This window comes from Pseudomonas graminis, from assembly GCF_013201545.1.
GTDB lineage: Bacteria > Pseudomonadota > Gammaproteobacteria > Pseudomonadales > Pseudomonadaceae > Aquipseudomonas.
The window spans coordinates 4047752-4105422 of record NZ_CP053746.1 but is presented as its reverse complement, the minus strand read 5'-3'; the positions used below and the strand labels follow the sequence as shown (position 1 = coordinate 4105422).

The 57671-nt window shown below is 61.0% G+C and carries 47 protein-coding genes and 1 pseudogene (2 of these 48 running past the window's edge); 28 read left to right on the top strand and 20 right to left on the bottom strand.

Annotation, left to right across the window (positions count from 1 at the left end; all coding sequences use genetic code 11):
• The 5 genes from pgm to FX982_RS18365 form a co-directional block, all read right to left on the bottom strand.
• Positions 1 to 1046, bottom strand: partial view of a phosphoglucomutase (alpha-D-glucose-1,6-bisphosphate-dependent) gene (gene pgm / locus FX982_RS18385; protein WP_172611943.1) — the 5' portion only. 598 nt of this gene lie to the left of the window's left edge; 1046 of the gene's 1644 nt are visible here — the first part of the coding sequence; its start codon is at positions 1044 to 1046; its stop codon lies beyond the left edge, outside the window.
• Between the two features lie 174 nt (positions 1047 to 1220).
• Entirely contained in the window at positions 1221 to 3497 is a 2277-nt protein-coding gene (locus FX982_RS18380) for an ATP-dependent DNA helicase (RefSeq protein WP_254074937.1), read from the bottom strand.
• Between the two features lie 673 nt (positions 3498 to 4170).
• Positions 4171 to 5568: a PLP-dependent aminotransferase family protein gene (locus FX982_RS18375; protein WP_172611942.1), complete on the bottom strand. Its 1398-nt coding sequence runs from the start codon at positions 5566 to 5568 to the stop codon at positions 4171 to 4173.
• Between the two features lie 102 nt (positions 5569 to 5670).
• Positions 5671 to 7173, bottom strand: a complete 1503-nt coding sequence (locus FX982_RS18370) for a hypothetical protein (RefSeq protein WP_172611941.1) — start codon at positions 7171 to 7173, stop codon at positions 5671 to 5673.
• 529 nt (positions 7174 to 7702) lie between these two features.
• Positions 7703 to 8725 (bottom strand): zinc-dependent alcohol dehydrogenase family protein, encoded by a 1023-nt coding sequence (locus FX982_RS18365; RefSeq protein WP_172611940.1) that lies wholly within the window; start codon positions 8723 to 8725, stop codon positions 7703 to 7705.
• Positions 8726 to 9186: 461 nt separating this feature from the next.
• On the opposite strand from FX982_RS18365, the gene FX982_RS18360 reads away from it, so the two are divergent.
• Both FX982_RS18360 and FX982_RS18355 read left to right on the top strand, forming a co-directional pair.
• Positions 9187 to 10101 (top strand): LysR family transcriptional regulator, encoded by a 915-nt coding sequence (locus tag FX982_RS18360; RefSeq protein WP_065990323.1) that lies wholly within the window; start codon positions 9187 to 9189, stop codon positions 10099 to 10101.
• A 322-nt stretch (positions 10102 to 10423) separates the two neighbouring features.
• The gene (locus FX982_RS18355) at positions 10424 to 11566 is read left to right on the top strand and encodes an alpha-hydroxy acid oxidase (RefSeq protein ID WP_172611939.1); all 1143 of its coding nucleotides are present in this window, start codon (positions 10424 to 10426) and stop codon (positions 11564 to 11566) included.
• A gap of 82 nt (positions 11567 to 11648) precedes the next feature.
• Here FX982_RS18355 and FX982_RS18350 read toward each other — a convergent pair whose 3' ends face one another.
• From FX982_RS18350 to FX982_RS18330, 5 genes are all read right to left on the bottom strand, one after another.
• Positions 11649 to 12395, bottom strand: a complete 747-nt coding sequence (locus FX982_RS18350) for a class II aldolase and adducin N-terminal domain-containing protein (RefSeq protein WP_172611938.1) — start codon at positions 12393 to 12395, stop codon at positions 11649 to 11651.
• A gap of 59 nt (positions 12396 to 12454) precedes the next feature.
• Entirely contained in the window at positions 12455 to 13288 is an 834-nt protein-coding gene (locus tag FX982_RS18345) for an ABC transporter substrate-binding protein (protein ID WP_172611937.1), read from the bottom strand.
• Positions 13289 to 13315: 27 nt separating this feature from the next.
• Complete coding sequence (locus tag FX982_RS18340) at positions 13316 to 14188, bottom strand: phytanoyl-CoA dioxygenase family protein (protein ID WP_172611936.1); 873 nt, start codon at positions 14186 to 14188, stop codon at positions 13316 to 13318.
• Positions 14189 to 14224: 36 nt separating this feature from the next.
• Positions 14225 to 15748, bottom strand: a complete 1524-nt coding sequence (locus FX982_RS18335) for an amino acid ABC transporter permease/ATP-binding protein (protein WP_172611935.1) — start codon at positions 15746 to 15748, stop codon at positions 14225 to 14227.
• 413 nt (positions 15749 to 16161) lie between these two features.
• Entirely contained in the window at positions 16162 to 17136 is a 975-nt protein-coding gene (locus FX982_RS18330; protein ID WP_172611934.1) for a LysR family transcriptional regulator, read from the bottom strand.
• Positions 17137 to 17467: 331 nt separating this feature from the next.
• Between FX982_RS18330 and FX982_RS18325 the strand changes: the two genes are divergently transcribed.
• From FX982_RS18325 to argE, 12 genes are all read left to right on the top strand, one after another.
• Positions 17468 to 18718, top strand: a complete 1251-nt coding sequence (locus FX982_RS18325) for a flavin-containing monooxygenase (protein ID WP_172611933.1) — start codon at positions 17468 to 17470, stop codon at positions 18716 to 18718.
• Positions 18719 to 18963: 245 nt separating this feature from the next.
• Entirely contained in the window at positions 18964 to 19389 is a 426-nt protein-coding gene (locus FX982_RS18320; RefSeq protein WP_172611932.1) for a RidA family protein, read from the top strand.
• A 29-nt stretch (positions 19390 to 19418) separates the two neighbouring features.
• Positions 19419 to 20579 carry an ABC transporter ATP-binding protein gene (locus tag FX982_RS18315; protein WP_172611931.1) on the top strand — a complete coding sequence of 387 codons (1161 nt, stop codon included), beginning with the start codon at positions 19419 to 19421 and terminating at the stop codon, positions 20577 to 20579.
• 78 nt (positions 20580 to 20657) lie between these two features.
• Entirely contained in the window at positions 20658 to 21662 is a 1005-nt protein-coding gene (locus FX982_RS18310) for an NAD(P)H-quinone oxidoreductase (protein WP_172611930.1), read from the top strand.
• A complete protein-coding gene (locus tag FX982_RS18305; RefSeq protein WP_254074818.1) occupies positions 21662 to 22336 on the top strand; it encodes a glutathione S-transferase in 675 nt (224 codons plus the stop codon). The genes FX982_RS18310 and FX982_RS18305 overlap by 1 nt, the downstream gene beginning before the upstream one ends.
• Before the next feature lie 16 nt (positions 22337 to 22352).
• Entirely contained in the window at positions 22353 to 22829 is a 477-nt protein-coding gene (locus FX982_RS18300) for a type II 3-dehydroquinate dehydratase (protein WP_172611929.1), read from the top strand.
• Positions 22826 to 23758, top strand: coding sequence for a 2-hydroxyacid dehydrogenase (locus FX982_RS18295; protein ID WP_172611928.1), 933 nt, complete (start codon positions 22826 to 22828; stop codon positions 23756 to 23758). The genes FX982_RS18300 and FX982_RS18295 overlap by 4 nt, the downstream gene beginning before the upstream one ends.
• A gap of 179 nt (positions 23759 to 23937) precedes the next feature.
• Complete coding sequence (locus FX982_RS18290; RefSeq protein ID WP_172611927.1) at positions 23938 to 24966, top strand: polyamine ABC transporter substrate-binding protein; 1029 nt, start codon at positions 23938 to 23940, stop codon at positions 24964 to 24966.
• Between the two features lie 71 nt (positions 24967 to 25037).
• Positions 25038 to 25892: an ABC transporter permease gene (locus tag FX982_RS18285; protein ID WP_172611926.1), complete on the top strand. Its 855-nt coding sequence runs from the start codon at positions 25038 to 25040 to the stop codon at positions 25890 to 25892.
• Position 25893: 1 nt separating this feature from the next.
• On the top strand, positions 25894 to 26712 hold the full coding sequence (locus tag FX982_RS18280) for an ABC transporter permease (protein WP_172611925.1): 819 nt from the start codon (positions 25894 to 25896) through the stop codon (positions 26710 to 26712).
• A 71-nt stretch (positions 26713 to 26783) separates the two neighbouring features.
• On the top strand, positions 26784 to 27458 hold the full coding sequence (locus FX982_RS18275) for a DUF1028 domain-containing protein (protein ID WP_172611924.1): 675 nt from the start codon (positions 26784 to 26786) through the stop codon (positions 27456 to 27458).
• Entirely contained in the window at positions 27459 to 28607 is a 1149-nt protein-coding gene (argE, locus tag FX982_RS18270; protein ID WP_172611923.1) for an acetylornithine deacetylase, read from the top strand.
• Positions 28608 to 28883: 276 nt separating this feature from the next.
• Here the strand turns inward: argE and FX982_RS18265 are convergent, their stop codons facing one another.
• Complete coding sequence (locus FX982_RS18265; RefSeq protein WP_172611922.1) at positions 28884 to 29792, bottom strand: LysR family transcriptional regulator; 909 nt, start codon at positions 29790 to 29792, stop codon at positions 28884 to 28886.
• 100 nt (positions 29793 to 29892) lie between these two features.
• On the opposite strand from FX982_RS18265, the gene FX982_RS18260 reads away from it, so the two are divergent.
• Together FX982_RS18260 and dctA are read left to right on the top strand one after the other, a co-directional pair.
• Positions 29893 to 31062 carry a mandelate racemase/muconate lactonizing enzyme family protein gene (locus FX982_RS18260; protein WP_172611921.1) on the top strand — a complete coding sequence of 390 codons (1170 nt, stop codon included), beginning with the start codon at positions 29893 to 29895 and terminating at the stop codon, positions 31060 to 31062.
• 102 nt (positions 31063 to 31164) lie between these two features.
• The gene (gene dctA / locus FX982_RS18255) at positions 31165 to 32472 is read left to right on the top strand and encodes a C4-dicarboxylate transporter DctA (RefSeq protein ID WP_172611920.1); all 1308 of its coding nucleotides are present in this window, start codon (positions 31165 to 31167) and stop codon (positions 32470 to 32472) included.
• Positions 32473 to 32558: 86 nt separating this feature from the next.
• Here the strand turns inward: dctA and FX982_RS18250 are convergent, their stop codons facing one another.
• On the bottom strand, positions 32559 to 33599 hold the full coding sequence (locus FX982_RS18250) for an alpha/beta fold hydrolase (protein WP_172611919.1): 1041 nt from the start codon (positions 33597 to 33599) through the stop codon (positions 32559 to 32561).
• A 555-nt stretch (positions 33600 to 34154) separates the two neighbouring features.
• Here FX982_RS18250 and mexE point away from each other — a divergent pair.
• The 7 genes from mexE (at position 34155) to FX982_RS18215 (ending at position 44346) form a co-directional block, all read left to right on the top strand.
• Complete coding sequence (mexE, locus tag FX982_RS18245; protein WP_122534763.1) at positions 34155 to 35396, top strand: multidrug efflux RND transporter periplasmic adaptor subunit MexE; 1242 nt, start codon at positions 34155 to 34157, stop codon at positions 35394 to 35396.
• 12 nt (positions 35397 to 35408) lie between these two features.
• Complete coding sequence (locus FX982_RS18240) at positions 35409 to 38600, top strand: efflux RND transporter permease subunit (protein WP_172611918.1); 3192 nt, start codon at positions 35409 to 35411, stop codon at positions 38598 to 38600.
• Positions 38600 to 39997, top strand: a complete 1398-nt coding sequence (locus tag FX982_RS18235) for an efflux transporter outer membrane subunit (protein WP_172611917.1) — start codon at positions 38600 to 38602, stop codon at positions 39995 to 39997. Before FX982_RS18240 ends, FX982_RS18235 begins: the two co-directional genes overlap by 1 nt.
• Before the next feature lie 228 nt (positions 39998 to 40225).
• Complete coding sequence (locus FX982_RS18230; protein ID WP_172611916.1) at positions 40226 to 41323, top strand: tetratricopeptide repeat protein; 1098 nt, start codon at positions 40226 to 40228, stop codon at positions 41321 to 41323.
• A 184-nt stretch (positions 41324 to 41507) separates the two neighbouring features.
• Positions 41508 to 42209, top strand: coding sequence for a haloacid dehalogenase type II (locus FX982_RS18225; RefSeq protein ID WP_172611915.1), 702 nt, complete (start codon positions 41508 to 41510; stop codon positions 42207 to 42209).
• A gap of 54 nt (positions 42210 to 42263) precedes the next feature.
• Positions 42264 to 43481 carry a chromate efflux transporter gene (chrA, locus tag FX982_RS18220; protein ID WP_172611914.1) on the top strand — a complete coding sequence of 406 codons (1218 nt, stop codon included), beginning with the start codon at positions 42264 to 42266 and terminating at the stop codon, positions 43479 to 43481.
• Positions 43482 to 43980: 499 nt separating this feature from the next.
• A complete protein-coding gene (locus FX982_RS18215; RefSeq protein WP_122534759.1) occupies positions 43981 to 44346 on the top strand; it encodes a histone-like nucleoid-structuring protein, MvaT/MvaU family in 366 nt (121 codons plus the stop codon).
• Between the two features lie 494 nt (positions 44347 to 44840).
• On the opposite strand, the gene FX982_RS18210 is transcribed toward FX982_RS18215, so the two are convergent.
• The gene (locus FX982_RS18210; RefSeq protein WP_254074936.1) at positions 44841 to 45344 is read right to left on the bottom strand and encodes a DUF4946 domain-containing protein; all 504 of its coding nucleotides are present in this window, start codon (positions 45342 to 45344) and stop codon (positions 44841 to 44843) included.
• Positions 45345 to 45544: 200 nt separating this feature from the next.
• Here FX982_RS18210 and gloA point away from each other — a divergent pair, with 200 nt between their 5' ends.
• Entirely contained in the window at positions 45545 to 46075 is a 531-nt protein-coding gene (gloA, locus tag FX982_RS18205; RefSeq protein ID WP_172611912.1) for a lactoylglutathione lyase, read from the top strand.
• A 193-nt stretch (positions 46076 to 46268) separates the two neighbouring features.
• Here gloA and FX982_RS18200 read toward each other — a convergent pair whose 3' ends face one another.
• Positions 46269 to 48077 (bottom strand): sensor domain-containing diguanylate cyclase, encoded by a 1809-nt coding sequence (locus tag FX982_RS18200; RefSeq protein ID WP_172611911.1) that lies wholly within the window; start codon positions 48075 to 48077, stop codon positions 46269 to 46271.
• A 367-nt stretch (positions 48078 to 48444) separates the two neighbouring features.
• Here FX982_RS18200 and FX982_RS24890 point away from each other — a divergent pair.
• Positions 48445 to 49557 (top strand): annotated as a pseudogene (locus FX982_RS24890) (methyl-accepting chemotaxis protein); the annotation flags it as partial.
• Between the two features lie 18 nt (positions 49558 to 49575).
• Positions 49576 to 50469: a methyl-accepting chemotaxis protein gene (locus tag FX982_RS24885; RefSeq protein ID WP_438826336.1), complete on the top strand. Its 894-nt coding sequence runs from the start codon at positions 49576 to 49578 to the stop codon at positions 50467 to 50469.
• A gap of 48 nt (positions 50470 to 50517) precedes the next feature.
• On the opposite strand, the gene FX982_RS18190 is transcribed toward FX982_RS24885, so the two are convergent.
• From FX982_RS18190 to FX982_RS18165, 6 genes are all read right to left on the bottom strand, one after another.
• Positions 50518 to 51429, bottom strand: coding sequence for an SMP-30/gluconolactonase/LRE family protein (locus tag FX982_RS18190; protein ID WP_216843192.1), 912 nt, complete (start codon positions 51427 to 51429; stop codon positions 50518 to 50520).
• A gap of 16 nt (positions 51430 to 51445) precedes the next feature.
• Positions 51446 to 52402, bottom strand: a complete 957-nt coding sequence (locus tag FX982_RS18185) for an ABC transporter permease (protein ID WP_172611908.1) — start codon at positions 52400 to 52402, stop codon at positions 51446 to 51448.
• Positions 52399 to 53388, bottom strand: coding sequence for an ABC transporter permease (locus tag FX982_RS18180; protein ID WP_172611907.1), 990 nt, complete (start codon positions 53386 to 53388; stop codon positions 52399 to 52401). The genes FX982_RS18185 and FX982_RS18180 overlap by 4 nt, the downstream gene beginning before the upstream one ends.
• Positions 53385 to 54842: a sugar ABC transporter ATP-binding protein gene (locus FX982_RS18175; RefSeq protein WP_172611906.1), complete on the bottom strand. Its 1458-nt coding sequence runs from the start codon at positions 54840 to 54842 to the stop codon at positions 53385 to 53387. The genes FX982_RS18180 and FX982_RS18175 overlap by 4 nt, the downstream gene beginning before the upstream one ends.
• Before the next feature lie 59 nt (positions 54843 to 54901).
• Positions 54902 to 55942 carry an ABC transporter substrate-binding protein gene (locus FX982_RS18170; RefSeq protein ID WP_122534750.1) on the bottom strand — a complete coding sequence of 347 codons (1041 nt, stop codon included), beginning with the start codon at positions 55940 to 55942 and terminating at the stop codon, positions 54902 to 54904.
• A gap of 106 nt (positions 55943 to 56048) precedes the next feature.
• Positions 56049 to 56219, bottom strand: a complete 171-nt coding sequence (locus FX982_RS18165; protein ID WP_172611905.1) for a hypothetical protein — start codon at positions 56217 to 56219, stop codon at positions 56049 to 56051.
• Between FX982_RS18165 and FX982_RS18160 the strand changes: the two genes are divergently transcribed.
• Positions 56218 to 57516 (top strand): GAF domain-containing sensor histidine kinase, encoded by a 1299-nt coding sequence (locus FX982_RS18160; protein ID WP_172611904.1) that lies wholly within the window; start codon positions 56218 to 56220, stop codon positions 57514 to 57516. The genes FX982_RS18165 and FX982_RS18160 overlap by 2 nt on opposite strands.
• Positions 57501 to 57671, top strand: the beginning of a protein-coding gene (locus tag FX982_RS18155) for a response regulator transcription factor (protein WP_172611903.1). It continues 576 nt past the right edge of the window; 171 of the gene's 747 nt are visible here — the first part of the coding sequence; it begins with the start codon at positions 57501 to 57503; the stop codon falls past the right edge of the window. Before FX982_RS18160 ends, FX982_RS18155 begins: the two co-directional genes overlap by 16 nt.

The following is a 57671-nucleotide window of genomic DNA, read 5'->3' as shown; positions in this document are numbered from 1 at the left end:
TTGCCGACGGCCGCATCGGCGCGCCAATCCGGACGGTTCTGGAACAGGTAATCGATGGAGACCGCCAGGTAATTGTTCGGCGCCAGCAAGCCACCGGTCGGCGTTACGATGCCATGGCGGTCGTGGTCGGGGTCGCAGGCGAAGGCCACCTGGAAGCGGTCCTTCAAACCGATCAGGCTCTGCATCGCGAAATTGGACGACGGGTCCATGCGGATCTTGCCGTCCCAGTCCACGCTCATGAAGCGGAAGGTCGGATCGACGAACTTGTTCACCACTTCCAGATTAAGGCCGTAGTGCTCACCGATGGCCGACCAGTACCGCACGCCTGCCCCGCCCAACGGGTCAACGCCCAGATGCAGACTGGCACCACGGATGGCGTCCATGTCGATGACGTTTTTCAAGTCCGCGACGTAAGTATTGATGTAATCGTGGCGATGGGTGGTGTCGGCGCGCAGGGCTTTTTCGTGGGTAATGCGCTGGACGTTGACGATGCGCTCGGCCAGCAATTCGTTGGCTTTGTTCTCGATCCACTTGGTGATGTGCGAGTCAGCCGGGCCGCCGTTGGTAGGGTTGTACTTGAAGCCGCCGCTTTCCGGCGGGTTGTGGGACGGCGTGATGACGATGCCGTCGGCCAGGCCCGAGGTGCGCCCGCGGTTGTAGCAGATGATGGCGTGGGAGATCGCCGGCGTCGGGGTGTATTCGTCACCCTCGGAAATCATCACGTTGACGCCGTTGGCTGCCAGCACTTCCAGCGCTGAAGCGGCCGCCGGGGTCGACAGCGCGTGGGTGTCGGCGCCGAGGAACAGCGGGCCATCGATGCCGTTGGCCTGGCGGTACAGGCAGATCGCCTGACTGATGGCCAGCACGTGCCACTCGTTGAAGCTCAATTCGAAAGAGCTGCCGCGGTGCCCGGAGGTACCGAAGGCAACCCGCTGGGTCGCCACCGACGCGTCGGGCTGGCCGGTGTAATAGGCCGTCACCAGACGAGGAAGATCGACCAGCAATTCTGCAGGCGCCAGTTTGCCCGCGAATGGACTGATACTCATGCGAAACCTCCGTGGATGAAAAACAGGGAAATGACAAAAAGAAAAGGTCCCGACGAGGCGGGAAACAACTTGAAACGCCGCCTGAAATGACAGTGCCGCGGCAGTTTACTGGCAGTTGGACCGTGGCGCTCGGCTATCGATCCGTAACGCCTTGAGACATTTAGCTGACGTACATCATAGCTGCCACCATGCCGGCAGTAGCTGTTGGATCTTGCGCTCAGCAAAGCGATCGTCGATCAGCACTACGACACCGCGATCGTCCAGGCCGCGAATCACTCGGCCGGCGGCCTGTACCACTTTCTGCATGCCGGGGTAGAGATAGGTGTAGTCGTAACCGGCGCCGAACAACAGGCTCATGCGCTGCTTGAGTTGCTCGTTGACCGGGTTGATCTGCGCCAGCCCCAAGGTGGCAATGAACGCGCCGATCAACCGCGCTCCCGGCAGGTCAATGCCCTCGCCGAATGCTCCGCCCAGCACCGCAAAACCGATGCCCTGACTGCCCGGCGTAAACCGCTCGAGAAAGGCCTGCCGTTCCGCCTCGGCCATGCCCCGGGATTGCTTCCAGACAGGCACGGCCGGGTGGCTGCGCTCCATTAAATCTGCCACTTGCTGGAGGTAATCGAAGCTGCTGAAAAAAGCCAGATAATTACCCGGCCGCGCCTCGAACTGCCGCGCCATCAGCTCGACGATGGGCGCCAGCGAGGCCTGCCGATGGGTGTAGCGGGTGGAAATGCGGCTAACGATTTCCACGTCCAGCTGCGAGCGTTGGAAGGGCGACTCGACGTCGACCCACGCTGTGGTGTCGGGCAGGCCCAGCAGGTCACGGTAGAAATGCCGTGGATTGAGGGTCGCGGAAAACAGTACCGCGCTGATCGCCGCGGTCAGGCGCGGACGCACAAAACCCGCCGGGACGACGTTGCGCAGGCACAGGCGGGACAGCGACTTGCTGCCCAGCTCACGCTTGCTGATGTCGAACAGAAAGTGCTCGTCGAACAACTCCGCGATGCGACCGAACTGGATCGCCTCGAAATAAAAACTCTGCAGCTCACCGTTGGCCGCATGGGGGTGCTCGTTGAAATAGTCGCCGAACGCCGTAATGCACAGATTGAGGCTGTTGAGAAATTTGGCCGGCGTGGCGGCATAGGCCTGATAGGGCGCGACTTGCTCCTTGTGCAGGGCATTCCAGTCGCGGTTGAGCCGCTGCAAGGCTTTTTTCACCGGCGCCGGCGCGCTCTGCCGCACCTGATTCATGCTGTACTGATCGAGGGTTGCGCTGTACATCGACCGCGTCCGCTCGACCATGTTGTGGGCCTCGTCCACCAGCACCGCAACGCGCCACTGATTGAACTGACTGAGCCCGAACAGCATGCCGCTGAGGTCGAAATAGTAGTTGTAGTCGGCGATCACCACGTCCGACCAGCGCGCCAGCTCCTGGCTCAAATAGTACGGACATACCTGATGGCCCAGCGCAACCTCACGCACGCCTGCCTGATCGAGCCACGGCTTGATCATTGCCTCACTGCGCGCCGCCGGCAGCCGGTCGTAAAAACCTTTGGCGAGCGGGCATGAATCGCCGTTGCACGCCTTGTCCGGGTACTCGCAGGCCTTGTCCCGCGCCACCATCTCCAGCACCCGAAGGCTCAGCTCCGGAGCACTTCGCCCAATCACACTCAGCGCATCCAGCGCCAGCTTGCGCCCCGGGGTCTTGGCGGTCAGGAAAAACACCTTGTCCAGCTTGCGCGTCGGCGCGGCCTTGAGCATCGGGAACACCGTGCCGATGGTCTTGCCAATGCCGGTGGGCGCCTGGGCCATCAAACAGCGTCCGGTGCTGACCGCCTTGTACACCGACTCGGCCAACACTCGCTGCCCGGTACGAAAACCGTCGTGGGGGAACTTCAGAGCGCTAAGCCCAAGGTCTCGGGCGTCGCGATGGGCAAGTTCCTGCCGCGCCCACTGCAGGAAAATTCCCGCCTGAATTTCGAAAAACCCCTGTAACTCGGCGGCCGTGAAACGCTGCTGAATGAGGGTTTCCTGCTCACTGATGATGTTGAAATACACCAGCGCCAGATTGACCTCGGCCAGCTGCATTTGCTGGCAGAGCAACCAGCCGTACACCTTCGCCTGGGCCCAGTGCAGCTGCCGATGGTTGGCGGGCAGACTGCTCAGATCGCCGCGATAGGTCTTGATCTCCTCGAGCTGGTTCAGCGCCGCATCGTAGCCATCCGCCCTGCCCCGAATCCTCAGCTCATGAAACACCCCGCTCAACGCCACCTCAGCCTGATACTGCGGCCCCCGCCGCGCCGTCACCGTCCGATGCCCGGCAATCCCCTCCTGCGCCGTGGGCGACGGGGTAAACCGCAAATCCAGATCCCCCGCCTTCGCCGTGAACTCACACAACTCCCGCACCGCGACCCGATAACCCGTTTCGGGATCGACAGCCGCAATCTCCACAGGCTCGACAGAAACTGCGCGGTTATCGGGGTAGATAGCGGAAATGGAAGTCACTGAAAAGGCTGGCCGTCAATCGGAACACTGGACGGACGTACAGATAGCAGCTCAATGCGGTCGAGGCAAACGGAAATGGATTGGCGGCCGGATTTCGGCGCAGAGCGCCCGGGGATGCACTCCCACACAGAGCGAGGGAACGATCAATGAGTGCAGACCCGAACTGGTTTTAACGGTCAGAACTGAGGGGGTATTTACTGGCCCCTTCCCGGCTAAAGCCGGTCCTACAAGAAATCGCATGGGGGATTGGCGCCGACTGTAGGACCGGCTTCAGCCGGGAAGCTGTTGATCTGCTTGTGATCTGCTGTTGATCTTCATACTCAAAAAGCCCAGACACCACCAAACGCGACTTTGGTGCAGGCGGAACGCAGACGACGCGCAGTGGGCCGAGCCGCATGGATGCGGCGAGAGCGCCGTCAGGACATGGATGTCCGTTCGGCGCGGGCCCACGGAGCGTCGTCGGAGTGAGGGAACCCGACGAAGTCGGGCCAAACCGAGAGCAGGCACTTTTGCTTACTTTTGGTGCTTTTCAAAAGTAAGTCGCCGAAGGCGAAACAGTCTGCCCCCAGGCAGACGCCCTTGATCTTGATCTTGATCTTGATCTTGATCTGAAAGAACCCTACCCCAACCGCTCCTGCACCAAAGCATTCCGAACAATCACCAGCATCGACTCAATATTCTGCCCCCAATCCACCGACCCGCTGATCCGCAAACACTGCTGATGCAACCCCCGCACACTGAACAACTCCCCCGGCGCCACCACGATTCTCTGCTCCAGCAACCGATTGAACACCCGCGCCGTATCCACCCGATGCACACTCTCCAGCCAGATCGACGCCCCGCCTCGGGGCAGCTCAAACTGCACCTCATCCCCCAGATACTGCTCCACCCCGCTCGCCAACTCACCGACCCGCTGCTCAAGACAACCACGCAACTCCCGCAAGTGCCGATCGAACTGCCCCGAAGCGTACAACCGCGCTATCGCCTTCTGCCGGACGGGCGGCAGGCGAAACGACCGCAACACCCACTGCTGATGCAACAGCGCCCGTGAATGCCGACTCAGCAGATACCCGAATGGCGCCTCCAGCCCGATCATCTTGTCAAAAGCACCCACCACCAACAGCCGCTCCGGATCAATCAAATCCCGGAACGGCGAACTGTCATCCTCGAAACACAAAGCGCCATGGGTATCGTTCTCCAGCACCCACACCCCCTGCAGGTTCAGCACCTCCGCCATCCGCGCACGCTGGGCGGAAGGCATCCTCTGCCCGCGAACGGGGTCCATCCGCGACGACACAATCGCCAGTTTCACATCCTCGCGCTGGATCAACGCACCCAGCTCATCAAGGTTGATACCGCCCTGCGCATCCGTGCAGACCTCAATCACCCGGATTCCGTAGGTCTGCAGCGTACGCAGAATGCTCCAGCCACACGGCGACTCCACCAGCACGGCACAGTCGCGTAGCTGCAGCGCTTCGATGACGGTCTTCAAGACGCCGGTCTTGTCCGGCCCGATGAACACATTGTCCGGGTGCCAGCAATGCTCGGTCGATGAGGTGTAGTGGCCGGCCAGCGCCGTGCGCAGCTCGATATCGCCGAAGGGTTCAAAGCGCGGATCGGGCTGGCAGGGATAGTGACGCATGAGGTCGCGTTCAACGCTGAGCAGCGCGCCGTGAAGGGACACCAGCAGGGTGGGCTCATCGGCGCCGAAGACAAACATGTCCGGACGCCGGGCACTGGCATGAAAACGCGTGAACACGTCATCACCTTCCAGGGGCATGTCGTTGCAAGGGTTGGGCAGCGCGAAATAGCCGGACTTGGGCACGGAGCAGATTCGCCCTTCCTTCTCAAGAAGGCTATAGGCGTTCTGCACCGTGGAAATCGACACCCGCAGCCGCCGTGCCAGGAGCCGCAACGAGGGCATGCGCGCGGCGGGCCCGGCAGACAGTTCGTTGGTCAACCTGAGCAGGTAGCGATACACCATCTGGTAGGCAAAATCAGTCTTGTTGTTATTCATCGAATACCCCATCCGTGCGCCAGGCGCAGGGTCATTGAGAAAGCGCCGCGTGGACCGCCCGAGGCTCAGCGCATCACTGCGCGTCAGTTCACCTCACGGCGTTCAACGCCCCGAAATCAGTTCCGTCGTCAGGGCACCGGTGTGCGGATCGATCGTCGTCACCCGGCGTTTGTCGGGGTCGCTTGCGCGAACCCGGGCGATGATCGAGCGCTCGTCGTTGAAGTCCACGTGGCGCTTGGCGTAAAGCGATTGCAGCCCCTTCAGGCTCAGACCGCTGACCTCCACCAGCCAGTGCGGCACCAGGTCCGGGGCCAACTGCCCGGCAAGCGTCTTGTGCAGATCGTTCAGCCCGACCAGCATGCCGGGGTGGTAGCGACGCAGGAAATCCTCGAGCCGCGCGCCGGCGTCGACAAACGGCGAGAACAGCAGGCAAACCCACTGCGTTTCGCTCAGGCCAAATGCCTCCTGGCCATAACCCTCGGCAAGCTGACGGCGATCGGCGATTTTCTCCGGGCTGTCGTAGGCTGCCAGCGCCTGCTTGATCAGGCGTACAGGCATGCGTTTGCGGCGCATCATGGCGGCTGCCAGTTCCAGGTACTCTGCGATGCCGTCGGCGTATGTCCGACCTTCGATGAATTCGGCTTTAAGCCCGCGCAGGTGGGCCATCAGTAAGGGATTGGCGCAGTCTGACTCGCTGAAGCTGAACGCCAGGTCATCAAACCGGAAGCCCAGAAAGTCAGTCAGCAGCCCCCAGTGTTCCTCCGCGCGGTAGCCGATGAGGTCCGCAGCAGTCAGCAAGGTCGGGGCGATGGTTCGGTTCGGGTACACCGGTGGCCGGCTGTAGCCCGACGGTTCTGCGGATTCGCCGTACAGCTCTTCGTAATAGGCGCGCCCGAGGCTGTCGATGACGCTCAATGCCCCACTGAAACCCAGGGTGTGCCAGCGCTCGATTTTCTGCCCCCCGTGCCGCGCCAGACGCATGATCCAGGTCGCGTACTGCTTCTGCTCCTTGAGCGAGTCGCCACTGATCACGGCATTGACGCCGTCCCCCCAGCAGGCGGCACGGACCAGAAAATCCGCCATGCCCAGATAACAGCTGTTGCAGAAAGTGGTCCGCGCATCGCCAGCTGTCAGATGCCCGCCCAGCAGCACGTCGGAGCGATTCTGCTCACGACCCGCCGTCGAAAACGGTAAGTCGGGCTCGAAAATCTGTACGTACTGATGATCGATCACCAGCAGTTCGACCCTCGGGTCGTCGTGCAGAAACAGCGCCGAATAGCAGCGATCAATGTTGCCCATCACCGCCGACGTAATACCCGCATGGCGCATATTCGCGACCCGTAGTCTGAACGTTGCCGGCCCCCGTGCAGCGATACTCAGTTGAGCGGCACGCAACATCGCCACCGTATAGGCGCTGTCCTTACCGCCGCTGAACGGGACCAGCACTTTGTAGCCGCCGATCCTTTCAATCCCGCCCGCTGCGACGATCAAGCGCTGGATCAACAACTGCAACGCTGTTCGTTCGTTTCGATTCAAATAACCCGAAAGCCGCTGCAGCACTTGCTGATAGACAAAGTTCATCGCTTGTTCATGCATTGAACTCATGACTTCAATACCTGACCGATCAGCCTGACGACACTGTTCTCAGCAAAAGGCTTATTAGCTAGACACGCGGCAAGCCCAACAATAACGGACGTGCCGGATTGATTACTAGGCGACGCAGACGGCGGCAGATCAACAAGCATCTTCTCGTTCCTTGAGTCTCTCATTATTGAAACTATTATCGACGCTTGAAGCACAATTACAAGCCAGCCATCGCCGACACGTAAAGGTTCTCCTTTCGACAAATCCAGTTAGGAATTAAACAAGGATGTTTAAATCAGCGTTTATTAAAAGCGAACAGTGCATTGATTCAATTACTTAGGGGATTCATCAACATCGTACACTTAGCGTGTCGATCACTGAATTAAACATCCCATAAACAAAAAAGCCCTCCGGAACTTCCAGGAAGGCTTCAGTGGTACAACGTGACCCGTCACTGACAGGGCGGATAACTTTCAAATCGGTCTCCGGCACCTCAATCCCGACGCCAGGTCAAAAGCGTCGAGCGTTCAATGAGCGCGATGGTCTGCGCTCAGGATGGATCAACCTCAACCACTACACGACCACCTACCGGGCAACCGTCCATCAAACGGTGGGCTTCGACCAGCTGATCGAACGGAAACACTTTAGTAATCTGCGGTAACAGCATGCCATCCGCCGTCATCTGGTTGATGTCGCGCAAGGCACGCTTGATCGCCTCTTCGTCTTGCTTGATGCCCAGCTCCGGCTTGCCGGTGAAGTTACCCACGCAGTGCACAAAGAACTGAATGTTCTTCTGAAACGCTGCACACGCCGGGAACGGCGTCTGGTTACCACCCTGCAGGCCATAAAGAATCAGACTGCCACGGGGTGCCAACACATCACCCAGAATCGACATCTGCGGACCACCCAGACCGTCGAGGACAATGTCCACGCCGCGGTTGTCGGTGTAACGGTTGATCGTCAGAAGCAAATCCTCTTCTTCAGTAACGATCACCTTGTCCGCACCCATTTTCATCAGGTAATCGCGGCAGGCTTCGGTCTTGGTCGCTGCGATCACCTTGATGCCGAGCGCTTTGCCCAGTTGCAGAAACGCAGGGCCCGCGCAATGGCTTGCATCGGTGACCAGTGCCGTTTGCCCTGGTTTTGCCCGCGCCAGTTCAACGAACGCAAAGTACGCCACCAGCATCGGTGTGTAGTGAACGGCCGCCTCGTTGGGCGTGAGCACGTCTGGATAGCGGGTCACGGAAGTCTGGGGCAGCAGAATCAGCTCGCCGTAGACCGGGTACACGTTGACGTCCGCCGAAGGGAAGCTGGCAACCTTGTCGCCCACTTTCAGATCGGTCACGCCATCGCCGATGGCCGTAATGACGCCCGCCATTTCGGAACCCAGGCCGGCCGGCAGGCGAGCCTGGGATGAAGCCAGATTTTGTCGCCACAGCACGTCGTACCAGGTAACGCCGATCGCCTGAACGCGCACTTGCACCTCACCGGGTGCAGGCAACGCGACCGGCAGCTCTTCTACTTTGAGCACCTCGGCCGGACCGAACTGATGAAAACGGATCGTGCGGGACATTTCGAACCTCGCCTTATGAACCTTGATGCCATGAACTCTATCCGGGCGCCGCCGGTAACACTATCAGTGGCTATTAATAGTCGACATGCCTGCCATCGATTCTGATGGCGCAGGCTGCTGCTGAATCTTGCGCGGCCGTCCCGGGCCTGCTGGGCGCACATTGTTGGGTGCTCACCGCGACATTGCAACCCGAAGCCTGAAGATCGATGCATCCCGTGCTCCGCGCAGGCTGCGACGCACCGGATTACAAAGGGCCAGTACGTTGCTATTGGTGTGTTTTTACCGGTCAAGGTTTCATCAGCTACCACCAGTGGGTGCGCCTCGGAGCACATTTACAGCGGTGCAGGAAAATTCAACAATGCAGACAACCGGTATTTACCCGTAATATCCCTGCCTGAGCTGAACACGTGGCGCGCGTCTGGGCCGCCAATGTATCGACCAATGCCCCCGAGACCCCCGTCATGAATCGCAACGACCTGCGTCGCGTCGACCTCAATCTGCTCATCGTTTTCGAAACTCTGATGCACGAACGCAGCGTCACCCGCGCTGCGGAGAAGCTGTTCCTCGGTCAGCCGGCGATCAGTGCGGCGTTGTCGCGATTGCGCGGGCTGTTCGACGATCCGCTGTTCGTGCGCACCGGCCGCAGCATGGAGCCCACCGCGCGGGCCATCGAGATTTTTGGCCTGCTGTCCCCTGCCCTGGACTCCATCTCCACCGCCGTCAGCCGCGCCGCCGACTTCGACCCGGCCACCAGCACCGCGGTGTTCCGCATTGGCCTGTCCGACGAAGTCGAGTTCGCCCTGCTGCCGTCACTGCTCAAGCGCCTGCGTTCGGAGGCACCCGGCATCGTGCTGGTGGTGCGCCGCACCAACTACATCCTGATGCCGGCGCTGCTCTCCTCCGGTGAAATCTCCATCGGCGTCAGCTACACCGACGACCTCCCGGCCAATGCAAAGCGCAAGGTGCTGCGCCGCAGCAAACCCAAACTGCTGCGCGCCGACACTATGCCGGGGCCGATCACCCTGGACGATTTCTGCGCCCGCCCCCACGCCCTAGTGTCCTTCGCCGGCGACCTCGGCGGCTTCATCGACGAACACTTGGAAAAGATCGGCCGCAAACGCCACGTCGTGCTGGCAGTGCCGCAGTTCAACGGTCTGGCCACGCTGATTGCCGGGACCGACATCGTCGCGACCGTGCCGGATTACGCCGCCGCCGTGCTGACGGCTGCGGGAGGTGTGCGCTCGGAAGAGTTGCCGATTGAATCGCGCACGTTCGAGCTGCACATGGCCTGGCGCGGGTCGCAGGACAATGACCCGGGGGAAAGATGGTTGCGGTCGCGGATTCAGATGTTTTTTGGGGATCCGGATAGCCTGTAAAGGAATTTCAGCAGATTCCATAAAATCATTTTATGACAATGAGTCATTGATGATTTAAGTCCGCTGCCCTCTGGGTAAGCCCAATGAATTCCACGACTCATTGGGGACATAACTGGGCCAAGACCGCCAAAAATCGAGAACAGGCCGATGGCGAGATCAAGCCTGTGCGGTGCAGGCCTATGTACCGGCGGCACCGGCGGCTCAGCCGGGCATCGCTTTTACCTAAGCACTACCCCGCTCAAATGCTGGTTTCATGATCCCTTTCGCGGTGTGAAGCTTCAAGCTCCACCCACTCAAACACGCGAATGCGACAAGGGCGTCCATGGCTCAAATGACTTGCATCGAAGATTTGCGCAGGCTTGCGCGCAAGCGAGTGCCGCGCATGTTTTATGACTATGTCGACGGCGGCTCCTGGACCGAATACACCTACCGGGCCAATGAAGCGGACTTTCAGCGTCTGGAATTTCGCCAGCGTGTGGCGTTCGACATTACCCGGCGCAGCACGTCCACCACCATGGTGGACATACCGGTGAGTATGCCGGTAGCGATTGCTCCTACGGGGCTGACCGGCATGCAGCACGCCGACGGGGAAATTCTGGCCGCCCGTGCCGCCAAAAACTTCGGCATTCCTTTCACCCTGTCGACCATGAGCATCTGCTCGATTGAAGCGGTGGCGCAGGCAACCGAACGTCACCCGTTCTGGTTCCAGCTGTACGTCACGCGAGATCGCACGTTCGTGGAAGATTTGATCGAACGCGCGCGCAACGCCAACTGCTCGGCATTGGTGGTGACGATGGATCTGCAGGTGTTCGGTCAGCGCCACAAGGACAAGAAAAACGGACTGTCCATTCCCCCCAAACCGACCCTGCGCAATATCGTCAACATGGCGAGCAAACCGCGCTGGTGTCTGGATATGCTGCGCACCCGCAATCGGCAGTTCGGCAACATCGTCGGCCACGCCAAGGGAGTGGACAACATCAGCTCATTGGTCGAGTGGACACGGGATCAGTTCGATCCGCAGTTGTCCTGGCAGGACGTAGCGTGGATCAAACAGCGTTGGGGCGGCAAGCTGATCGTCAAGGGCATTCAGGACCCTGAAGATGCGCGTCTGGCGGTGGAATACGGCGCCGATGCGGTCATCGTTTCCAACCACGGAGGACGTCAACTGGACGGCGCTGGCTCGTCGATTTCGGCGCTGCCGGGCATTGTCGAGGCGATCGGTCATGACGCTGAGGTGCATCTGGATGGCGGCATTCGCTCGGGACAGGATGTGCTCAAGGCCATCGCGCTGGGGGCCCGGGGAACTTACATCGGCCGCGCCATGCTCTATGGGCTGGGCGCCCAGGGTGAACGAGGGGTGAGTACAGCGCTGGAGATCATCAGGAATGAACTGGACCTGTCGATGGCGTTCTGCGGCAGGACCGACATTCGCAAGGTCGATCGCAAGATTCTGCTAAATCACTGAGCATTGCGCACCGCAGTCAAATTAAGGCGCCACATCCGAGGGGTGTGGCGCCAGGCCCGCGTTCGATTCAGTCAAACCACATTCAGTCGAGCATTGACGGATCAGCCGCGATCATCATCTCTTTCATTTCCTCGAAATGCCGTCGGGAGAAATCGGTGATCCCTTCCCAGCCCTTGGCCGTTTTTTCCGCCACATCGTCTGCCAGCACCCGCAACGGTTGGCCCGTAGACCAGGCCGTCACCAGAATCTGGCACGCGCGCTCCAGGGTCCAGACGTCGTCGAACGCCTCGCCGATATTCGGCGCAATGACCATGACCCCGTGATTACCCATCAGCAAGCGACTCTTGCCATCTAGCAATCCAGCCAGACGCTCGCCTTCGGCTTCTGTGTCGGCCATGCCACCGTACATCCTGTCGACCGCCACGCGATTGAAATAGCGCGCGGTGTTCTGATCGATCGGCGGAACGTGGGGATCGGCAAGACAGGCGACTGCCGTGGTATAGACCGGGTGTAAATGCAGCACGGCGCGGGCTTGCGGCAAGCGCTGGTGAATCTGCCCGTGAATCGACCAGGCGGTCGAGTCCACGTCCGGGTGACCGGCATTGGCCGGGTCGTCGGCGTCCAGCAGCAGCAGGTCACTGGCGCGAATGCGCGAGAAGTGTTTCCACTTCGGATTGATCAAAAACTTTTTGCCATCAGCCGAGACCGCAGCGCTGAAGTGGTTCGCCACCGCTTCGTGCATGCCCAGATGGGCGATGATCCGAAAGGTCGCCGCCAGATCGATGCGCGCTTGCTTCTCGACCGCTTGTTCTTCCACTGTTAGTGCCATCAATCTTTCTCCTTAGGGCGTGACCACAACCAGCGGTGGCCGCGCGCTATAACCTGGTATCAGGGCTTGGGCATCAGGGTGGCGATGTCTTCGTCAGTCGGTGCCTGGAAGTTGTACTTTTTCATCAGCGCGGCGTATTCAGGGGTCACCCGATACTTGTTCAGTGCCTCGACCAGCGCGTTCTTGACCTCGTCGTTGCCCTTCTTCACGCCCCAGCCGTTGAGCACCGGATAAATCAGGGTGTCGGAGGAAATCACTACGCGAGTGCCCAGTTTTTCAACCACACCACGGGCCACAGCCGCATCGGTGATCTGCGCGTCGACAGCGTGGGCGAGCATCGCCTGAGTGGTTTGTGGGTCAGTGGCGTATTCACTGATCGCGATGGGCTGCAGGCCATTCTTGACGCAGTATTCGTCCGACAGTGTGTGCATCTGCTTCAACCACGCCGTCGCGGCCATCGAGCCGACCTTGTGACCGCAGAAATCTTCCGGACGCTTGGGCTGGTACTCGGCACCCTTGAGCGCCAGGATCGATTCACCGCTTTTCAGATACGGGATCATGTCGATGACTTTCACCCGTTCAGCGGTGATGTACATCGAGGAGTTGGTGAGGTCGAAACGCCCGCCCTGCAGACCGGTGATCAGGTTCGGAAAGCGCGTGTCGACAGTCTCGACCTTGCGCCCCATGACCTTGCCCAGACCGTCGAGAAACTCGATATCGAAGCCGGCAGGACGGTTGTTGTCCATATATTCGTACGGGAAAAACGTGACATCGGAACCGGCAATGATCTTGCCGTCTTGTTGAAAGGCCGAAGCCGCCAACGAAGTCACTGCAACCGCTGCGCCGACCAGGCTCAGGGCGATAGGACGAACAACCTTGTGAAACGCTGTCATGGTGAATCCCCGCAAAGTTAAAAGAAGTCAGGCAGTGGCTTGGTCTTGCCCGGCTTGCTGTACAAAGAAAGAGGCGCCGCGTGGCTTCTGCGGCAAACGCATATGATTGGCCGTGGAACGCACGAGGCCGCTTTCCTCACCGGCCACCATCAGGCCGGAGTGTTCGCTGGGCAGGGGGTTGTCGCCGAATGGCAGCGCGTCTTCAGCGGCATACACGCCGATGAACAGCGTGCGCGGCAGTTCGGTCTCGTTAGGGCTTGAAGCGTGCAACAGACGGGTGTGCATGAAGCACACGGAACCGGCCGGGCCGAAACAGGCAACGGGTGACTGGCAGTGGGCCTGGACGACCTCGTCATCCACCGCGCCGGTGAAGCGCTGATCGTGCCAGTGCGACCACAACGGTCCTTTATGGCTGCCGGGGATAACGTTCAGCGGGCCGTTTTGCGGCGTCACTTCGCTGACCATCAACAGCGCGGTAACGATGTCGTCGTTGCTGTGAGGCGTGAACAGGAAATCCTGGTGCCACTTCACCTGAGTGGCAGTTTTCGGCAGCTTGGAATTGATCTTGCTGTGATGAAAGCGCGTACCACCGCCCCCGATCAATTGCGCGGATATCTGCGCCATCCGCGACTGCAACGCAACGCGCTTGTAAACCGGCGAAATCTCGGTGGGCGAGCTCACGCGACGCAGCGAAGGGTGATCTGCGCGGTGATCGCCTTCGAGGTCAAACCGCAGACGACCGTCAATGGTTTCGCCCCAGCCCTGCTGATGAGCGCGACTGTCTTCAACCCACTGGTCGAAGTCGTGCTGCAACGCCGCCACTTCGTCTGCCGACAGGACCCCTTCCACCACCAGAAAACCGTCCCGGCGGAATTGCTCAACCTGCGATTGCTCGATCATGCGCTTACCTTCTTGAAACTCGAACGATAAAAGTGGTCACGCCAGCGAAACGTCTTTGAGGAACGATTCAACGCGTGGGTTTTGGCCGCTGCGCAGCACGTGGGGCTTGTCGTCGCACACCACGCGGCCTTTCTCCATGAAGACGATCCGGTCGGAGACCTTGAAGGCGAAATTCATTTCATGCGTGACGATCACCATGGTGATGCCTTCCTGGGCAAGGGCTTCGATGACTTGCAGCACCTCGGTCACTTTCTCCGGGTCCAGCGCCGAGGTCGGTTCGTCAAACAACATGATCTGTGGACGCATCATCAGCGCACGGGCAATCGCCACACGTTGCTGCTGACCGCCGGATAACTGATGCGGGTATTTCCAGGTGTGATCGAGCATGCCGACCTTGTGCAGCAGTGCGTAAGCCTGTTGCTTGAGCTCCGGCAGACTGCCGAGGCGGTGGTAACGCGGCGCCATCAGCAGGTTGTCAAGCACCGTCAAGTGCGGAAACAGATTAAAGCTTTGAAACACCATGCCGATGTTCAGGCGGTGTTCGGCGTGCTCGACGTACAGAGGTTTCTGGGCGCCCTGCTTGTTCAGGTGAATGAAGGGCTGACCATTGATCTTGATGTCACCGTTGTCGATCTGCTCAAGACCGTTGAGCAGACGGATCAGCGTGGTCTTGCCCGAACCAGACGGCCCGATCACCGACACCACCTCACCAGGCTGAACGTTCAGGCTGACGGCCCCCAGCACCTCGACGTTGTTGTAGGCCTTGTGCAGACGGGTGGCTTGCAACGCCGGGACCTGTGGCTCGGTGGCCGCTTCACGCTGAATGACGGTGCGCTGCTGTGTCGCCAGCGCCAGCACCTCGGCGTCCGGCACGCGGGAGACATTGCGCTGATTGACGTCCAGATACTGCTCCAGCCGCTTGAGCAGGAAATCGAACACGGTGACGATCAGCACGTAATAAAAGGCGACCGCCGCCATCGTCTCCATCACCAGAAAATTCTGCGAGTACAGACGCTGGCCCACCATGAGGATCTCGGTCAGCGAAATGACGGATACGAGGGAGCTAAGCTTGACGATCGAGATGTATTCGTTGGCCAGCGAAGGCAATGCAACCCGTAGCGCCTGAGGAATGACCACCCGCCATTGGGTGCCGAAGAACTTCAGGCCCAGGGCTCGCGCGGCCTCGGCCTGACCCTTGTGGATTGACAGCAGACCGCCGCGATGAATTTCCGCCACATAGGCTGTTTCGCAGAGCACCATTGCCAGCAGACCGGCCCAGAACGGATCGCCCAGCACCACGGACGCGGCAGGAAAGGCCTGTGGGATGTTGTAGACGAAAATCAGCAGCACCAGCAGCGGTATGCTGCGAAACAGCCAGATGTAGGCACGTGCTGGTGCGTTCAGCAGTGGACGTTTGGATTGTTTGGCCAGCGCCACGAAGAACCCCAGGCCGATGCTCAATACCCAGGTCGCGAAGCTCAGCTTGATAACGGTCCACGTCGCTCGCCAGAACTCGGCATCGAACAGCAAACCAAACATGTAATTCCAGTCGAATGTCATCGTCGCTGCGCCCTACAAAAAAATCTGAATGTGCAACCTGGCGCCCTGCTCCAACGCGTCTTACGGTGTGCACCGATGAAACGAGATTCGTGGAGGGAGGCACTCATGGTCAATTAGGATTAACTGGAGCAGTGCGTAGGCAGAACCGATGCAGCGCCCCGCTGTTGAGTTGCCCGTCCGTGACTGCATAACCGGCGGGCGAGCAAGTCGCGTCAAAATGACGCGTAACCCATTCCATTCGCGGGCGGTCGCAACACTTTGGTGCACTGAGGTTCCAGCCATCATTGGGCTCGTCTGATACCTCCAGTCTGCAGGCTCGGGGTCTTTGCTTAAATTCGTTTCTGGTTTACGGCTGGGGCGGGTAAATCCGAAGCAACCGCACCCGCCGGGGTGACCAACGCTGGTGCACCCGCTTAGTCAGCCGTAGGTGCCGGGCGTACAGCGTGAGGGTCAAAGAAGCTGGGCGCGGCCATGCCAGGGATGTATTGATCGGAAACGAACATGCGGCAGCGCTCGGTAAATGCGGATACCACACGGGACAATTGCGCGTTGGTAGCCGTCGCGTAACCCAACTGCAACGGGTGCAATCCGCCCGCCAGACGAATGCGGATCAAGCGCTTGCCGTCTTGAGACATATTGCCCTTAGGGCGGGCATTGGCAATGGTGTAGCCGATACCGTTGCCGACCATCGCGCGCACGGTTTCGAGGTTGCTGGAACGCATCACAATGTTCGGCGTGGTGCCTGCCTGAAGGAACAGGCTGAGGAAATATTCCCGACTCCACGGGATATCCAGCAGCACCATCGGGAAGGATTCCAGGTCCTGCAAACTCACCGTGGGCAGATGGGCCAATGGGTGGTAATCCCCAACCATGACGTAGGGCGGCAATTTGGCCAACGGCTGGAAATCGATGTCAGCGCTGGCCGCCAGGTCGTAGGTCAGCGCGATATCAATCTCGGCGCTGCGCAGTTTTTCCAGCAATTGCTCGTGATCGCCCTCCACCTGAGTGATCCGCACGCCGGGAAACGCGCGCCCGAAACCGAACACCAGCTCCGGCGTGATCATCGGCGCGAGCGAATGCAGACACCCCACCCGCAAGGGGCCGCGCACCGTGTTCAGTGACTCTGAGGCGATCGTATAAAGGTTGCTCATCTGTTCAAGGATGAGTTTGGCCTCCTGCATGACCTGCCGCCCCACTGCCGTGAGCGAGATGCCTTGCGCGTGATGACGAATAAACAACTGAATGCCCAGTTCGGCCTCCACGTGAGTGATCGCCGCCGAGATAGACGGTGATGACACATGAATGCGCTCCGACGCCGCGCTGATACTGCCAGCTTCCCCGGACGCGACGAAATATTCCAGCTGGCGTTGAGTAATACGGCTGAGCATCACGCCCTCCCCATCTATAACGAGCGGGCGAACGACAGCGCCGACCCTTTGAATGAATCACTTTGCACAGGCACGGCTGCACGGTTCATGCCGGACCGGCTCCCAGCCGCCTGCATGCGACGCGGTGCCACAGCATTGGCACACGCGAGAACGGGGTTCGGCTTTTCCTAAGCTATACGTTCAAAAAGCAGAATTTCTCAAAGACGGTCCCTTGATCACACTGGCCCCATGGCTGGATGAAGCTCGCAAAGCGGCTGTGCCTTCTAGACGTGCTGTCGTTGCTGCGGCATCGGCGAAACCGATCCAGGTCGATTCTCTTTAGGAAACTCAAATGTCAGTGGAAAAAATCAACACCTTGGTGGTCGGCGCAGGCCAGGCGGGTGTCGCGATGAGCGAACATCTTTCCCTCATGGGCGTGGAGCACGTTGTCCTGGAGCGCAGCCGAATCGCCGAACGCTGGCGTTCGGAGCGCTGGGACTCGCTCGTTGCCAATGGCCCGGCCTGGCATGACCGCTTCCCGAGCATGAAATTTACCAACATCTCGCCGGAGGCCTTCCCGCCGAAAGAACGCATGGCGGACTACTTCGAAGACTACGTCGCCATGTTGCAAGCGCCTGTGCGTACCGGCATCGAAGTGCTGAAAGTTGAGCGCCACGTGGGGCGGCCCGGCTTTAAGGTCACCACGTCCCAGGGCGTGATCGAGGCGTCAAACGTGGTCGCGGCCACCGGTCCCTTCCAGCGTCCAGCGGTGCCAAACATCGTTTCCGGGCAAGTCAGCGTTCAGCAACTTCATTCGTCGGATTACAAGAATCCAGCGCAATTGGCAGAGGGTGCCGTGCTGGTGGTCGGCGCAGGCGCGTCGGGCTCGCAGATCGCTGAAGAATTGCAAAAAGCCGGGAAGAAAGTCTTTCTCTCGGTGGGCGAACACTACCGCCCTCCTCGCTCTTATCGTGGCCGTGATTACTGCTGGTGGCTGGGCGCGTTAGGCCTTTGGGACGAAGTGCGTATCACGCCGAAGAAAAAACACGTGGCCTTCGCGGTCAGTGGCTATGAGGGCGGCAAAACCGTTGATTTCCGTCGCCTCGCCCATCAGGGCATCACGCTGGTGGGCCTGACCAAAGCCTGCGAGGACGGACTCATGACGTTCGAGCCTGGTCTGGCAGCGAACGTGGCTGAGGGCGACCGGGCTTATTTCGACGTGCTGCGTGACGCGGATGCGTATATCGAGGAGAACGGTTTGCCATTCCCGCCGGAACCCGAGGCGTGGGAGCTGCTGCCTGACCCGGATTGCCTTACGAATCCGCTGTTGAGTCTGGATCTCGAAGAAGCTGGCATCACCACGATCCTGTGGGCCACGGGCTTCAAATTCGATTTCAACTGGCTGCAGGTCAATGCGTTCGATGAGAAAGGCGATCCGTTCCACAAACGCGGGATCTGCGCAGAAAGCGGGATCTACTTCCTCGGCCTGCCGAACCTGGTGAACCGCGCGTCCTCGTTCATCTACGGGGTTTGGCATGACGCGAAATACATTGCCGATCACATCGTTTTGCAGAATGACTACAAGGCGTACGAGCGGTCCTGACGTGGCCGCCTGGGCGTAGCGGATGTTGCCCGGGCCTATCCGCTGCCCAAGGGGGATGCCACCCGGCACCCCGTTTTGAGCGGGACTTTTCGAGCGCGAGACACCCGAATCGTCGGTTTCCAGCCTAGAAAGGCCCGTCTCGCCCCGCCTTCGGTTTTGCCTAACCAATACCCCACGCAAATGCTGGTTTCGTCAAATCACCCTCGATGTGAAGCTCTATCCCATCACTTCCAAGAGACGCCGACATGCCTACTCACACTCGCATCCGCATGTTCAACACCAAAGAAACCTATCCCAATCAGTCTCTTGACAACGACCTCTGCCAAGCCGTGCGCGCAGGTAACACGGTCTACGTCCGGGGACAGATCGGCACTGATTTCGCGGGCAACCTCGTTGGCCTGGGCAACCCTCAGGCCCAGGCTGAGCAAGCCATGAAAAACGTCAAGCAATTGCTGGAAGAAGCGGGTTCTGACCTCTCCCACATCGTCAAGACCACCACCTACATCATCGACCCCCGCTACCGCGAGCCGGTTTACAAAGAGGTCGGCAAATGGCTCAAGGGCGTCTTCCCGATCTCCACCGGCCTGGTTATTTCCGGGCTTGGCCAACCTGAATGGCTGATGGAAATCGACGTCATCGCGGTCATTCCGGATGACTGGACCGCCGCCTGAAACCCCAACCCCTCGCTGACGGAGTCGCCATGGCAACTACACAGATCGCGCCCTTTGAACCTGCGACAGTGGCCGTGGGCACGGCTGCAACAGCGAAGATCAACATCGCCGTGCAACTGGACAACGTGCTCAAGCGTTTTGGTGACTCGATTGCGCTGCATGAGGTTTCGCTGAAGATCCGGGAAGGTGAATTCGTCACCCTGCTCGGCCCGTCGGGCTGCGGCAAGACCACGCTTCTCAACCTGATGGCCGGGTTTGTCGATGCCGACAAAGGCGAAATCTTCATCGACGGCCAGTTGGTCACCGAAACCCCGCCTTATCAGCGTGAGATTGGCATCGTCTTCCAGAACTACGCGTTGTTCCCGCACATGAACGTGGCCAGGAACATCGGTTATGGGCTGCGAATGCGCGGCGTGCCAAAGGGCGAAATCGCCGAGCGCGTCGAGCAGGCGCTGGCGCTGGTCAAGCTGCAAGGCTACGGCGAGCGCAAGCCGCGCGAGCTCTCCGGTGGGCAGCAGCAACGTGTCGCGCTGGCCCGGGCGCTGGTGATCCGGCCCAAAGTGTTATTGCTGGACGAGCCATTTTCAGCTCTGGACAAGAACCTGCGGCTGTCGATGCAAATCGAGCTCAAGGACATCCAGCGCAAGCTCGGCGTCACCACAGTGTTCGTCACCCATGACCAGAGCGAAGCGCTGAGCATGAGCGACCGAGTGGTGGTCATGTCTGCCGGGCATGTCCGCCAGATCGGTACGCCGGATGCGATCTATCGTCATCCCGAAGCCCCCTTCGTCGCCAGCTTCGTGGGCGACGTCAACGTACTTCCGGGGCGCTACTTGAGCCGCGACGAGCTGGCGACCCTGGCCTTTGGCGACAGCGTACTGCGCTTGCCACCCGAGCGGGTTCATGCCGATGTCGGCGCGCGAGTGGACATTTATGTGCGCCCGGAGAACATCCGCCTCGGCGCACTCGGCGCCGATACGTTGCTGAGTGCCACCGTGGTCACCCATGTCTTTCAGGGTGATCACGTCGATATCCACCTGGACGTCCCTGCCTTGGGCCAGACCCTTCTGTTCGTCCGTCAGTCCGGGCTCGACGCTCTGACTCGCTGGCCGATAGGTGCGGCGGCGGGCCTGAGCTTCGATGAAGAAGGCGTGTGCGCTTTCGCCGCCGACGTCCCGCCCCTTTCCTGAATTCGAGCATTCCATGACCACACGCCATCGCATCAACCGCCACCTCAGCGTCTGCCCTCAAGCCTGCGGGCAGCTCTTATGAGTGCGCTTCCCAACACCATCACCGCGATCATCGCCCGTGAACCAGGCGGCCCTGATGTGCTGCAAAGCGTGCAACGCCCGATGCCCGCGCCACAACCCGGTGAGTTGCTGATCCGCGTTGCAGCCGCAGGCGTCAACCGTCCGGACCTGATGCAGCGCAGCGGCATGCCGACGCCGCCCGGCACCCCTGACGTGCTGGGGCTTGAGGCGGCGGGCACAGTGGTGGCCGTGGGTGACGGCGTTCAAGACTTCAAACCCGGCGACCGCGTCATGGCATTGCTCAACGGTGGCGGTTATGCGCAGTACTGCGTCGCCCTGGCCGCCTGCTGCCTGCCAGTACCCGATGAGCTGCCCCTCGAAGACGCCGCAAGCGTGCCCGAAGCAGCCTTCACCGTGTGGCATAACCTGTTCGAGCTGGGCCGTCTGGGCGCAGGCGATACCGTGTTGATTCATGGCGCCGCCAGCGGCGTCGGCAGCTTCGCCGTGCAATGCGCCCGTGCGGCGGGCGCGCGGGTTATCGCCACCGCAGGCGGCGCCGACAAGGTGCTGATGCTTAAGGCGCTGGGCGTCTGGCGTGCAGTTGATCGCCATCGCGAAGACTTCGTCCAGGTGATCGCCGAATGCACCGAAGGACGCGGCGTCGATGTCGTTCTCGATAACGTCGGCGGCCCGTACGTGGCGCGCAATCTTGAGGCCATGGCCGCTGGCGGGCGCCACGTCAGCCTGTCGTTCCTGCAAGGGGCGAAGATCGAGCTGGACCTGCAACTGCTGATGCGCAAGGGCCTGAGCCTGACCTCGTCCACACTGCGGCCCAAATCTGTCGCGGAGAAGACGCGTCTGGCGACCTGCATTCGCGCCAACCTGATGCCGTGGATCGTCTCGGGTCAGGTTCGGCCGCTGATCCACACCCGCATGCCCCTCGAACAGGCCGCGCAAGCGCACCGCCTGCTGGAGAGCAACGCCAATATCGGCAAAGTGCTGCTGATCGCCGATGCCTCCTGATGCCTGACTCGCTTGACGGCCTGCAGGCGCGACAACCTGACATCGTCACCGGAGAGCCCATGTTCAAACTGTATTACGCCGCGACTTCGCCCTACGTGCGCAAGGTGATGATTACCGCCCACTGCCTGGGACTGGAGGGGCAGATCGAGAAACTTGAGTCCGCCGCCCACCCGATCAAACGCGATGAGCGCATTGCACATTTCAATCCGCTGGCGAAGGTGCCGGCGATGCAGACGGCTGATGGCCTGGATCTGTACGACAGCCGGGTGATCTGCGAATACCTCGACACCCATGCTGGCGGCCCGCTGTTCCCGCGCGCAGGCACGCAGCGCTGGGTCAGTCTGGTCCGACAGGCGTTGGGGGACGGTCTGCTGGACGCCGCCATGCTTGCCCGCTACGAAACTGTTGCCCGGCCCCTCGACAAGCAATGGGATGGCTGGCTCGACGGGCAACTGACCAAGATTCGAGCCGTGCTGGTCGACATCGAGAACCAGGCACCGCAGTACAGCGTCGTGCCCGATGACATTGGCCTTATCGCCATCGGCTGCGGCCTCGGTTACCTAGATTTCCGCTTTGCCCACCTCGACTGGCGGTCCGACCACCCCGCCACCGCCGCGTGGTTCGCCATCTTCGACCAACACCCCGCGATGGTTGCGACTCGCCCTGTTGAATAACGCCCTGGAGTGAATCATGCCCCGTACCGTGTTTTTCCTTAACGGCCCCAACGCCAACCTCTACGGGCTGGACACTAAAGGCACCTACGGCAGCGAAAGCTTTGCCAGCATCGAAACCCGCTGTCTGCGCCACGCCGCCGAACTGGGCTTGCAACTGGAGTTTCGCCAGAGCAATCACGAAGGCGTATTGGTGGACTGGATTCAGGAAGCGCGCCTGCACGCCGACGCCGTGATCATAAATGCTGCCGGCCTGAGCTATAGCTCGGTGCCGATTCTCGACGCGCTGCTCGCCTTCGACGGCCCGATCATCGAAGCGCACATGAGCAACATCTGGAAGCGCGAGAGTTTCCGTCATCACTCCTACGTGTCCAAGGCCGCCACCGGGGTCATTGCGGGGCTCGGCGCCCTCGGTTATCGACTGGCGCTCACGGCGGTGGCGGAACTATTGGACGTGCAGACCGGTGAAGCTCAGTCACTGGGGGCCCAACCATGACATCGACCCTGGTGTTTTACAGCGAGCACGACAGTTTCGAAGAATGGAGCGCGCTGCTCACCCCGCTGCTGCCTGGCGTGCGCATCTGCCAGCCCCATGACGTCAACGACCCGGACAGCGTGCACGTGGTGCTCGGGTGGAAACCGCCGCAGGGTTTCTTCGCGCAATATCAGCAGCTCAAATTGCTGGTCAACCTGGGGGCTGGCGTCGATTCGCTGGTGGGTCGCGATGACTTGCCGGCCGTGCCGATCACACGTATTTCCGATCCCGATATGGGTCGCATGATGGCCAGCTACGTGCTCTTTGCGGTGCTGCGTTATGCCCGCGACATCCCGGCCTTCGAACGCGCCCAATGCGAGCGGCGCTGGCACTACTTGCACCCGCGCTTGCCTTCCAGCGTGCGGGTCGGGGTGCTGGGCTTGGGAGAGCTGGGCTCCTATGCAGCGCTCGAGCTGGCGCGCCAGGGTTTCGATGTGCGCGGCTGGTCACGTTCGGAAAAACAGCTGGATAACGTTACTTGCGTGAACGGGATGGCCCGTCTGGACGGCTTCCTTGGCAGCAGCGACATTCTGGTGGTGATGCTGCCACTGACGCCGCAAACCCATGGCTTGCTCAACGCCGAACGGCTGGCTCTGTTACCCAAGGGCAGTTGCTTCGTCAACGTCTCCCGGGGTGCCATCGTCGATCAGCATGCGTTGACCGCTGCACTCGCCAGCGGGCAGATCAGCGAGGCGACACTGGACGTGTTCGATCGCGAGCCGTTGCCGCCCGAGGACCCGCTCTGGGCGCTGGACAACGTGCTGATCACACCCCATCTGGCTTCGGTGGCCATACCAGCCACCGCCGCGCAGCAAGTGGCCGACAACATTCAGCGACTCAATCGAGGTGAGCCTGTGCTGAATCAGGTTGATCCGGCCCGCGGTTATTGATGCCCAAGGACGCTTGAGTGACTGCGTCACAAATTCCGATGCACAAGTACAGCAAAGCCTGTTTTACCGATCCAGTGGCGCCACTCCATGATGGTCCCCTCGAACCAATGCGCGTCTACAGGGTGTGCACGCGCGTTGGCAAGACGTCCTCCTCTCCGTATAGCCAGAAGGAATAGAACATGCTGCGTAACGTCATTGCGTTGACCTTGTTGAGCGCGAGCCTGCTGGCCGCCGCGAATGCCAACGCCGCCGACAAACTGGTAGTCAGCACTTGGGGCGGCAGCTTCAAAGACCTGATCGACGAAGCCATCGGCAAAGCGTTCACCAAGCAGACCGGCGTTGAAGTCGAGTACATCACCGGCGGCACCATCGACCGCCTCAACAAGGCCAAGCTCGCTGGCACCGCCGAGTCGGACCTGACCTTCACGACGTCCCATGTAGGCTGGCTGTACACCAACGACAAGCTGTTCGAAACCCTGGACATGAGCAAGATTCCCAATGCCGCCAACCTGGTGCATCAGGCCAGATTGAGCCCGTCGCACATTGGCGTTTGGGGCTACGTCTACACCATCGGCTATCGGCCGGATCTGGTACCCAAAGGCGTGGCCTTCGACAGTTGGGCGGACCTGTGGAAGCCCGAACTAAAAGGCACGCTGGCCCTGCCCGACTGGGACCCGAGCCACATCATCGCGGTCTCGGCAAAGCTCTCGGGCAGCGACGCCGAGCACTGGAAAAAAGGCGAGGACAAGCTCAAGGCGCTGATTCCCAACATCAAGTCGTTCTACACCAACGACGCCAACAGCCAGCAGTTGATTGCCACCGGCGAGACACCGGTGCAGGTCATGCTGTCCATGAACGCCTATCACATGATGGAAGAAGGCGTGAACATCAAGCTCGCCATCCCCAGGGAAGGCGCGGTACTGGGCGTTGATGCGATGGGCATAAACACCGGCAGCAAGCACGCAGACCTGGCTTATACCTTCATGAACATCGCCTTGTCGCCAGAAGTACAAGCGAAGATCGCCAGGATCAACCGTGGCAGCCCGGTGGTGACCAATGCCCATGTCGATCCGGAAGTCGCAAAGCTGCCGGGGATGCTCACAACCCCTGCTCAGTGGGACGCGACCCTGAACATCGACCCTGAGCTGCGCGCCCGGAAATCGGCAGAATGGCGCAAGTGGTTCTCTGAAAACATCATGGCGCACTGAGTGCTGGAACAGCGCCAGGATTTGTATTGTTTCCGCCGCCCGCTTTATTGGCTGCCTGCATGGAAGACCCCATGACTCGAAGACCTGCGTTTGTCCTGTGGTTCGTGCTGCCGTCGGCGTTGACCGCCATCGGCCTGACGATCGCGATGCTGACCGTGCTGCAATACAGCGTGCGCGCCTACGTTCCAGGCTCACTGGACGTGGGCGGGTTCACGCTCGATAACTTCCAGGATCTGCTCAAGAGTCTATATGCCCAGGCGTTCTTCAACACCGTGTCCTTGAGTTTCAAAACGGCCCTGTTTGGCCTGTTGCTCAGCTATCCGCTGGCCTACGCGCTGGTCCGTACCCGCACTGGCTGGCTGAAGTCGAGCATCCTGATTATCGCCATCACCCCGCTGTTCCTCGGCGAAGTGGTGCGCACCTACTCCTGGATCATTGTGCTGGGCAGCAGCGGTTTTCTGAACAGCCTGTTGCTGGCCATGGGCGTGATCGACACACCGCTGCGATTGATGTTCACCCAGACCGGCGTGGTCCTGGCATTGGTTCACGTGACAATGCCGATCATGGTCCTAATGCTCGCCACCGGGCTGTCGCACATTGATCCGGCCTACGAGAAAGCCGCCACCAGCCTGGGCGCCGGGCCAATTCGCGCGTTTCTCACGGTGACGCTTCCGTTGTCATTGCCGGGCATCGTCGCCAGCCTGACGACCGCATTCGCCTGGACCTTCAGCGCTTTTGCCACGCCGCAGCTGATCGGCGGTGGCAAGGTCAGCACCATCGCCACGCTGGTCTATCAACTGGGCTTTTCGTCTTTGAATTTTCCGTTCGCTGCGGCACTGAGCGTCGCGGGCCTGGTGCTGACGATCTTGCTGCTGACGGCGCTCAAGCGCATGACGCGCTCCCTGCACCCCGTCGGAGGCCATTGAGATGACGCGTTCCAATCGCGACAAATGGCTCGGCCACGCGGGCCGCCTGCTGGTGGGGCTGATTCTGCTGTTCGTGCTGCTGCCCACGATCGTGGTGATCATCTCCTCGTTCAGCAGCACCTCAGTGCTGTTCTTTCCGCCCAAAGGCTGGTCGTTGCGCTGGTTCGATCGAGCCCTTGCCTACGACGATTTTCGCAAGGGGTTCTACGCCGGGCTGATCGTCACCGCCTGGGCCTCAAGCCTCGCAGTGGTGATCGGTACGATGCTCGCCATCGCCATCCATCGCTTCGATTTCCGCTTCAAGCGCCTGCTCGAAGGCGTGTTGCTGTCGCCGCTGTTCATCCCGCATTTCACCATCGGGCTGGGGCTGCTGATGCTGGTGGCGCAGCTCAATCTGGGGCGCGGATATGCGCTGGTGATCTTCTGCCACATTCTGCTGGTGCTGCCATTCGTCCTGCGCAGCCTGTATGTGTCTCTGCACAATCTGGAACAGCGTATCGAGCTGGCCGCCGCCAGTCTTGGGGCCTCGCCATTGCGGGTGGTGTGGACCATCACCGTGCCGCTGATGATTCCGGGGCTGTTCGGTGGCTGGCTGTTCGCAGCCATTTTGTCGTTCAACGAATTCACCGCCTCGCTGTTCGTCACCACCCAGGCCAACCAGACCTTACCGGTAGCGATGTATAACTACGTGCGCGAATTCGCCGACCCGACCCTGGCTGCGCTGTCGGTGATGTACATCGCCGTGACCGCAACATTACTGATGCTGGCCAATCGTTTTCTGGGATTGGGCCGCGTGCTGAATGTCGAAGGGGCACGCTGAACGCGGCCCTGAATTGTTCATCTATCGCCCGTTGAACGGGCGCCGAATACGTATCAGAAGGATCGGACACCATGACGTTTTCCATCATTGGCCGCTGCGCCGAAACCGGTCAGCTGGGCATCGCCATCAGCTCTTCAAGCATTGCCGTCGGCGCGCGCTGCCCTTGGTTACGTCCAGGCGTAGGCGCGGTCGCGACCCAGAACATCACGCTGCCAGCTTTGGGCAGCCATGTGCTTGATCAGCTGGAGCTTGGCCTGTCACCCGAACAGGCGACTGCCTCCGTGCCGGCCTACGACGCGTTCAGCCGGTTTCGTCAGGTGACTGTCATCGATCATCAGGGCAACACCGCGATCTTCAACGGCACCGAAACCCTGGGCTGCGTGCACTCGGTAGCGGGTGAACAATGCGCCGGCGCCGGGAACATGCTGGCCGATACGGCCGTCATCGATGCAATGGTCAAGGCCTTCGAAACCACTGGCGGGCAATTGGCCGATCGCTTGATCGCCGCCATGCAAGCCGCGATGGCGGCCGGTGGCGAAGCGGGCCCTGTGCATTCAGCTGCCTTGAAAGTGGTGGGCGACGTGAGCTGGCCGATCATTGACCTGCGCGTCGACTGGGCCGAGGAAGATCCAATTACAACGCTGGCCCAATTGTGGACCGCCTACCGCCCGCAAATGCAGGACTACCTGACGCGGGCCCTCGACCCGACCCAGGCGCCGAGCTACGGCGTACCGGGAGACGAATGAATGAGCAGCCGAGAGATTCTGGCGGCACTGATCGGCTTCGACACCACCAGCCGCGAGTCCAATCTGCAATTGATCGAGTTCGTTCGCGCTTACCTCGCCGGGCATCAAGTGCCCTGCGAATTGATTTTCAATGATGAGGGCAGCAAGGCCAATCTCTTCGCCACCCTCGGTCCGGACGACCGGCCGGGGGTGGTGCTGTCCGGCCATACCGATGTAGTGCCGGTGGATGGGCAAGCGTGGACCGTGCCACCCTTCGAACTCAGTGAAAAGGACGGCAACTTTTACGGTCGCGGCGCAGCCGACATGAAAGGCTTTATTGCGTGCGTGCTTGCTGCCGTACCGGGTCTTCTCGCTAAGCCACTGCGTATGCCGGTGCATATCGCCTTGTCCTACGATGAAGAAGTCGGCTGCCTGGGCGTACGCAGCCTGCTCGCCGAGTTGGAACAGCGTGCGATCAAACCTGCGCTGTGCCTGATTGGTGAGCCCACTGAACTCAAGCCAGTGCTCGGTCACAAGGGCAAACTCGCGATGCGCTGCGATGTACACGGCGCGGCCTGTCATTCGGCCTATGCCCCACAGGGGGTTAATGCCATTGAGTACGCCGCTGAGCTGATCGGTGAGCTGGGTCGCATCGGGTCACGATTGCGTGCCGTGGAATTGCAGGATGCCCGCTTCGACCCGCCCTTCTCTACCGTACAGACCGGCCTGATCAGTGGCGGCAAAGCGCTGAATATCGTGCCTGCCGACTGCAGCTTCGACTTCGAGATACGCACCCTGCCCGATCAGAATGCCCACGATGTCGCCCGGCAACTGGAGCAATACGCGCGTCAGCACGTGGTACCAGAAATGCAAGCAATCAACGCTTCAAGCGATATCCGCTTCTCCCAGCTGTCCGCCTATCCAGGGCTGGCGACGGATGCCCGTGGCGAAGCGGCCAAGCTGATTGCCGAATGCTGTGGCTCCGGGAATTTCACCACTGTGGCGTTCGGCACCGAGGGCGGGTTATTCGATGCCATCGGTATAGCGACAGTCGTGTGCGGGCCCGGGAGCATGGATCAAGGGCACAAACCCGACGAATTCATCAGCGTAGAGCAACTGGATGGCTGCGATCGCATGCTCGAACGCCTGACTCAGGCACTACGCGCCTGAGACTGGAACGACCGATGGAAACCGCGGCAGGGATCAAAACATCACTGCATCAATTGTCCGAGCGTCTGGAGGCGATTTTAGCTGGCGGGGTACTTGTTTTCGAGGTGGCCGTTGCTCTCGCATTCGTTCTCTCAAGGAAAACGGCTGGCAGGTCTCCGGCAAATAGAAGAAAGCGTATCCGCTCCTGGACCACACTGATCGGGCCGAACGTGTGGTGGAAGCCGTGCGCTCGGCATTCGAAGAACGAGAATCGGGTCGCAGCGAAAAGTGATTGATTCACCCAGCCCGTCCGCCCAAAGCCAACCCGCCACCACCGCCCGCCTCACCCCAAAACGCCTCCGCCGCCTGACTCAGCTGCGCCTTCGGCCGGGTCAGGTGAATTTCCAGCGGAATGTCCCAGCTTTCATCCAGCGCTCTGACCAGGCGCCCTTCCAGCACTTCCTGCTCGGTCAGGCTTTTCGGCAGCCACGCCACGCCTTTGCTTTCCAGGGCCATCGACATGAGTACGGCCGCAAGGTGGCTGCTGAAGAGCGGTTTGAGGTGAAGGTAATCTTCCTTGCCCCGCAGTCGGTGGGCGACGATGCGCCCCAGCCCGGATTCATGGGTGTACGCCAGATACGGCAACGCCGCCGGCGTGGTGCCAAAGCGGGTCGATGTGCTTGCCAGGGGCACCAGCACGTCCTCACCGACCGTCTTGCTGATGAACTGATCAGGCGCCAGCAGCGGCGGCACGTCGGGGTGGCGATGGCAGAGCAGAAACTGCACCTGGCCGTGGATCAGCATCTGCTCACAGACGGCCATGCTGTCGGAGTGCAGCTGCACGGCCTCGATGAGCGCGGCGTTTTCCGAGCTTCGCAGCCACTTGGGAAAGAAAGTGAACGACAGCGAATGCGTGGCCGCGAACTTGAGTGAGCGCGCCGCCATTCCGGCCACTTCCTGGGCCTCGTTGCGCATCCGGTACAGGTGCCGGGCCGCCTCCTGAGCGCTCGGCAGAATTTGCCTTCCCGCCTCCGTCAGCGTGGCGCCCTGAGGCGTGCGCACGAATAACTCCACGCCCATCCAGTTCTCCAGCGAGCGAACTCGGCGGCTAAAGGCCGGCTGGGTAACGTGCCGTGCCTCGGCGGCACGGACAAAGCTGCCGTACTCCGCAAGCGCCGAGAGATCTTCAAGCCAGACGAGTTCCAAGGGGCCATGCCTCCTGTGCATAGGGTGCGGCATTAATAGCATTGGGCGGGCGTCGTCGCAAAGCCTAACGTGGGGCCACGAACAACAAGAGGAACCTGTCATGCGCATCGTCGACATCCGTGAAAAAACCGTTTCCATTGCCTCGCCCATCGCCAACGCCTACATCGATTTTTCCAAAATGACTTGCTCGGTCGTGGCGGTGATCACCGATGTGATCCGCGACGGCAAACCTGTTATCGGCTATGGCTTCAACTCCAACGGTCGCTACGGCCAGGGCGCGCTGATGCGTGATCGCTTCCTGTCGCGCGTCACCGAAGCCGACCCCGACACCCTTGTCGATCATGAAAACAACAACCTCGACCCGTTCGCCATCTGGAAAACCCTGATGACCAACGAAAAGCCAGGCGGTCACGGAGAGCGCTCGGTCGCCGTCGGCACCATTGACATGGCGGTCTGGGACGCGGTCGCCAAGATCGAAGGCAAACCGCTGTATCGCCTGCTGGCTGATCGTTACCGCAACGGCGTGGCCGACGACAAAGTCTGGGTCTATGCCGCGGGCGGCTATTACTACCCAGGCAAGGACCAGACCAAGCTCAAGGCGGAAATGCAGAGCTACCTGGATCGCGGCTATGACGTGGTCAAAATGAAGATCGGCGCCGTGCCCCTGGACGAAGACATCCGCCGCATCGAAGCGGTGCTTGAGGTGGTGGGTGATGGTCGTCGTCTGGCGGTCGATGCCAACGGCCGTTTTGATCTGGAGACGGGCATTGCTTACGCCGAAGCCATCAAAAAGTACAACCTCTTCTGGTACGAAGAAGTCGGTGACCCGCTGGACTACGCACTCCAGGCCGAGCTTGCCAATCACTACGAACTGCCCATGGCCACCGGTGAAAACCTGTTTTCCCATCAGGACGCCCGCAACCTGCTGCGCCACGGCGGCATGCGCCCTGATCGCGACTTTCTGCAGTTCGACTGCGCGCTGTCCTACGGACTGGTGGAATACATGCGCACGCTGAAGGTGATGGAAGACATGGGCTGGTCGTCACGGCGCGTGGTGCCCCACGGTGGTCACCAGATGTCCTTGAACATCGCCGCCGGCCTGCACCTGGGCGGCAACGAATCCTACCCGGACGTGTTCCAGCCCTTCGGCGGTTTTGCCGACGGGATCAAGGTGGAAAACAGCTACGTCGGATTGCCGGATATTCCAGGTGTAGGGTTTGAAGCGAAGTCCGCCTTGTACGCCGTCATGCGCGAGTTGGGTGAAGGCTGATCAGACCGCGTCTGCGGCCCTTTTTGAAAGAGGCCGCAGACACACGCGTCATTCCTGACGCCACGCCACATGCCCATCACAACAATAAAATGAGGTGCTTCCGTGGAAACGTCCCAATCACGCTGGTATAGCCAGCTGTATGTGCAAGTGCTGATCGGCATCGTGATCGGCGCCGCCATCGGTTACTTCTTGCCAGACATCGGTGCCAAGCTCCAGCCCTTCGCCGATGGTTTCATCAAACTGATCAAGATGCTGTTGGCACCGATCATTTTCGGGACCGTCGTCGTGGGTATCGCGAAGATGGGCAGCATCAAAGAGGTGGGCCGAATCGGTGTGAAGGCCCTGCTCTACTTCGAGATTCTGTCCACCATCGCGCTGGTCATCGGCCTGATCGTCGTTAACATCGTCAAGCCGGGGGTCGGCATGAATATCAACGTCAGCGCCCTTGATGGCAGTGCTATCAGCAAGTACAGCCAGGCCGCCAGTGAACAGGGCGGGACCATTGATTTCTTTCTCAATATCATCCCTCACACTTTTCTCGGCGCCTTTTCCAACGGGGTCATGCTTCAGGTGATCCTGCTTTCTGTGTTGATGGGCATTGCGTTGGTGCAAATGGGCGAAACCAGCAAGCCGCTGATCAACACCATTGATCTGTTCCTGCAAGGCCTGTTCAAGATCGTTGCCATGGTCATGCGCCTGGCGCCGATCGGTGCGGGTGCAGGGATGGCCTTCACCATCGGCAAGTACGGCATCGGCACCCTGCTCTCTCTCGGTCAGCTGCTGATCGCCCTGTACCTCACCACGCTGATCTTCATCGTCGTCGTGCTGGGTTCCGTGGCAAGGTGGTCTGGCATGCCGCTGATGCAATTTCTGCGTTATTTCAAGGATGAAATTCTCATCACGCTGGGCACCTGTTCGACCGAAGCGGTGCTGCCACGCATGATGGTAAAACTGGAAAAACTGGGCTGCAAAAAATCGGTGGTGGGCATGGTGCTACCGACCGGTTACACGTTCAACGCCGACGGCACCTGCATCTACCTCACCATGGCCGCCATTTTCATTGCCCAGGCGACCAATACCCCGCTGACCTTTGCCGATCAGTTGATCTTGCTCGGAGTGTTCCTGCTGACGTCCAAAGGTTCGGCAGGTGTGGCAGGTGCGGGGTTCGTGACGCTGGCGGCAACCCTGACCACCATCCACTCCATTCCTCTGGTCGGGCTTGTTCTGCTGCTGGGCATTGATCGGTTCCTGAACGAAGCGCGGGCCGTGACCAATTTGATTGGTAATGGTATCGGCACCATCGCTATCGCCAAGTGGGACAACTCCTTCGACGTCGCGGCCTGCGAGCGCGAGATCGCGGCGATGAAAACCGAAAAATCCCAAAGGAAAGCCTTGGCGGCGCAGAAGTAATCCGCCGGGCCCTCCGTTGATTGCCCGTGAGATACGGCATCGTCGGCAGCCGCTTCAAGGCTCATCCAGTCAGGCAAACGGCGTTGTCACCGCTGCAGCTTCCGTGACAGGAAATCCCGGATGTACTGCGCGACCTCGGGCGCATGGGTCTCCAGCGCAAAGTGTCCGGCGTCCAGAAGATGCACCTCGGCACTCGGGATGTCCTTGCGAAACGCTTGCGCACCCGGCGGAATGAACGCCGGGTCGTGCTTGCCCCAGACCGCGAGCAAGGGCGGCTGGTGCTTGCGCAAGTACGCCTGAAACGCGGGATAGGCGGCGACGTTGCTGCGGTAGTCAAGAATCAGGTCCAGCTGTATTTCCTCCGCGCCGGGCCGGGCCATGTAAAAAATGTCGAGGTTGTAGCCGTCGGGCGAGAGCTTCTCGGGATCGGCACCGGTGCCGTATTGCCAGTCGCGGATGGTCTTGGGCGACAGCGACGGTCGACAGGCTTCGCGGTTGGCCGCCGAAGGATCACGCCAGTAAGCCTGCCACGGGTCCCACTGATCGCTGAAACCTTCAAGGTAGGCGTTGCCGTTCTGGCTGATGATGGCCGTCACCTTTTCCGGGTTGGCGGCGGCGAGGCGCAGGCCGGTGGGCGCCCCGTAGTCGAAGATGTACAGCGCGTATCGGGTCAGCCCCAGTGCTTCGGTGAAACCCTCGACCACTTTGTAGAGGTTGTCGAAGGTGTAATCGAACTGGCCCCGCGGCGGTGCCAGGGTGTTGCCGAAACCGGGCAAGTCGGGCGCGATCAGGCGGTACTGGCTGGCGAGCAGCGGCATCAGGGTGCGGAACATGTGGCTTGCGCTCGGGAAGCCGTGGAGCAGCAACAGTACTGGCGCATCCTTCGCTCCGACTTCGCGGTAGAACACCTCGACGTCGCCGACTTTTTGCGTGTGGAATCTGACACGGAAGGCATCATCGAGCTTGGCGCTGCTGTGCCGGCCGGAAGGAGGTGAGCTGGCTGAGGCCGTGCTGGCAAATGACCCGGCCACGGCAGACGCTGCTCCCACCGCGGACGCCTGCAAGATACCGCGGCGGCTGAAGCCGGGCTTACAGTTCGATGAATTGACCGAATCGGAACGAGTCATTGGGAGACCTTCATGAGTGGGTTCAGGCTGAATGCTATTGGCCGCAGCGAAGGCCGTGAATCACCAGGAAACTCAACTCACCATTTCTGATTGTGCAACGTTGCTGAACATCTTGAGGCGTATGAACCGACCTCTTCCCGGCTGAAGCCAGTCCCACTAAAAGCACCGTGCGTCCCGGTAGGACCGGCTTTAGAAGGGAAAGCGCCAGACGTCCCACCGGAAAGCTAATGTCGATTGAAGAGCGTATCTGCGCAATAGCTCACAGCCACGCAGCGGGCCGGCGCCGGTGTCCAGGTAGTGGACGCCTGCGTGAAGACAGTAGGCTCAATACGGGTAACTCCAATTTAGTGGGCTCTATCGTCCGTTTACCTCGATAAGCCCCTGAATTGTGGATTTATGAACAGATGCCACATGACGGTGCAGGGTATTGATTACAGACCTTTTATTACGCCGAACATCATTACGACTGATAGTTACCTTCGCGTCATTCGATTCGTGCAATAACACCCCCGAGAACATTATCCGCCCATCTCAATAACATCGGCGGATTCTCCCATGCTTCAGTCTTTAACTCCTTTGCGCTATCCCCTCGCCGCGTTGACCCTTGTGGTCCTCAGCGCGTGCGGCCGGACGCCTGAGGCGACGGTTGCGCCGGCGGCGGCGAAAGTCAACGTGGCCAAGGTGATCGAGCAACCGGTCAACGAGTGGGACGAAGTCACCGCCCGCCTCGAATCGCCGGAAACCGTTCAGGTGCGCCCGCGTGTTTCAGGCCAGATCGATTCGGTGGCTTTCACTGACGGCGAGCTGGTGAAAAAAGGCGACCTGCTGTTCCAGATCGACCCGCGCCCGTTCGAAGCGGAAGTGCATCGTCTGGAAGCGCAACTGCAGCAGTCCAAGGCCGCAGCCCAGCGCAGCACCAACGAAGCCCAGCGCGGCGAACGCCTGCGCACCAACAATGCGATCTCCGCCGAACTCGCCGACTCTCGTACCACCACCGCCCAGGAATCCAAAGCTGCCGTTGCCGCCATCCAGGCACAGCTTGATCTGGCGCGCCTGAACCTGAGCTTTACCCGTGTCACGGCGCCGATCACCGGACGCGTCAGCCGTGCGGAAATCACCGCCGGCAACATTGTCACCGCCGACCAGACCATCCTCACCAGCCTGGTATCCACCGATAAGGTCTACGCCTACTTCGACGCCGACGAGCGCGTGTTCCTCAAGTACAACCAACTGGCTCGCGATGGCAAACGCGGCGCGACAACGCCGGTGTACATGGGCCTGTCCAACGAAGCGGAAAACCCGCACCTGGGTCAGATGAACTTCGTCGACAACCAGGTCAATCCGCGCACCGGCACCATCCGTGGCCGCGCCGTGTTCGACAACAGCAAGGGCGAATACACCCCGGGCCTGTATGCGCGCCTGAAGCTGGTGGGCAGCGGTACCTATTCGGCCATGCTGATCAAGGACGAAGCGGTGGGCACCGATCTGGGCAAGAAATTCGTGCTGGTAGTCGACAAGGACAACAAGGCGATCTACCGCAGCGTCGATCTGGGACCGAAGCTCGAAGGCTTGCGCATCGTGCGCAGCGGCCTGAGCAAAGACGACCGCATCGTCGTCACCGGCCTGCAACGCGTGCGTCCGGGCTCACCGGTTGACCCGCAGGACACGCCGATGGCCAGCCCCGAAACACTCTCCGCATTGCAACAACAACGCCAGGCGCTCGAAGCCAGCAACCAGCCCAAGGCACAGTCCAAGCTGGACGCCAAGGTTGCTGCTTCCGCCACGCCACGCGGTTAAGGGACACACTCGATGAATTTCTCCAAGTTCTTTATCACGCGACCGATCTTCGCGGCGGTGCTTTCGCTGCTGATCCTGATCGCCGGCGCGATCTCGCTGTTCCAGCTGCCCATCAGTGAATACCCCGAAGTCGTGCCGCCGACTGTTGTCGTGCGCGCCAACTTCCCCGGCGCCAACCCGAAAGTGATCGGCGAGACCGTCGCCGCGCCGCTGGAACAGGCGATCACCGGCGTCGAGAACATGCTCTACATGTCCTCTCAGGCGACCGCCGACGGTAAGCTGACCCTGACCATCACCTTCGCGCTGGGGACCAACCTCGACACCGCGCAGGTGCAGGTACAGAACCGGGTCACCCGGACCGAGCCAAAGCTGCCGGAAGAAGTGACGCGCATCGGTATTACCGTGGACAAGGCCTCGCCTGACCTGACGATGGTGGTCCACTTGACCTCGCCGGATCAGCGTTACGACATGCTGTACCTGTCCAACTATGCGGTGTTGAACATCAAGGATGAGCTGGCACGCCTGGGCGGTGTCGGCGACGTGCAGCTGTTTGGCATGGGCGACTACTCGCTGCGAGTCTGGCTCGATCCGAACAAGACCGCATCGCGCAACATCACGGCGACCGACGTAGTCAACGCCATTCGCGAGCAGAACCGTCAAGTGGCCGCCGGTCAATTGGGCGCACCGCCCTCCCCGAGCGCCACCAGCTTCCAGATGTCGATCAACACCCAGGGCCGTCTGGTTTCTGAGGAAGAGTTCGAGAACATCATCGTTCGCGCCGGCGACAACGGCGAAATCACCCGGGTCAAGGACATCGCTCGCGTCGAACTGGGCTCCAGCCAATATGCCTTGCGGTCGTTGCTGAACAACCAGCCGGCAGTGGCGATTCCGATCTTCCAGCGTCCAGGCTCCAACGCCATCGACATTTCCAACGAAGTGCGCGGTGAGATGGAACTGTTGAAGAAAAACTTCCCCGAAGGCATGGACTACAGCATCGTCTATGACCCGACGATCTTCGTGCGCGGCTCCATCGAAGCGGTGGTTCATACCCTGTTCGAAGCGCTGATCCTCGTCGTACTCGTGGTGATTCTGTTTCTGCAGACCTGGCGCGCCTCGATCATCCCGCTGGTCGCCGTACCGGTGTCGCTGATCGGTACGTTTGCGGTCATGCACCTGTTCGGTTTCTCGCTTAATGCGCTGTCGCTGTTCGGGCTCGTACTGGCGATCGGTATCGTCGTGGACGACGCCATCGTGGTGGTGGAGAACGTCGAGCGGAACATCGAGCTTGGCCATCCGCCGATGGAGGCTACACAGATCGCCATGCGAGAAGTGACCGGCCCGATCATCGCCACGGCCCTGGTGCTGTGTGCGGTGTTCATTCCGGCGGCGTTCATCTCCGGCCTGACCGGGCAGTTCTACAAACAGTTCGCGCTGACCATCGCCATTTCGACGGTGATCTCGGCCTTCAACTCGCTGACCCTGTCGCCTGCGCTGGCCGCTGTTCTGCTGCGCGCCCACGATGCACCGAAGGACGGCTTCTCGCGGTTCCTCGACAAGCTGTTTGGCGCTTGGCTGTTCCGCCCGTTCAACCGTTTCTTCGTCAAGGCCAGTAACGGCTACGTGAGCACGGTTGGCCGAGTGATCCGCATCAGCGGCGTGGCACTGGTGGTGTACGCCGGCCTGATCGTGATGACCTGGCTGGGTTTCTCCAACACCCCGACCGGCTTCGTACCGGCACAGGACAAACAGTACCTGGTCGCCTTCGCGCAACTGCCGGATGCCGCGAGCCTGGATCGCACCGAGGACGTGATCAAGAAGATGTCGGCCATGGCCCTGGAACAACCAGGTGTGGAAAACGCCATTGCCTTCCCTGGCCTGTCGATCAACGGGTTCACCAACAGCCCGAACTCCGGCATTGTCTTCGTCGCCCTCAAATCCTTCGATGAGCGCAAGCAGGCCAGTGAGTCTGCGGGTGCCATCGCCGGCGCCCTCAACGCCAAGTATGCCGGGATTGAGGAAGCCTACATGGCGATCTTCCCGCCCCCGCCGGTACAAGGCTTGGGCACGATCGGCGGTTTCCGCCTGCAGATCGAAGACCGTGGCAACCTGGGTTACGACGAGCTTTACAAAGAAACAATGAACGTCATCGGCAAGAGCCGCAGCGTGCCGGAACTGGCGGCGCTGTTCACCAGCTACACGGTGAACGTACCCCAGGTCGATGCCGCCATCGACCGCGAAAAAGCCAAGACACTTGGCGTGCCGATCAGCGACATCTTCGACACTCTGCAGGTCTACCTGGGCTCGCTGTACGCCAACGACTTCAACCGTTTCGGCCGGACCTATCAGGTCAACGTGCAGGCTGAGCAGCAGTTCCGCCAGGACGCTGAACAGATCGGTCAGTTGAAAGTGCGCAACAACCGCGGCGAAATGATCCCGTTGGCGACGCTGTTGAAAGTCACCAACACCTCGGGCCCGGACCGCGTCATGCACTACAACGGCTTCATCACCGCCGAGATCAACGGCGCAGCGGGACCGGGTTACAGCTCGGGTCAGGCGCAGACAGCGATGGAAAAACTGCTCAAGGAAGAACTGCCCAACGGCATGACCTACGAGTGGACCGATCTGACCTACCAGCAGATTCTGTCGGGCAACACCGCGTTGCTGGTCTTCCCGCTCTGCGTATTGCTGGCGTTCCTGGTACTGGCCGCGCTGTATGAAAGCTGGAGCCTGCCGCTGGCGGTGATCCTGATCGTGCCGATGACCCTGCTGTCGGCCATTGCCGGTGTGATCATTGCCGGGAGCGACAACAACATCTTCACCCAGATCGGCCTGATCGTACTGGTGGGCCTGGCGTGCAAGAACGCGATTCTGATCGTCGAGTTCGCCAAGGATGAGCAGGACAAGGGCAAAACCCCGCTGGAAGCTGTGCTTGAAGCCTGCCGCCTGCGTCTGCGGCCGATCCTGATGACCTCCTTCGCATTCATCATGGGTGTGGTGCCACTGGTGCTGTCCAGCGGTGCCGGTGCCGAAATGCGTCATGCCATGGGCGTGGCGGTGTTCTCCGGGATGCTCGGTGTGACCTTCTTCGGTCTGCTGTTGACGCCGGTCTTCTATGTACTGATTCGGAACTACGTTGGCCGCAAAGAGGCACGCAAGGCGGCCAAGGCTCAACGCATTCAGACCACCGCCCCGGAGGCTCATTGATGAAAGCTGCAAAACTCTTTCTGCCGAGCCTGCTGGTGCTGGCGCTGGCGGCCTGCGCCGTCGGCCCGGACTACAAGAAGCCGGAAACCGCGGCGGCCAACATCCAGGCCGCCACCCAGCGGGCCTATGACCGCAGTCACATCGAGACCGTCTGGTGGCAGCAGTTCGACGACCCGACCCTGAACAAACTGGTCGCCGAATCGCTGCAGGGCAACCGCGAGTTGCGCGTCGCCTTCGCCCGGCTGAAAGCGTCCCGCGCGATTCGTGACGACATCAGCAACGACGCGATGCCCGTCGTGACCAGCCGCGCCAGCAGCCAGATCGGCCGCTCGCAGGTACCGGGTGAAACCGAACACAGGGTCAACCAGGAACGTTACGACCTCGGCCTGGACATGGCCTGGGAACTGGACCTGTTCGGCCGCATCCAGCGCGAGCTGGAAGCCAGTGACGCCGACCAGCAGGCTGCCGAAGCCAACCTCTATCAGCTGCAAGTGACGATGATCGCCGAACTGGTCGACGCCTACGGTCAGCTGCGCGGCGCCCAATTGCGCGAGAACATCGCCCGGGACAACCTGAAAAATCAGCAGGAGTCCCGCAGCGTCACCGCGCAGTTGCGTGACGAAGGCGTGGGCAATGAGCTTGATGTCGTGCGTTCCGACGCGCGTCTGGCGGCGGTGGAAGCCACCATTCCGCAGCTTCAGGCCGAGCAGGTGCGCCAACGCAATCGCATCGCCACCCTGCTCGGCGAGCGTCCGGACGCCATGACCGTGACCCTCGCTCCGGCCAAGCTGCCGGCGATCTCCAAGGCTCTGCCGATCGGTGATCCGACCAAGCTGCTGGAAAACCGTCCGGACGTACGCAGCGCCGAGCGGCAACTGGCGGCGCAAACCGCGCGAATCGGCGTGCAGACCGCCGACCTGTTCCCACGGGTCAGCCTGAGCGGTTTCCTCGGGTTTACCGCCAGCCGTGGTTCGCAGATCGGGTCCGGCGCAGCACAAGCGTGGGGCCTCGGCCCGAGCATCACCTGGGCGGCATTTGACCTGGGCAGCGTCAGGGCGCGGATTCGCGGCGCCAACGCCGATGCCGAAGGCGCCCTGGCCAATTACGAGCAGCAAGTGCTGCTGGCCCTGGAAGAAACCGAAAACGCGTTCAGCGACTACGACAAGCGTCAGCAGCGTCTGGTGTCGCTGGTGCGGCAGAGTGAAGCCAGCCGTTCGGCGGCGAATCTGGCGAACATCCAGTACCGCGAAGGCACGGCCGACTTCCTCGTCCTGCTGGACGCCGAACGTGAGCGTCTGGCCGCCGAAGACAGCCAGGCCCTGGCCGAAATCGATCTGTATCGCGGCATCGTCGCCATCTACAAAGCCTTGGGCGGCGGCTGGCAGCCGAACGCCTGAGGTCATGGGATGAACGGCGGGATTGCTCAAGCGGCGGCGGATCTGCAGCGCTGATCTGCGGCCACCCTCCGCCGCTTTCCAAGGCCCCGGACCCACAAGGTTCGGGGCTTTTTTCTGAACCGTTGATAAACAACCCGCGAGCGCCCGAGGGGGCCATCAATCCCCACAGGGTTTGACACTCGGCGGTCTCTCCCCGAAGCTGCTGCACACGCCCACACGGAAACCGATATGTCTGAGTCGTCTTCCCGGCGCACACCCGCCCAGCTCAAGGCTCGACGTCGCTGGCAGGTGGCAATTGCGCTGGCGCTGTTGCTGCTGATCATCGCCATGGCGATGCTGGTGCGAAACTGGCACGCGCCGCCGGCCGCACCGCAGGTCAATCACAGCTATGCCGAAGCACTGGAGCAGGCCCACGGTGGCAAGCCCGGCGCCGCGCGCGTGCTCTATCAGCAATTCACCCGCACTGACCTGTCGGATATTCGCCGCGCCGGCCTGCTGGCTGAGCTGGTCAATTACCCGGGCCCCCAGGCCCTGAAAATTCTGCGAGGCGATCTCAAGCGCCCCGCTCCGCTGGTTCAGCAGGCGGCCATCCAGGCGGTCACCGCCATGCTTCCTGAAGATCAACGCAGCACGCTGATCGGCCCGCTGCTGGACGACGCAGATGATCAGGTGCGCTTCAGCGCGGTGCGCGCCTTGCTGCCGCTGAGCCCGGATGAACTGGGCCTGTATTACGGCGCGCTGCAAGAGGCCGCTCAGCAGTATGAGCAGGCGCTGACTGCCCAGCCGCCGAGCGCGCAACGCCAGCTCGCGCTCGCGCAGCTCTACCTCAACAACGGCACCCCGCAGAAGGCGATCGAGGCGCTGGAACTGGCCGCAAAACTGGAACCGGACAACCTCGAGACCGGGCTGGCGCTGGTGCAGTTACTCGACGGTCAGGGTCAGGCCGATCGTTCGCGTCAGTTGCTCGCCCAATGGCTGGAGAAACAGCCCCAGTCGTCCCTGGCGCAACACGCACTCGGCCAATGGCTGCTGCGTCACAAACAGAACGAATACGCCCTGCTCCCGCTGACTCGGGCCATTGAGCTGGACCCGGAGAATACCGGCTACCGTTACGACCTTGCCGTGGCGCTTCACGACCTCGACCAGCTCGAAGCCGCGCAGCGTCAGCTGGAGGACATCCTGCAGCGCGCACCCGCCGACCGCCGCGCGCGGATTTTGCTGATTCGTTACTGGACCGAGACCGGGCAGCTGCAGAAAGTGCAGGTGCTGCTCGCGGAACTGGAGCAGCTCAACGCCGATGATCCTGCCCTGCAGCAAGGGCTTTAGAACACTCAGTATTCGTCTCGAACAGCCGAAGTACGCCTGCCCATCCTGTCCGGGAACGATTCATAATGATGGGTCCGCTGCGCCGGCTCGATCGGGGGTAGCCTTATCCGTGATCCGGGACGTCAGGGCTTCAACCGACAAAAGCATGCTTGCAGCAGCGAGCACTCCTTGGAAGAGAATATTCATGGCAGTGCGAAAATCAGCGCCGATCATCGTGTTTGACGTGAACGAGACCTTGCTCGACATCAGCACCCTTGAGCCGCTGTTTGAGCGTGTGTTCGGTGACAGAGCCAGTTTGCGCGAGTGGTTCGCCAACCTGATCCTGTATTCGCAAACGATGACCCTGTGCGGCCGATACACCCCATTTGGCGAACTGGCCGTAAGCACGTTGCGTATGGTCGCGTCTCTCCATCAGGTCGCACTCGACGCCAGCGATATCGATGAATTGCAGGCACGGATGAGCACCATGCCAGCGCACCCCGATGTCCTGCCGGCACTCAAGTGCTTGCGTAACGCCGGCTTACGGCTGGTGACACTCAGTAACTCGGCCAGCGGTGCATCCCCATCGCCCCTTGAGCGCGCCGGGTTGGCGACGTTCTTTGAGCGTAGTTTCAGCGTTGAGGCCGTTAAAAAATTCAAACCTGCTCCGGAAACCTATCAGATGGTTTCCCAGGCGTTGAATGTCGAACTGGCGGACTTGCTTCTGGTGGCTTGTCATTATTGGGACACGGCGGGTGCCCAGGCTGCGGGGTGCCTTGGCGCCCTTCTGACCCGTCCGTACAACGCACCGCTCCTGATAGACGAAATGCCAGCGCCCGACCTGATGGCCTCCGAGCTAGGCGCCCTGACCGAGCAGATCATTCAACGCTGGGGCGGACCGGCATAGCCCGAGGTCTTCCTGGCATTCCAACTGCATCAGGCACTGAGGGGAGCATGCGAGGTGGTACCAGCAAGCAGGAAAAAGGTGGTCGCGGCTGACTCCGCATGGCGGGTGTTCCTTGTATTTTTGCGCTTGGGACTGACGTCTTTCGGAGGCCCGATTGCGCACTTGGCGTACTTTCGCGAGGAGTTCGTTGCGCGACGCCAATGGCTGAGCGAGCGCAGCTATGCCGACTTGGTCGCTCTGTGCCAATTCCTGCCGGGGCCTGCGAGTAGCCAGGTCGGGATAGGATTGGGACTGTCGCGTGCCGGATTTTCCGGAGCCGTCGCAGCATGGGCAGGTTTCACCTTGCCATCGGCGATAATCCTGGTTCTGTTCGCAAAGGGTCTATCCACGTGGGGAAGCGCTTTCCCACACGGCCTGTTGCATGGCCTTAAAATTGTCGCGGTCGCTGTCGTCGCTCAGGCTGTCTGGGGTATGGCCCGCCAGCTTTGTACCGATGTGCTTCGCGTGACAATCGCCGCATTCTCTGCCTGCGCTGCACTGCTGTGGCCCAATGCAATGGGCCAGATTAGTGTAATCGTCTGCACCGCCGGGGTAGGTCTGGTGTGTTTTAAAACCGATCAACGACAGCCAGTGGAATCTTTGCCGATTTCCATCAGCCGGAAAGTAGGTGTGATCTCGTTACTGGTGTTTTTCAGCTTGTTGGCTGGCCTTCCGTTATTGATGCAGGTTCTGCCCTCTCAAACCCTGGCCCGGGTGCAGGACTTCTACCGGGCCGGCTCATTAGTCTTCGGAGGGGGGCATGTGGTGCTGCCGTTACTTCAAACGGCAACGGTACCCAACGGCTGGGTAGCCAACGATACCTTCCTCGCCGGGTATGGCGTAGCTCAGGCCGTACCCGGCCCACTCTTCACGTTCGCCGCCTTTCTCGGTGCGTCCATGAGCGTCCCGCCGTCGGGTTGGGTCGGCGCATCGGTTTGCCTTGCCGCCATCTTTGCACCTTCATTTCTTCTCGTGATCGGGGTGTTGCCATTCTGGGAGCAGCTGCAGCAAGGCATTCGTACCCAGGCGGCACTTGCAGGCATCAACGCGGGGGTGGTCGGGCTTCTCTTGGCGGCTTTGTACAACCCGGTCTGGACGAGCGCCATCTCAAAACCCCAAGACGTCGGGCTGGCCCTGATCGCCCTTGTTGCCTTAATGTTCTGGAAGGTCCCTCCGTGGTTGGTTGTCTTGGGGATCGGCCTGATCGGATGGTTGCTAAGTCCGGTGTGGTGAGGAGAGCCGGTCCGCGTTCGATGCTGTGGGTATCGGCCCGAACCACGGTGGCACAGAGATGCAGGGTCAGTGTCGCCCGTCCGCCCGGGTTTCGGACGTGGTCCGGTCGGTGCGAGTAGGCGGCCGTTGGCCGCCGCTCTTGAGACGGGATAGTTTCCAATAGCGCTAAAGTATAAGAAATTACTTACAACGCTTTGCGCCTATTATTGTTTTTTTGTCAGACCCGCTTATCGTCTCCGAGGTGTTTCACTTAGCGATGAGTAAATCCGCTATTTTACAATGCGTAAAAAACGTGCATTATTTACTCGCGCCACAATTGAACTACCCCGTCTTGATACCAACGCTCATCCTTAGAAGTTAGTGTCGACGGCCGATCCTGATGTCAAGGACACGGTAGAACGTGGTGAAACCAAAAGCAGCAGAACCCGATGCGCATCGTAGTGCGTGCAAGGTTGCTTGCATTGAGCTGACAACAGCCATTAATTGCCGGAGTATCATTTTGTCCAGACTTGCCGAATATCGCGCAGCAGAAAAAGCCCTTCAGGAGCAACTGGCCCAGCTGGAGTACCTGAAGAACGACGACGGATTGAAGAAGGAAATCGAGTTCGAGCAGCAGTTGCAGGCCCTGATGAGCAAGTACGACAAGACCTTGCGCGACATCATTGCCATCCTCGACCCCCACACCGGCGCCTCCACCTCCGCGCCAGCAGCTCCGAAACGCCGCCGTCCGCGGGTCGTCAAGGTCTATCAAAATCCGCACACCGGCGAAGTGATCGAAACCAAAGGCGGCAATCATCGCGGGTTGAAAAACTGGAAAATACAATACGGTGCCGAAACCGTTGATTCGTGGTTGCGCGGCCGCTAGTCTGCTGCTCCCTTAAACATTGGCCTGCAACATTGAGAGGAAGCTCTGCTCGCGGGGCTTCTCTGCAAGTAGGTCGGCATGGCAATGAAACATGTGCTCTGAGCGCTGATAACAGCCAGCCAAAGGTGAGGTATTTTAAATAATGCAAGCCGGCGCAGGCACGGTTTGAATATCAAACCTGACAATTAGCTGAACAGCTTCGTATTAAAGGGATATATCGCTTTCAATACCCGGCTGGCGTATAGCATGCTTGATCGTCGAGTTTCACCCGCGTTATTTATCACGTTAAATATGGACGTGAGGGGCGCTGAGGCTGGCCATGAGCCTTCATGCATGAACAGACTAATTTTCCCTCCACGGCTGAACGGCTCGTGAGCTTCACATTTTTTTCACACCGGGTTGTAGAGGATGGAGGCTACTAAAGGATTAGTGCCCCAATGCCCGCTTCGGCGGGCTTCTTTATGCCCGCGATTTGTGTAGATCCTGCCTCGACCCTACTGCTCCGATCCGAGGCGCAGGCTGTCCCTGATTCGCAGCACTTCGTCTTTATGGGCCGCATAGCCCTGTGCCGAGCCGGCATACGACAACGACCACGCCAATTGCGGACTGGCCGCTGCTACCAGTGTCTGTGTCATGACGTGGTTGCCGTTCTGGGTGATCGTGCACGTGGTCTCCATCGCCGGGATGTCGCTCAGCGTGCTGTCTTTCATTCGCGTGCAGACGCTCTGAAAACCGCCGCGGGCAAAATTGACCTGCACCGCCTTGCGCATCTCCAGCAGCACGCTCTGCACATTGACCGAGTGACCGGGCTGCAGCTGCGTCTGAGTCAGCTCCACCACCATGGCCGGATCGCCGTTCTGATCGTTTTTAACCGCACGCTGTCGTATTTGCACGGTGAGCTGACCTTCGCTCGGCGGTGGCTGGGGCAGCGCTTCCACTTCCCAGCCTTCGGGCCAGATAATCATGGCGTCCGCCGAAGACGCGACGCCCGGAATCATCAGCACGAGACAGAAAGCAACGCGGGCGCATGAGCGCAATGAGAGATGCATGGGCGGTACCTGGATGTCGAGCCGCGAAGTGTGAGCCGGTCATCCATTGCCCACAAGCCGAAAGCCGCGTTTTATGCGCCTTCGGTTTGGCGAGTCGTTCATGAGTCCGTATCATTACGCAACATTTTAGCGTTAACCCGGAGACAACCATGAGTCTGCACGACCTGAACACCTTCCCCGGCGTCACGGCCACCCCGGACGCATCGACTGCAAAATTCGTCTTCAACCACACGATGTTGCGGGTCAAGGACATCACTGCTTCCCTGGATTTCTACACACGCGTGCTGGGTTTCAGCCTGGTGGAAAAACGCGACTTCCCGGAAGCCGAATTCAGCCTTTACTTCCTGGCGCTGGTGGACAAGGCGCAGATTCCACAGGACGACGCCGCGCGCAACGTCTGGATGAAAGGTATCCCCGGCGTGCTCGAACTGACCCACAACCACGGCACCGAGAAGGACCCTGCGTTTTCCTACCACAACGGCAACACCGACCCGCGTGGCTTCGGCCATATCTGCATTTCGGTGCCCGACGTGAAGGCTGCCTGCGCGCGCTTTGAAGAATTGGGCGTGGACTTCCAGAAACGCCTGACTGACGGCCGGATGAAAAGCCTGGCCTTCATCAAGGATCCGGATGGCTACTGGGTCGAAATCATCCAGCCATCGCCGGTATCGGGCGAGTAATCGCGCTCGATCAGTAGGACTTGCCTTGATCGGGACAGGACCGGCATTGACCCCGACCGTGGGACCGGCTTTGACGTCTTCTGTAGGACCGGCTTTAGCCGGGAAGGCGTCGGGGGTTACACCGCAGGATTGCGGGTGTTCACACCGGTCCCTTCCCGGCTGAGGCCCGTCCCACTCTGGAACCCGGCAAGGGTCACGCTGCTTCTATCACCTGATCCGTATCAGCCAGATCCGCATAAATCTGCGCGTTCGACGGCTCAGGGGTGAACGTCAGCGCAATGTTCTGGCACTGCTCTTTGAGCTGTTGCAGCTTCAGCGGCCGGCTGAGGAAATACCCCTGCGCTTCCTCGCAGCCGAACTCCCGCACCAGGCTCATGCACCGGAACGTCTCGACGCCTTCCGCGACAGTGCGATAGCCCAGCTCGCCGGCCAGGTGCAGCACGGATCGGGCAATGATGCGGTTGCGCGGGTTGCTCTCGAGGTCCGTGACCAGGGATTTGTCCAGCTTGAGGATATTGGCCGGGATTTCGTGCAAGTAGGCAAAGTTGCTGTACCCCGCGCCAAAATCGTCGATGGCCACGTCAACGCCCAACTCGCGAATACGAGTGAGCTGGGCAATGACGCGCTTGTCGGCCCGAATCCATTCGCCTTCGGTGATCTCGACTTCCAGCCGAGCCGGTTTCACGCCGTGCCGGTCGCAGGCGCTTTGCAGCGTCAAAGCGATGTCCAGATCGGCGAAGTCCAGCGGCGACAGGTTGAGCGAGAGACGCACCTCTTCGTCGATCCAGCCGCTGAGGTCGCTCAGCGCCCGATCAATGACCCATCGGGTCACCGTGCTGATCCTGCCGGCGCTCTCGATCAACGGAATGAACTCGCTTGGCCAGATCTTGCCCAGCATCGGATGGGTCCAGCGAATCAACGCCTCTACGCTGAGCAGACGGCCATCCTGCAGGCTGAAACGCGGCTGGTACTCCAGATAGATGTCGCCACTGACCAACGACTCGGCGAGTTCGTTGAGCAGGGTCAAGGCGCGCCGCTGGGCGCAATCCTCCGCTTCGTCATACGCCGCCCACGGCACCTGTCGATAAACCGCCCTCCCCGCCGCGTGAGTCGCTTTGCCCATGAGCGCAGCGGCGGAGTTCAGTCCGTCGTCACAGCACGCCAGCCCCACGGCAACCTGCTGATGAGTGAACGGCTCCGTGATCAGGGCCAACAGCATGCGAACCAGGTCGTCGCGGCGAGACCGGTCGCAGCTCATCTGCACACAGAAATCCTGGTCGCTGACGTGGTACAGCTCGGCGATGCCATCCAGGCGACGACGCAGGCAGTGAGCCATGTCGCGACGCGTCTGCTGCGCATCCAGATTGCTGCTCACGCTGATATCCGCAACGCTCATCACCGGCTGGGTGCGGATTACCACCATGAGTCTCACCTGGCTTGCGGTCACCTCAACGCCCTGGGTGTCCAGCAGGAACTGCTGCAAGTTGGGCAGGCGGCTGACAGGGTGGCGGTAACGCATCACCTGGCACTGTTCGACCTGCCCCATGACCAGCTGCGCAAAATCTTCGAGGACAGCCACTTCGTCGGGCTGGAACTCGCGGGGAACTGTGTCGATCAGGCAAAAGCTGCCGAGCACATCGCCGTGCTGATTGCACAACGGCGCCCCGGCGTAGAAACGGATGCCATCAGGTCGGGTAACCAGCGCGTTGTCGGCGAAGCGCACGTCCAGCGTGGCGTCATTGACCACCATGACGCCGGAATTCTGAATGGTGTAGCGGCAGAATGACTGCTCGATAGGCGTCTGACTCGCGTCGAAACCTACACGACCGGGGAACCACTGGCGGTCTTTTTCCACCAGCGATACCAACACCGTCGGTACGCGAAAGTGCGCAGCAGCCAGGCGACACAGGCGGTCGAAATCCTCACTGTGTGCGGTTTCCAGCCATTGCAAAGCGTGAACCGCGGACAGGCGCTTCTGCTCAATTTGCAGCGAACAGTTCATGGCCTGCGCCCTCGGTTCTAAAAATACGGATTGAATGATATCTCATGGCCACTACTGCTGACACTGCTTCATGACGGAAGGTGCGAAGCAGTGATAACAGCCTAAAAACAGACTTCGGCCGAGTTGAGAAAAGTGATATCACAAAGACATCAGTTAATCGATTCAGTTCCAAAGCTATACATAAATAAAGTTTTGTACAAGTTTTAATAAAGTTAATACGATCGGCGCCGACAGATGGATCAGAGCGACCCGCAGCCAGCCATAACGCTTCCTGCAGAAAAGTCGTCAGCGCCACTGACTTCCGAGAAAAAGGACCGTTCTCACCGACAAAATCCTAATCGCCCCGCTTAGGGGCTGTGAGAGCCGCATGAATATTCTTGCCCCTGCCGTTTACCTGACCAACCGCCTGCGCTTTCCCGCCAAGTTCGCGGTGCTTGCCATCATCGTTCTGCTGCCGCTGGCCCTATTGGGCGCGCGCCTGCTGCATCAACTCAACGCCAGCATCGATAACATCCACTCCGAACAAGTCGGCCAGGGCTATCTGACGGACGTCACCCCCGTGCTGCGCCTGTCGATGCTGCAACGCGCATTGACCAACCGCTTGCTCAGCGGCGATCAGACAGCTCAACCTGACCTCGCCGCCAACCAGGCCAAACTGCTGGATGCGTACACCAGACTCGAGGCCACCGACCGACAACTGGGTGCGGGGCTTGAAACTGGAGATCGTGTGCAGCGCTTGCGCTCTGGGGCCGAAGGGTTGATCAGCCAGACCAAAACCGGGGCCGATCAGGCGACCCTGTTTGACGCATGGAGCGATCAGATGACCCAGACGCTGAATTTTATCTACTTCGTCTCCGCCACCTCCGGGATGGTGCTCGACGAGGACTACGCCTCGCTGTTCCTGATCGATCAAAGCACCCTGCGTCTGCCGCGCCAGATCAACGTGGTCGGGCAGTTGCGCGGCCTGGCGAGTGGTCTGCACGAAGGTCAGCCGCTCACGGACACCCTCCGCGGCACGATCAAATCGCTGCTCAAGCAAGAAGCGCAGATTCGCCAGGAGCTGCTGCAGAGTCTCAGCCTGCTGCGACGTCAGGAACCGGCCCTTGCTGATCGCATTCAGTCCCCCGTAAGCAGCGGGCTCTCCAGCCTCGATAGCTTTCGCAGCGACCTGCAAACCCTGATCACCTCACCGGAAAACACCATCACCGGCATGCAGGGGCTGCCGGCCAAAGGCAACGCTGTGGTCGCCGAGCTGTACAAGGCGCAGGACGCGTTGCAAGACGAGCTCTCCGCGGTACTGGATAAACGACTGGGCGAGAAGTCAGCCGAACGCGCCGCCATGCTGGCCATGTTCGCCATCGCCGGGCTGCTGCTGATTTACGCCTTCAGCGGGATCTACAGCGCCATGCGTCGGGCCATGGAAGACATGTTGAGCGCCACCCGCCGCATCGCCCAGGGCGATCTCACTGCACGTGTCAATGTCGTCGGCAAAGATGAAATGGCCGACATCGGCACCGGTTTGAATCACATGGTTCAGGCCTTTGGCGAGTCCCTGGCTCAGGTCGAGCGTAGTTCGAGTTCGGTGTCCGACGCAGCGACTCGCCTGACTGCGTCCATCGACCGCGCCAAAGTGTCGATGAACGCCCAGCAGGGCGAAACCGAACAGGTCGCCACCGCCATCAACGAAATGACCGCCAGTGTCGCCGACGTCGCCCAGAACACTGAAGGCGCGGCGCGTGCGGCGGAACAGGCCAGTCAGGCGTCCGGCAAAGGCCTGGGCGTCATGCAGCAGACCCGCCAGACCATCGAGGCACTGGCCGGCGAAGTCGACCTCAGCGCGCAAAAGGTCGCGGCGCTCGCGCTGCACAGTCAAGAGATCGGCGGGGTCATTGAAGTGATCCGCAACATCGCCGACCAGACCAACCTGCTCGCCCTCAACGCCGCCATCGAAGCCGCCCGCGCCGGTGAGCAAGGCCGTGGCTTTGCCGTGGTCGCCGACGAAGTGAGGACCCTGGCTTCACGGACGCAGAACTCCACCGCCGAAATCCAGCGGATCATCCAGCAGTTGCAACTGGCGACCAGCGCTGCCGTGGAGCAGATGAAAGCGGGCAAGGACCGGGCGCAGGATTGCCTGACGTCGGCCGATCAGACATCCTCAAGCCTGAACGCGATCAACGAAGGTGTGGAGTCGATCGTCGGCATGAACACCCAGATTGCCAGCGCTGCCGTTCAGCAGCACGCCGTGTCCGAAGACATCAACCGCAATGTCACCGAAATCCGCAATGGCACCTTCATGTTGATGGAAGGCATCGAGGACAACGCGGTCACGGCGGACGAACTGTCGCTGCTGGCCGGCGAACTGCGCACTGTGGTCGGTCGTTTCAAGCTTTGAGCACCGGGGCGCGTTCCGTAAAACGACACGCGCCCTGCCCTGCATCGCTCAAGGCACCTGGGCCCCCGCCACCGCCACGTACACCGAGTACAACGACGTGTTGGCGGTGATGAACAAGCGGTTGCGGCGCGGGCCGCCGAAAGTCAGGTTAGCGACCGTCTCCGGCAGGCGAATCTTGCCCAGTAACGTACCGTCGGCGGCGAAACACTGAACGCCGTCGCCGGCACTGGTCCATACATTCCCTTGCACGTCCACGCGCATGCCGTCCGGCACGCCCGGCTCGATCACCGCAAACACCCGCGACTGCCCCAATTCACGTCCATTGATGACCTCGAACGCGCGGATGTGGTGGGGCCCGTCAGGATCGTGGGAGCGCCCGGAATCGGCGATGTACAAGGTCTGCCCGTCCGGGGAGAACGCCAGGCCGTTGGGCTGCACGAAATCGTTGGCCATGCAGGCGACCTCGCCGCTTTCCGGGTCGATGCGATACACATGGCGGCCTGCCTGCTCTTCTTCGGCCTGATAACCCTCGTAATCGGTGAGGATGCCGTAGCTCGGATCGGTGAACCACACCGCGCCGTCGCGGTGCACTACCACGTCATTCGGCGAATTCAGGCGCTTGCCTTCAAATCGCTCGGCCAAAACGGTGATCGACCCGTCCGGTTCAGTGCGGGTGACACTGCGGGTGCCGTGCTCGCAGGTGATCAGCCGGCCAAGGAGGTCGCGGGTGTTGCCGTTGGCGAAATTCGACGGGGTGCGGAACGTCGACACGCCCTGCTCCGGGGTCCAGCGCAACATGCGCTGATTGGGGATGTCGCTCCACAGCAGATAGCCGCCGTCGTTGAACCACACCGGCCCCTCGGCCCAGCGGCACTGATCGTACAGGCGCTCAAGCTGGGTGTTGGGCAGGATCAGGCGATGGAAACGCTTGTCATGGCATTCATAGAGGTCGTCGGACACGGGGTCGATCCTTGCTTCAGGCGCGGGCATTTTTGCGTCCGCTGACAGCGGTAATCACCGCGATGATGATCAGGCCGGTGAGGATCAGCCGCACCCCGGCACTGGCGCCGAAGGTGTTGAGCATGCTCACCAGCAGGTAAAGGAACAGCGACGCGCCCCAGATGCCGGGCACGTTGGAAAACCCGCCGGCCACGGAGGTGCCGCCGATCACCACGACGGCGATGGAGGCCAGCAGGTATTCCTCGCCCATGCCCAGCGACGCACCGCCGGAAAACCCGGCCAGGGTCAGGCCGCAGAGGCTGCCGAACACCGCACAGAGCACGTAGGTGGCGAAGCGCATGCGCCCAACCCGGATGCCGGCCAGTTCAGCGGCGCGGGCGTTTTGTCCGATGGCCAGCACCGAGCGACCGTAGCGGGTGCGGGTCAGCACGTAGCCCATGAGCACCGCCACGGCGATCACCACGAGGGCCAGATACGGCACGCCGAACACGCGGCTGGTGGCGAAGGTGTAGAAACTGTCCGGCGGCGGCACCCGCACGCTGCGACCATAGGCGATGGCCAGTGATTGCAGGATGAAGCTGGCCGACAGCGTCGCAATGATGGGCGGAATGCGCAGCAGGCGGATCAACGCGAAATTGCCGCAGCCCACCAGCACACCAATGCCCAGCACGCCGATCACGCCCAGCCAGATGTTCGCATCCTGACCGTCCATGAGCTTCATCCCCAGCGCGCCGCTCAGGGCAATATTGGCCGGGATAGACAGGTCGATGTTGCCCGGCCCGGTGCTGATCACGAACATCTGGCCGATGCCGACGATCGCGAAGAACGTCGAGAACGCCAGCGCGCCAGACAGTAAAGCGCCTGCGCCCTGCCCGCCGGTAAACACCAGGGTCGCTACCCAGATCAATAAGGCGGCGAGGAATGACCACAGCCACGGCTTGCCGCGCAGCGCTGCAAAAATTGAAGTGCTCATAGCGGGCGTACCTCCAGACGATTGACCGCCGCACGCAGCGCCAGCACGAAAATCAGAATCGCGCCCTGGGCGCCGATCTGCCAGTCAGGCGAGATGCGGATAAACGACAGCAGCGAACCGGCCAACACCAGGGTCAGCGCGCCAAGCACCGCGCCCATGGGTGACACGCGCCCGCCGACGAATTCGCCGCCGCCAAGAATCACCCCGGCGATGGACAACAGGGTGTAACGCAGCGCCACGTTGGCGTCGGCCGAAGTGGTCAGCCCCACCAGAAACAGTCCCGACAGCACGCCGAAACTGCCGGCCATGGCGTACATCGCCACCTTGATGCGCAGCAGCGACCAGCCGGCCTTGGCGATCGCCAGCGGATTGCCGCCGGCGCCGCGCAACACCACGCCGACGGTGGAGCGCATCAGGAAAAAGTGCATCGCCAGCCCGAGCACGAGGCACACGATGATCGCCAGCGGGATCAGCGGCGGCTTGATTCGCACCAACGCTTGCAGCCACTGGGGTGCCGTCCCGCCCGGCGACGGCAGCAACAGAATCGCGCCGCCGACCCAGATGAACGACATGCCCAGGGTGACGACAATCGACGGCAGGTTGCGGCTGTGAATCAACGCGCCGAGCAGCGCATACACGCCCACGCATCCGGCCAGTGCGAGCCAGCCGAGGAACGGGTGTTGATCGAGCAGCGTCACCGCCACGCAGGCGACGAAGCTGATGAAACTGCCCATCGATAGATCGAGGTCGTTGACGCTGATGATCAGCATCTGCGCGATGGTCGCCAGGGCGATCGGCACCGCCAGATTGAGCATCAGGTTCAGGCCCATGTAGCTCATGGCCCGGGGTTGCATGATGAAAATGGTCGCGAGCAAGACCATCAGCGACACCGCCGGCAAGGCCGCGCGCAGCATGCGGGCACGGCGCGCGGCGTTGTTGCGCGGCGCAACAGGTGCGCGGGCAACGGAATTCAACGGGGCATTCATGGGGTTTCCTCGGCGAAGGAGCTGCGCAGGATGCGCTCCTCGCTCAATTCACTTCGCGGCATATCGAGCACGGCCTGCCCATCGCGGAAGACATACACGTGATCGCAATAGGTCAGCTCTTCAAGCTCCGTGGTGTACCAGATGAACGTGCGGCCGCGGGCGGCCTCCTCCATCAGAATCGAATACACCTCGCGCTTGGTGCCGACGTCGACGCCGCGCATGGGGTCGTCCATCAGAATGATCTGGCTGTCGGACGCCAGCGCCCGGGCAAACAAAGCTTTTTGCTGATTGCCACCGGACAAAGAGAGGATCGGATTGCCCATGTCCGGGGTGCGGATGCTCATGCGCTTCATCCAGTCATTGGCCATCGCTTGCTCGGCATCAGGGTCCAGCAGCAGGCCGCGCTTGAGCTGGTTGAGGGAGCCGATGGTGATGTTCTCGCCGATGGACCACAGCGCAAACACGCCGTCGGTCTGGCGGTCGCCAGCCACGAAACTGGCGCCGGTGCCGTGCTTGACGCAATCGCGCAGCACCTGGGTCAGCAGTTGGCTTTGACCATGGCCCGCCAAGCCGGAGAGCCCGACGATCTCGCCGGCAAAGGCCTGCACCGAGCGGCCATCCGCCTGACGCGCCGGTCGCTGCTGCACGCGAGGGCTGCCTTGCTCGCGGCGGGAAGCAAAAGCCTGTGTGGCCTGTTGCTGTTCGCGGGCCGTGCCGCCCATGACTTCCACCAGCGAATCATGGGTGAAGTCCCGCGCGGCGCGGGTTTCAACGATTTTGCCGTCCCGCATCACCGCGATGCGGTCACACGTACCGAGCATTTCGCCGAGGATGTGACTGATCAGCACGATGCTGCCGCCGCCCTCGACGAACCGCCGCACATGCCGCAGCAACTGCTCGGCGACGCGGGCATCGAGGGATGAGGTGGGTTCGTCGAGGATGATCAGATCAAGGCGCTCGTCGACGTTGATGAACGCCCGGGCGATCTCCACCATCTGCCGCTTGCCGATGGACAGGTCAGCGACAACGTCATCAGCGTCGATGCCGTGGCCGGGGAAAATCTGCTCCAGCATCGCTTCGATCAGCGCACCAGCCCGACGCCGCCAGCCGAAGCCGCGCAGAGCCGGTGACATCAGCCGGGTGTTTTCCGCGACGTTCAAGTTCGGGCACAGCGATAGCTCCTGAAACACGCAGCGAATGCCATGCTGACGCGCCACTTGCACTGAATAGCCTTCGCGCAGGTCGCGGCCCTCAATCAGCAACTGGCCACAGTCGGCGGCCAGGGTGCCGGCGAGCACTTGCATCAGCGTCGATTTGCCCGCGCCGTTGTGGCCGATCAGCCCCAGGCATTCGCCGGCGCGCACGCTCAGGTCGACGTCACTCAGGGCACGCACGGCGCCGAACGATTTGCCGGCGCCGGCGAAGGCCACCCGCACAGGTCCATTTGCGTTCATGGTCAAAATTCCTTGGCGGGCCGCAGGCAGCGCGGCCCGCGATGCTTACAGGGAGAAGCTCACAGGGAAGCGGCGGGCTTGAGCTTGGCAACGTCGTCGACGCTGTAGGTCTCGCTGACGATCCCGCCCTTGGGCAGGTCCTTCAGGCTTGCGTCGAGGGTCTGCTGGGTGACGGTGACCGCTGGCGACAGCAGGTCATGGGGCATCTGCTTGCCGTCGAGCAGCTGCTGCGCGACATAGAACGCCAGGCTGGAAATGCTCGGCCCGCTGCTGATCGAGAAGCTCTGATAGCCCTGGGTGTCGCTTTGCTTTTTCCACCAGCTCAGCTCTTCTTCGCGGTTGCCGAAGATGATCGCCGGCAACGGACGGCCCGCCGCGACAAAGGCCTGGGCAATGCCGACGCCTTCGCCGCCCTGGGTCACCACGGCGTCGACTTTCGGCAGGCTCGGCAACACACCGGAAACGGCTTTCTGCGCCACGGTCGGTGACCAGTTGCCGTTCACTTCGCCGACCACTTTCAGGTTCGGGTGCTTCTGCGCGCCGGCAGTGATGCCCGAGTGAATGCGCTCGTCCACCGACACGCCGGCCAGGCCGCGGACTTCCAGCACATTGGCGCCCTGGGGGAAGCGCCCGGCCAGATAATCCATCTGCTCGATGCCGGTCTGTTTGAAGTCCATGGAGATGCGATAGGCGCAGGGTTCGGAGACGGTGCCGTCGAAGGAGACAACGATGATGCCGGCGTCGCACGCCTGCTTCACCGCACCGTTGAGCGCCGTCGGCGACGAGGCGTTGATGACGATGGCGTCATAGCCCTGAAGGATCAGGTTCTGGATTTGCGCGGCTTGCTCGGTGGCCTGGTTTTCCGCCGTGGTGAAGCTGTCGGCCGCCGCGATCACGCCATCCTTGACGGCTTTGTCGGTGGTCTGCTGCCAGCTGGCGAGCATCAGTTGGCGCCAGGAGTTGCCGGCGTAGTTGTTCGAGAGTGCAATTTTCTTGTCGGCCGTATCGGCGTGGGAAGCGACGGGCAGAGCCATCAGGGGCGCCACGGCCAGTGCGGCACAGAGCAACGAACGGCGTAGCGGATGACGACGACTTTTCATAGTTGAACCCTTGTTATTTTTATGGGGGCTGCAGGGTGGCCGACGGCGTCGGTCGCACCTTATTACGAACAGTACGCGGCGAGTCTGCACTGGCCGGTGCAGAGCGTCAGTGGTCAATCGTGCAGACCTGCTGCGGGATCCCGCAGGCGACCTGCTGGAACGTGCGTTCTTTTTGCCACGCAGGGGCCATAATGACCCGACTGATCCCTGCAGTTTCAAAAAGTGTTCCGTTCGAGAACGTGTTCGATCCCAAAAATAAAAACAGGTTGGAGCCCATGGCACAGCGACCGCACACCCTCGCCGAAGACGTGCTGCATCACTTTCTCGGCATTTCCCGCGCCCTCGCCGGCCAGCTGGATTTCCAGTCGATGATCGATGCCGTCTCCCGGGAAATCAGCCCGATCCTGCCCCACGACCACCTCGACGTGTGCCTGTTCGTCCTCGACAGACGCGAGCACATTACCTATGAAAGCGGCGTACACACCCTATGGGGCGACGTGGCCCAGCCGATGCCGGTGCACACCAGCCCCATTCGCACGGTGCTGCTGGGCGAGCAGCCTTTCCTGCTGACCCACGACGCCATGAACGACGCCCGCTTCGCCTTCCCCGGCGCCATCAACCACCCGATTTTCGACGCCCGTTTGCGCAGCCGCCTGCACGTGCCCTTGCGCGCCCGGGGCGAAATCATCGGCGCGCTGAGCTGTTCCAAACACACCGAGCATTTCTACACCCTGGATGACGTTCGTCACACCCAGCACGTCGCCGACCTGCTGGCCTCGTACGTGTACGCCCTGCGCCAGACCGAACAGGCCAAACAACTGGCAATCGCCGAGGCGCAAGTGCGTGCGCGAGAAGAAGGCCTGCGCCAGGGCGCGCTGCGCCTGACCGAGGAACTGGAGCGTGAACGTCAGCGGGTCGGCATGGATCTGCATGACCAGACCCTCGCCGACATGACCCGCCTGCACCGGCGCATCGCCCGCCTGCAAACCCTGCCCAGCGTGCCGGGCGAGGACCTGCGCGGAATTGCCCGCGCCCTCAAGGACAGCATGCAGGAGTTGCGGCAGCTCATTGATGCGGTCAAGCCGACGGTGCTGCAGTTGTTCGGCTTTGAAGAAGGCGTGGAAGACCTGTTGCGGCGCAGCGTGCGCGACAGCGGCCTGAGCATCGAAACGCGGTTGCAGGACAGCACCGATGGCATGGGCGATCGCTTGCCGGAGTCGGTGAAGGTCGCGGTGTTCCGCATCATTCAGGAAGCGGTGAACAACGCGATCAAGCACGCCATGCCGGACAGCATCGTCATCCACATCAGCCACACCTGCGGTCTTTTGCAACTGACCATCGACGATGACGGCCTTGGGCTGGACGTGGGGCATCGGTTCAACAGCGGCGGCATTCAGAACATGCAGGTGCGCGCGCAACTGATGGCGGCGCAGCTGACCATCGAACGCGGTCCACACGAGCGAGGCACCCGGGTCAGGGTGTGCCTGCCGCTGGCTGATCTCGCCGTTGTGGGTGAGGCGGCGGGTGTTTCCGGGCCTGCGCTGTTAACGGAGACGCCATGCACGTCCTGCTGATTGAAGACGACCCGGTGCACCGGGCGTTCCTGCGCGAAGTGATCGAAGTGGCCCTGCCTGAATGCACCCGTTTGCTGGAGGCCGAAGACGGCCAGATCGGCGAGCGGCTGTTCAGTGAGAGCCCGGTGGATGCCGTGGTCATGGACCTGCAGATG

Excerpts from the sequence above, each read along its gene's own strand:
- FX982_RS18210 (WP_254074936.1), bottom strand. The coding sequence starts at position 45,344 with ATGATTCCGGGCGTCGCGTCTTCGGCGGACGCCATGATTATCTGGCCC.
- FX982_RS18365 (WP_172611940.1), bottom strand. The coding sequence starts at position 8,725 with ATGTCCCGCACGATCCGTTTTCATCAGTTCGGTCCGGCCGAGGTGCTC.
- FX982_RS18340 (WP_172611936.1), bottom strand. The coding sequence starts at position 14,188 with ATGATCGAGCAATCGCAGGTTGAGCAATTCCGCCGGGACGGTTTTCTG.
- FX982_RS24885 (WP_438826336.1), top strand. The coding sequence starts at position 49,576 with ATGGCCGACATCGGCACCGGTTTGAATCACATGGTTCAGGCCTTTGGC.
- FX982_RS18260 (WP_172611921.1), top strand. The coding sequence starts at position 29,893 with ATGCGCATCGTCGACATCCGTGAAAAAACCGTTTCCATTGCCTCGCCC.
- mexE (WP_122534763.1), top strand. The coding sequence starts at position 34,155 with ATGCTTCAGTCTTTAACTCCTTTGCGCTATCCCCTCGCCGCGTTGACC.
- gloA (WP_172611912.1), top strand. The coding sequence starts at position 45,545 with ATGAGTCTGCACGACCTGAACACCTTCCCCGGCGTCACGGCCACCCCG.
- FX982_RS18290 (WP_172611927.1), top strand. The coding sequence starts at position 23,938 with ATGCTGCGTAACGTCATTGCGTTGACCTTGTTGAGCGCGAGCCTGCTG.
- FX982_RS18295 (WP_172611928.1), top strand. The coding sequence starts at position 22,826 with ATGACATCGACCCTGGTGTTTTACAGCGAGCACGACAGTTTCGAAGAA.
- FX982_RS18285 (WP_172611926.1), top strand. The coding sequence starts at position 25,038 with ATGACTCGAAGACCTGCGTTTGTCCTGTGGTTCGTGCTGCCGTCGGCG.
- FX982_RS18305 (WP_254074818.1), top strand. The coding sequence starts at position 21,662 with ATGCCTGACTCGCTTGACGGCCTGCAGGCGCGACAACCTGACATCGTC.
- FX982_RS18275 (WP_172611924.1), top strand. The coding sequence starts at position 26,784 with ATGACGTTTTCCATCATTGGCCGCTGCGCCGAAACCGGTCAGCTGGGC.
- FX982_RS18315 (WP_172611931.1), top strand. The coding sequence starts at position 19,419 with ATGGCAACTACACAGATCGCGCCCTTTGAACCTGCGACAGTGGCCGTG.
- FX982_RS18180 (WP_172611907.1), bottom strand. The coding sequence starts at position 53,388 with ATGAATGCCCCGTTGAATTCCGTTGCCCGCGCACCTGTTGCGCCGCGC.
- FX982_RS18225 (WP_172611915.1), top strand. The coding sequence starts at position 41,508 with ATGGCAGTGCGAAAATCAGCGCCGATCATCGTGTTTGACGTGAACGAG.
- FX982_RS18235 (WP_172611917.1), top strand. The coding sequence starts at position 38,600 with ATGAAAGCTGCAAAACTCTTTCTGCCGAGCCTGCTGGTGCTGGCGCTG.
- FX982_RS18170 (WP_122534750.1), bottom strand. The coding sequence starts at position 55,942 with ATGAAAAGTCGTCGTCATCCGCTACGCCGTTCGTTGCTCTGTGCCGCA.
- FX982_RS18350 (WP_172611938.1), bottom strand. The coding sequence starts at position 12,395 with ATGGCACTAACAGTGGAAGAACAAGCGGTCGAGAAGCAAGCGCGCATC.
- FX982_RS18330 (WP_172611934.1), bottom strand. The coding sequence starts at position 17,136 with ATGCTCAGCCGTATTACTCAACGCCAGCTGGAATATTTCGTCGCGTCC.
- FX982_RS18375 (WP_172611942.1), bottom strand. The coding sequence starts at position 5,568 with ATGAATAACAACAAGACTGATTTTGCCTACCAGATGGTGTATCGCTAC.
- FX982_RS18345 (WP_172611937.1), bottom strand. The coding sequence starts at position 13,288 with ATGACAGCGTTTCACAAGGTTGTTCGTCCTATCGCCCTGAGCCTGGTC.
- FX982_RS18230 (WP_172611916.1), top strand. The coding sequence starts at position 40,226 with ATGTCTGAGTCGTCTTCCCGGCGCACACCCGCCCAGCTCAAGGCTCGA.
- FX982_RS18320 (WP_172611932.1), top strand. The coding sequence starts at position 18,964 with ATGCCTACTCACACTCGCATCCGCATGTTCAACACCAAAGAAACCTAT.
- FX982_RS18200 (WP_172611911.1), bottom strand. The coding sequence starts at position 48,077 with ATGAACTGTTCGCTGCAAATTGAGCAGAAGCGCCTGTCCGCGGTTCAC.
- FX982_RS18355 (WP_172611939.1), top strand. The coding sequence starts at position 10,424 with ATGGCTCAAATGACTTGCATCGAAGATTTGCGCAGGCTTGCGCGCAAG.
- FX982_RS18280 (WP_172611925.1), top strand. The coding sequence starts at position 25,894 with ATGACGCGTTCCAATCGCGACAAATGGCTCGGCCACGCGGGCCGCCTG.
- FX982_RS18325 (WP_172611933.1), top strand. The coding sequence starts at position 17,468 with ATGTCAGTGGAAAAAATCAACACCTTGGTGGTCGGCGCAGGCCAGGCG.
- FX982_RS18175 (WP_172611906.1), bottom strand. The coding sequence starts at position 54,842 with ATGAACGCAAATGGACCTGTGCGGGTGGCCTTCGCCGGCGCCGGCAAA.
- FX982_RS18160 (WP_172611904.1), top strand. The coding sequence starts at position 56,218 with ATGGCACAGCGACCGCACACCCTCGCCGAAGACGTGCTGCATCACTTT.
- FX982_RS18250 (WP_172611919.1), bottom strand. The coding sequence starts at position 33,599 with ATGACTCGTTCCGATTCGGTCAATTCATCGAACTGTAAGCCCGGCTTC.
- FX982_RS18310 (WP_172611930.1), top strand. The coding sequence starts at position 20,658 with ATGAGTGCGCTTCCCAACACCATCACCGCGATCATCGCCCGTGAACCA.
- FX982_RS18185 (WP_172611908.1), bottom strand. The coding sequence starts at position 52,402 with ATGAGCACTTCAATTTTTGCAGCGCTGCGCGGCAAGCCGTGGCTGTGG.
- FX982_RS18300 (WP_172611929.1), top strand. The coding sequence starts at position 22,353 with ATGCCCCGTACCGTGTTTTTCCTTAACGGCCCCAACGCCAACCTCTAC.
- FX982_RS18335 (WP_172611935.1), bottom strand. The coding sequence starts at position 15,748 with ATGACATTCGACTGGAATTACATGTTTGGTTTGCTGTTCGATGCCGAG.
- FX982_RS18360 (WP_065990323.1), top strand. The coding sequence starts at position 9,187 with ATGAATCGCAACGACCTGCGTCGCGTCGACCTCAATCTGCTCATCGTT.
- argE (WP_172611923.1), top strand. The coding sequence starts at position 27,459 with ATGAGCAGCCGAGAGATTCTGGCGGCACTGATCGGCTTCGACACCACC.
- FX982_RS18165 (WP_172611905.1), bottom strand. The coding sequence starts at position 56,219 with ATGGGCTCCAACCTGTTTTTATTTTTGGGATCGAACACGTTCTCGAAC.
- FX982_RS18240 (WP_172611918.1), top strand. The coding sequence starts at position 35,409 with ATGAATTTCTCCAAGTTCTTTATCACGCGACCGATCTTCGCGGCGGTG.
- FX982_RS18370 (WP_172611941.1), bottom strand. The coding sequence starts at position 7,173 with ATGAGTTCAATGCATGAACAAGCGATGAACTTTGTCTATCAGCAAGTG.